Raw genomic sequence first — 55,913 nt, forward strand, 5'->3', positions numbered from 1 at the left:
GGCCCGAAGGGGTAGGGGCGAACCGCCCGCGTCGCAACATTCGCATCACCTGGATTGGAGAATGGTATTTTGCATATAGCCGTATGTCTATTTATAGTAGCAGTCTTTTGAGCATCTTAATTTTTTTGATATTCGTATATTTGAAAAATAGGATGTTTTTAGGACTCTTATCTCGTGCTCATTTGGCCCTAAAGATGATTTAGGCAAAAATAGGAGTCTCAAAAGGCTGCTATCCCCAAGAAATCTCACAAAAAACCTGATATAAGGCGCTCCAAAGACTCTAATCGATTAGCGCAATAGAAAAAGGGGTGCTGTGAGCACCCCGGCGTGTATGACGTAATCCAGATTAGCCGCCTTAACAAACGGCAAGGGGCTTGCCTGGTTCATCTTACCATAGCGCCTGCAAACGGCGCAACTGCATGTGCCTTGCGGTTGTCCGCCTCTATAGCTTCAAGCTGACGACGAGCACAAGCGATACGATCAGCACGATAAAGCCGGCATTCGTCGCAATATACCCCGAGAGGCGAACAGTTCCGGCGGATGCTGCGTTTAACCGCGTTCGCGCTTTTTTGCCGAGTATGCCGGTCAGCACGAGAGCGAGCAGGATGATCATGCCGCCGCCTTTCTCCATCAAACTAAGCCACAGAGGCTTGTCGCTCCCGAGGCCCATCTGGATGATCATCAGTACGCCGCTGACGAGAACGACAACCGCTCCGGGATGCGCGAACAGGCCGAACGTGCGAATGATCCGATTAGCGAGCAACCGGGACGCGCCCTCGCCTAGCTGCTTTTTCATCATCACCAGCATGACGACGACGGCAAGCAGCGCTCCCAACCATATCATGAGACCGGTAAGATGCAGAAACAAGTACACTCCGAACATAGGAATACCTCCTGATTGCTATTCGTATTTAAGTTCACTTCCGAAAGCCCGCTGTCCTCACATCATCAAGCATTTGGTTTGGAGCTTCCTGCAGACAGGGTTTCATTCCCCGCTACACCGGAGAACGGACCGACGCTTCGGTCGCTGCCGCGTCTGCCAATCCAGATAAGCAGCGCAGGCAGCAGCATGCCTCTGACGAGAAACGTATCCATCAAAATGCCGATCGCCATAATCGCTCCGAACAAGTACAGCTCCTGCAGCGGCTGCGTAATAAGGACGCAGAACGTAGCAGCGAGGATAATGCCTGCGGAAGAGATGACACCTCCGGTCATGGCCACTCCCCGGCTAACCGCTTCTTTCCATTCCCGCTTCCGCGCTTCCTCGCGAATCCGCGACACTAGCATAATGTTGTAGTCGACCCCGAGCGCGATGAGGAAGACGAACGAATAGACGGGCATCCGGTAACTGATCGATTCGAAGCCGAGCACGTAATGGAATAGCAGCCAGCCGATACCGAGCGTGGCTGTATACGAGAGCAGCATCGTGGTGAGCATCGTAAAGGCAATCACGACGGAACGCGCCTGAAACGCAAGCATAACGCCGATGAACAGGGAGATTAGCGTAAAGCTGACGATCGTATCCCGCTGATTCATCGCTCTCACATCGACCTGGTCGGCCGTTTGACCGGCATAATGGAGCGTGATGGCCCCCGGGTCGAAGCCGGCTTCACGAAGCAGCTTCTCGCTGTTTTCGCGCCACTGGCTAACGGCATCCAGCGAGGACGCATCGTAAGGATTGTTTTGCAGCGTGATTTGCAGCTTGATCGCCCGTTTCGACTCCGCCAGGAAGTTTCGCGGTACAACCGCGTTTGACCCCGTCAACTGGCTCGTTACGGCCGGAGATACCGACTGCACGCCTTCTTCCTGCTTCAGCAAATCGGTCAGCCGAACCAGCTTTTCCGTAAAGGCGGCATCCAGATTAATGTCTTTATTCGATTGAAGAATAACAGATACGGGAGCGAGCTGGCCTGGCGGAAAGCTTTGCTCGAGCAGCTCGAAGCCGCGTCGGGACGAAATATCCTCCGGGAACGACTTCATCAGATTATACGAGTAGTTCATCGAAAATACGTTTAGCGAGCCGAGCACGAGCAGCAGCAGCAAGGCGGTTGCCGGAACGCCAGGCTTCCTCGAAACGAACGAACCGATGCGGGTCCACATTCCGGTAGGTTTCACGGCTTCGTCGAGTAGTTTCGGTACAAACGGCCAAAACACATTCCGGCCGAGTAAAGCGAACAGCGCGGGAATCAAAGTCAAGCCGCCGAGAAGAATGACAACCATCGCCACGGAAAATACCGGGGCAAAATGGTGATAAGGCTTGAAGACGGTAGCGAACAGCGTCAGCATCGCCACAAGCACGGTCCCGCCGCTGAACAGAATCGGCTCGGCCACTTGGGATAAGGCTGCGCGCATGGCGTCGTACTTGGAGCCGTTCTTCTTGAGCTCTTCGCGGAAACGGGCCAACACGAACAGACAGTAGTCGGTCAGTACGGCGAAAAGCAGAATCATCATGATCGAGAGCGCCTGTTTGTCGACGACAAACCAGCCGTTCTTGGCCGCAAGTCCGAGAAAGCGATCGGTCGCCTGATAGACGATTCCCGAGATGAGCAGCGGGATAACGGCCAGCAGCGGGGAACGGTAGATGACGATCAGAATGACGAGGATCAGGCCGATCGTGGCGAACATCAGCACGAAGTCGGCGTTTTTGAACAGCGTAATCGTATCCGCAGCGATACCGGCCGGACCGGTAATTTCGAGCTGCACGCGGCCGCCGCTATGCTCATCCGCATAGTCCCGTATTTGCTTCAGCGTGTCGTACACTTGATCGGACGGCAAATTTTTGTCCAATGCGGCGTTTATAATTAGCGTAGTACCATCACTGGATATCATCTGGTCCTGCACCTGCTTTGGAAGCTGATGGAAGGGAAGGACGCTTGCGACGTGCTCCGGCTTCCGGTCCGACGCCAGCCACTGGCTAATGTCCGAGACGACGGTCCGGTTTTGCGCCGTGAACGAGTCCGTAGTGTGAAAGACGAGCAGCGCCGTCAAGCCGTCCTTGGACGGAAACTGCTCGTTCATGATCTGCTGAGCGATGGCGGAAGGCGTGTCCTCGTGTATGCTGCCTTCTCCGCTGCTTGTCGCGTATGGTTTCGAGCCCGGTGCGATGCCGCTCAGCAGAACGATGGCGAGCAGCCACACGACGATGACCGTGATGGCGCCCTTTCGGCTGCTGACCGCGCGGGCCAGTTTTTGCAGAGGATGTTTCGACATCTTCATAACCTCCTGTCCTGATTCTGCTATGATTGTAGGACAGGAATATGAATGGACGATGAACGGAGTATTACAGTTGGGGGAGTTTTACGGTAAAAATCGTGTCCTTGCCGGGCGCGCTGCTCGCCTCGATCGTGCCGCCATGCAGCTCGACGATTTTGCGGACAATGGCGAGACCTAACCCGCTGCCTGCTTTTGTGCGGCTCCTGGACTTGTCCGCCTTGTAGAACCGATCGAAAATATGGGGCAGCTCCTCGGCCGAAATTCCCGGTCCCGTATCGCGGACGGTGACGACGATACCGTCGTCCGAGGTGATCGATACGGCAATGCAATCGCCGGGCTTGCAAAATTTGATGCTGTTCGTGATCAGGTTGAACCAGACCTGATACAGCAGATCCGCATCCCCGGAAATGACGATTTCCGGAAGCTCCGGCTCGATAAACAGCTGCTTCTCCGACCATTCCCATTCAGTCACGATCAGAACTTGCCGGATCTGCTCGTCCAGCCGGTATGATGCGCGTTTGACCTCTCCCGTTTCTTTGTCGAGCGCGGCCAGGGTGAGCAGCTGTTTGCTTAGCGAAGACAATCGCGTGCTTTCGTCCGCGATGATGCGAAGATACCGTTCTTGCTCCTCCGGGCTCGCCTGTCGGTCAAGTATCGACTGCGCAAAGCCCCGGATCGATGTCAAGGGAGATTGGATTTCATGCGACACATTGGCGACGAATTCCTGCCGCATCGCGTCAAGCCGCTTTAACGCTTGGGCCATATGGGTAAAGTGCCGGGCCAGATTGCCGATCTCGTCCTTTCTCGTTACGTCCAGTTCGATGTCGTATTGCCCGCCGACGATCCGGTTTGTAGCCTCCGTCAGCTGCTTGACCGGCCTTACGATATACCGGGATAATATGACGATGAAGACGAGACTGAAAAGGAAAGTAGCAGAAAGCAAGACCGCGACTAAAACGCGTACTTCTCCAATTTGCTGTTCGAGATTCGGCCGAATAAACCACGCCTGCGTTTCACCTTGAACGCGTACGGGCAAACCGACGCTGTTACGGATGCTGTTCTCGAAAAATCCGGTTACTGTGAGCAGATGCCGTTCCTGCATCATTCCGTTATAAATGCCGCCGTTTAAAACCGCACGAATCGAAGCGTCATCGATTTTCCGATGTTTGAAAGGAGCGCCGTACGATACGCCGTTCTCCGACCCGTTTACAACATAAATCTGAAATCCCATTTCCGCGACTCCGCTTAAATACGCGTTCGCATCCGCCCCCGGCGTCTGCTCGTACAGCCGCTTGAATTCCGTTGCAATATGGATCATTTTTTGGTCGTTAAAGTCACGCAGCTTCGTCAAGTAATAAACGTTTGTGACGAGCAGGCCGAGAATAGCGCTCGCAACGGCGATCCCGATAAAGGTGAGGACGATTCGAAAATATAACGTTCTCATGAGCCGCGCACCTCGAGTTTGTAGCCGAGACCTCTGACCGTTGTCAGAACGAAGTCGCCGGTCCGGTCCTGAAATCGCTCGCGCAGCCGTTTGATATGGACGTCGATCGTTCTGCTGTCGCCTTCGAAGTCAGCGCCCCAGATGAGCCGAAGCAGCTGCTCTCTTGTAAAAATGCGGCCCGGATGGCCGGCCAGCTGCGCCAGCAGCTCGAATTCCTTGAGCGGAATGACGAGCGGTTCGCCGCCGATCCGCACCTCATAGCTTTTCCGGTCAATAACCGTATCGTTTAGGCGGATTTCCTCGGCCGATACGATCTGGTAGCGCCGCAGCAGCGCCCGGATGCGGAACAGCAGCTCCTTCGGCTCGAACGGCTTGACCAGATAGTCGTCCGTCCCCGACGAATAGCCATTTTCCTTATCGATTAACTCGCCCTTAGCCGTCAGCAGGATGACGGGGATATCGTAATGGCGCCGAATATCGCGGCACAGCTCCAGCCCGTCCATACCGGGCATCATGATATCGACCACGGCGAGATGAATCTGTTCCTTCTCCATCAGCCGTGTTGCTGCAATTCCGTCCTCCGCTTCGAAGACAGCATAACCTTCCTGATGGAATAAAAACCGAAGCAATTCCCGGATATGGGGATCATCGTCCGCTACAAGCAGTTGAATTTTCACGATTGAGCACATCCTCGATTTAAGGTTGATCGGCACTATCATAACAAATATGGATGCCGTTTGCCGAAAAAAGCAGGAAATGTCCGTCAATCTGCGAATACATGTATCCAGACTAATCGAGTATCCAGGCGGGAGGATGAAGATGACTGCTTTCAAAATCATGAGCTACAACATTCATTCCGGAATCGGTATGGACGGTGTATTCGATATGGATCGGATCGCCGGCGTGATCCGGCAAGCGGGGGCGGATATGATTGGGCTTCAGGAGGCGGATGTGCACTGGGGGCCGCGAAGCCGATTCGGACATACGGTGGAGGAGCTTGCGCAAGCGCTCGGGATGTTTTATTATACTGCTCCTGTTTACGATCTTCCGCCGCAGCGGGAGGGGGAGCCAAACCGTCAATTTGGCGTTGCCGTCTTGAGCCGCTTTCCGATCGTTCGTGCCGCGAACCATCGCTTGACCCGGCTTTCGACTCAGGATCGTGAAGCGCCCCCGACCCCGATGCCGGGTTTTGCCGAAACGGTGCTGGATGTGGACGGTACGGCTGTGACGGTGTATGTGACCCATCTCGATTATCGCCCCAATCCGGCTCTGCGGCAGCTTCAAGTGACGGAGATGCTGGATATCGTGGGCGAAAGCTCGGGTAAGCTGCTGCTTGGCGACTTCAATGCCGGGCCGGAAGCGCCGGAGCTAGAGCGGCTGTTCGAACGGTTCGGCGACACGTGGTCCATAAGGGGGAGCGACCCGGGGCTTTCGTTTCCAGCAGATGAGCCGCGCAGCAAAATTGACTACATACTGGCCGGGGACGGGCTGCGAGTGAAGGAAACAAGCGTCATCGAGTCGCTGGCATCCGATCACAGACCGATCGTAGCCTCAATCAGGCTTGAGTTATGACTTGACTTGTATGAGCGGCAAAAAAAAGAAGCCGGTTTCGAGAGAACCAGCTTTTTTTTCGTACCTACATTACACTTGCTGAACTGCGGGATTCCAATCGATGACGCCGTTATCCTCAATGATGCCGAGCGTTACGTCGGCGATATCCGGATCAGCGAGCAGCTTGTCCCGAACGCGGAACTTGATGTCGTCCGCGACAGCGAGCGTAAGGCCCTTGCGCAGCTCGATGTACCCTTCCACGTGATAAAACCGGCCTTCCTGAATGATCCTCATTTTGTTAATATCCGTTACGTCCGGATCGGACAAAATAATATCGGCGATTTTGCGCTCGACATCAAGCGGTGCAGCGACACCGATCAAACCGACCATATTGTCGTAGCCGACCCGGAACGCGACGCCGATCATAAGCAAACCGATCAGAATCGTCGTGACGCCGTCCAGTATCGCGAAGTTGCTGAAGGACGTTACGACAACGGCGATCATGGCAAGCAGAGCGCCGGTCGTTGCGACCAAATCTTCGTAAAAAACGAGTCTTGTCGGCGGAGCGGCCCGTTTGACGTTTTGAAAAGCGGCTCTCACGAGGCCCGCGCCTTTCGTTGTTGCGCGAGTTTCGCGGACGATTTCCTTCATTGCCTTTATGAGAACGTACCCATCGATCGCAAGCGAGATGAGGAGCACGACGAAGTTCAGCCAAAAACCGTGGGAGACGGTAGGGTGCTGAATCAGATGCACGCCTTCTTTGATTGTTTCATAGGCCATGATCGATACGACGATAACGGCGACCATACAAAAGATGTTGATGAGACGTCCGAAGCCGGTCGGAAACCGTTTTGTCGGCTCCCGCTCGGACAGGATGCTGCCTACATACACGAAGCCTTGATTGACGGCGTCGGCGATGGAGTGCATGGTCGAGGCGAACATAGTGCCGCTGCCTGTTACGAATGCGGCAATTCCTTTGATGATGGCGATGCCGATATTGCCGATCGCGGCCGCGCCGGATGAGGCGTTTCCTTTCTTGAGCAAGCTGGATAAGGATGATGAATGACCGTCGGTTTCCATTAGTAAACCAATTCCTCCTAATAGGATCGAATAATTTCAGTCCAACTTGGCAGGTTGACGATAGAAGCCGGCTTCTGCTTATAAGTTTTTCTGATACTGTTATATACGTGCGGAAGCGAACGTAGTTTCGATTTTTGCCTAAAAATTGCCGGTTTGAAGAGCTTCCTTTCTGTCTATACCATTATGGCAACAATCGCATCATCTTATTTACAAAAAAAAGAACCCGGATTTCTCCAGGTTCCTCAAGGCTTACTGCTTGATGACGCGGCGTGCTGTCGTGTAATGCTCGTCCCACCAGCCGGAGTTCAGATCGTTGATCGTAACGCCTGGCTCGCCGTACGTGTGCAAAATCTTACCGTTGCCGATATAAAGCGCTACGTGATGAACCGGGGAGTAGAAGAACACAAGATCGCCCGGCTTCAGCTCGCTGCGCGGCACATACGTCCCGAACGTAGATTGCTCCTTCGACGATCGCGGAATCGAGATTCCCGCCTGTTCGAACAAATATTGCGTGAAAGAAGAGCAGTCAAACGACTTGGTATTGCCGGATTTGGAGCCGAATTTGTACGGGGTGCCCATAAACGTTTTGCCCTTCGCAATAATGTCGCTGGCTGCCGATGAGCCTGCCGAAGGCTTCGAATCGCCTCCGGTGTTCGATCCCGAACCGGTATCCGAATCCGATCCGGAATTCGAGCCGCCCGCATTGCCGGAGCCGTTATTCCCGCCATGATTACCATTGTTATCGTTGCCGCCTTGATTCCAATCTTGGTTCCAGTCCGGATTCCAGTTCTGGTTCCAATCCTGATTCAAGAAATTGTTCAAATCGGTCCAGTTTGCCGCTGTGTCGTAACGGGATGCCGTTTCCGCGTGAGCCGAAGTTGTCCCCAGTGCAAGACTGCCTGAAAACAGCATCGCGAAGCTTAATCCGAATGTTATATATGCTCGTCCAAAACGTTTGTTGTTAGTTGTCATGATAAGTTGTCCTCCTCGAATGTAATATTCTCGGTGTCGCTTGATACAAGCGTAACACAAAAAAAATTAACATGATTTGGCGCTGGCCCGGCGAATGCTTGTGCTCCGCTGCGTTCGGTGCTATTATGAGAATTTCATTAGAAATGGGCGGCATACTGATCTTGACACCTTGAGCATCGCGCCCATACTGCGATTGCTGAATGAAGGAGCCATTACCGACTATGTTCATCAAACGCTGGATCACAAGGTTCACGCTCGCCCTGGCGGCCAGTTTTTTGTGCGCTGCGGGCTTCGGCGTCATCGCCATGCTGATCGGCAGCGGAGTGATCAACGGATGGGATCGCGCCGTCATTGCAGCCGTACAAGGGACGGAGTCGCCCGGTTTGACGGCGGTTATGAAGCTGCTTAGCCTGATCGGCGAAAAAGTGCCGGTCGCCTTGATTACAGCCGCTGCGGGCCTGTTCCTGTTTACCGTTCTTGGACACCGCAAGGAGCTGCTGCTGCTCGCCATATCGGTCGGCGGGGCGGGTGCGCTGAATGTTTTGCTAAAACTGCTCTTTCAGCGGGCTCGTCCGACGATATACCGGCTTGCCGACGCACCGGGTTATAGCTTTCCGAGCGGCCATTCGATGGCGGCGTTTTGCTTGTATGCGACAATCGCCTATTTGCTGTGGCGGCATATTCCCCATAAAGCCGGCCGTGCCCTGCTCATCGCCGTCAGCACGTTGTTTATAGCGGCAATCGGATACAGCCGGATTTATTTGGGGGTGCATTATCCGAGCGATGTCGTCGGCGGCTATTTGGCCAGTGGCTGCTGGCTGTTCGGTTTGATATGGGCGTACTCCGGCTTCGGTAAAAATCTCCGAAGTGACCCATAGAGCGAATCGGTACTTCTAATTGCACACTGGCTTGAAAAAACAAAAAAAAGCTTGATTGCTCAAGCTTTTTTTTGTTTTTTTTATTTTATAGTAGTTAAGTCAGCCGCGCCTCGCCAGGGCGGTGAACGAGCTGCCGGATATGTTTGAGCCGGTTAACGCAGCGAATACGCTCATTGCTGCCGACCTGCATAATGGCCGAGGAGGAGAAGGCGAGTATATCCACTTCGTCAACGGCGATGTACGGATTGCGATTCATAACCTGCATATGGACCTCATTCGTACAGGACGGAACGGGAATAGGTCTTCGGAAAATAGGGAAGGCCGACAGGGCGCCTTCGTTTCCGTTATAAATGCTGTATTGCCGCTGTACGGCGAGAGCTTGTGCGGTCGGTACAATTTCCACGCAATCGCCGAGCAGACAGATCGAAGCGAGACCGATATCGTTTATGTCGATTCGCCGGACGGCCGATATTCGTACCAATCCCGTCACCTCATCTCTCTGCGGTCAGCGGAACGAGCGGGCCGATAATAAGCGACTCCGGAGGCGTATCGAATATCGAGGAGAGTGAAATTTCGTTCGTATCTCCGACTAGCAGTACCGAAGAGCTGGCTACTCCCGTAACGCGGATTACGCCTACGCACAATTGTTTGTTTTCTACGTAAAAGTTCATGTATCGACCTCCGATTGTTGTCTTTTTTGTTCCAAATGCCTCTCGATGGCGACCGTAATATCCGATTTGATTTTGTTTATGATGAGGGGTGATTTGTCTCCGCCTGAGGAAGCATCGTCCGATATCGTTTGTGTGTAGTAAGAGATGCGGCCGTCAACCTGATTTTTCATATCTTGTATCATCACATCCGCATATGTATCGCCAAGTGTAAGACGCTTGCTGGCTTGCAGTTCCCTGATGAGCCGCGGACATTCATCGTCCAGAAACGAATCGATCGCAATACGTACAGGGGATCGCATATCCGTCTTGGCATCCGTCATCTGCAGAGACTGGCCGCCTACCGATAAATCTTCGATCGATTTACTGAGATCCGGGGAAATGCCGATATGAAGCGTTCCGTCCAGCTTTTCGATTTTGAGCTGATCGAATTTGTACTCGATTTTTTCCACTGTCACTCCACGCTGTTTTTTTAGCGCTTCGAGCTCCTGCTGCAGCTGGCCGACCCGCCTCTCTAACTCCTGGACTTTCTGCGCTTGTGCGTTCAAATAGGCGTTCAACTGCTGGAAATAGGACGGAGGCGGCAGCGGAATCATGTGGGAACTCCCCTTTCTATCGGGATCGGTCTGCATGTAAGTGTTTAGGTACTTTATGTAGGGGAGGGCAGCGGAACGAGCGACTCGGCGCCTACCTCTCCAGTACTGGCTGTAACAGCCGGGGCGGGACCGGAGAAGCCGCCGGTATTGTACAGATTGGATAGTCCCTTGATCATTCCGGCGCTGCCGATTTGAAGCACCGAGGAATTGGAAACCGCCTCGACTCGCAACTGATGAATCACGATGCTCTGATGCACGATCAGATTCATAGCTACAGAACACCCGCCCCGTTCGCTGAGATCGCATTCGTATCGGCGACATCCGCGTCAAACGTATTGGTGCTGTTTATGGCGTTATACGTATGAACCGCATCTCCCGTATTAAATGAGCCCGCGCCCGCGAACGTTTTCGATGTGCTTTGGGGCGCCAATTGAATCGAATCGCCAATATGGAAAATCGAACTGGGGCCTACGTTGAGCACTTTGACGATCCCGACGATGGCAGGCATTATGCACACATCCTTGCTCTAAATGTCGTTATTCCCATTGTATGTGTGCAGCCAGGCGGGTATGATACCGAATCACCGGCGCCTTATCATGCCGCGCGCTTCCTGGGCATATACTGGTGCGTAGAAGGAGTGGGGTGCATGGACGATATTCGCAAAGATTTTATGTCCAATTTCGATTGGAAAAGCTTCGAGCAGTTTTTTGGAGGCAAATTCCCGCTGGCGCAAAGCGAGTTGAACAAAAATACGGCCTGGGTGGATCAGGTCGTCAAGGACGTCATGACGAAAGCGTTTCCTCAGGTCGACGCCTCGAAGCTAGGTGCATTATATCAAACGGAAGTGTTCGAAACTCATAACAATGTGATCGTCAAAATCCATATCCCGGACCAGGAGCAGGCACGCAGCATCAGCGTGTTCACGGCAATGAATCACGTCAAGCTGGACGGAGGGGACAGCGGCAAAAAACAGACGATCCGGCTGTCTTCGCCGGTTGTTCCGGAAAGCTGCAAAGCGGTGTACAAAGGCGGAGTGATGCAGCTGCATATGAAAAAGTGGAAAAGGAAAAAACCGCCGCATGAAGTGTACGTCCGTTTTCTCGATTAACGGCAAGAAACCCTGATGCCGGCGCATCAGGGTTTCTTGTCTCAGTCGAGCGCACACGGCGGATCGCGTCAGGGCGGGTTATCCCCGCAGCACTGAGATGGAGTCGACCAGATCGGGATCGGAAGTGATCGTAAAGCTCAGCAGCGAGATCGCCGTCGAAAAATCGCCGACATTGCCTCCCCCTGAGCCGGAATAGGTTTTGCTGGAGCTGTTCGGCGATATTTGCAGCACATCGCCAAATGTGACTGCTCCATCGGCGCCTGTAATTTTGATCGGGGCGAATATAATCGCTGGCATCCGGTATACCTCCTCGAAGAAAAATGGAGTCTGAGTTACAATCCTATGCGGCTTCAGGCTCCGACATGCCCCAGTTCGGGAAAAATACGCAAAATTTAACGCCGCCGGAAATGAAATGGGTACAAAGACCGCTGTCCAAACAGGCAGCAGAATTTATATATTTATAATACATAATACGATCAAGCGCCGAAGGAATTGATGAGGGCACTGATTTATTGAATACGGAGCTGAGGCAAGCTTCAAGGGGGACGGGGCGCAATGAGAAAATCGATACAAGAGATCATAGATAAACTGCGGGAAGAGCTTCCCGAGTTGGCCGAATCGCTTAACCCGCCTGTGACGGAAGCCGAGCTTCGCCTGGCGGAGGAAGAACTGGGTTTTGCTCTGCCTGCGGAGCTGAGGGAGCTGTATCAGATCCATAATGGAGAAAAAGAAGAGGGGACAGGCTTCTTTTTTGGGATGCCGTTTCTCTCGCTGAGCGAAATGTTGTCCGAGTGGAACGTATGGGCCGAGCTGGAGGAAGGCTACGCGGTGGAAAGCGGTCATCATTCCGTACCGGCCGGGTGGATCAAAGAAAGGTACATCAACCGGTATTGGCTGCCGATCAGCAAAGATTGGGGCGGTAATAACATCGGCGTCGACCTGGACCCGGACGCAAACGGTGTAAAGGGACAGGTGATCAATTTCGGCCGAGATGAAGAGATTAAGTATGTGATCGCCCGTAACCTCACTTGTTTTCTGCAATTTATCCGGGATACCGCGAAAGCCGGCAGTTACAACATCGTGCAAGAGGAAGAATACCGTACATGGAGCTTAGGCCGCGACGGGGCCGTTCACTTCCTGGATGCCATCCGTAATCTGGAGCTTCCCGTGCTTGAGGCGAGACAGGCACAGCCAGGTGCTGCAGACGTGCAGATATGGTATGAAGGATTGGATGACGAATGGCGGCAGCGGATCGAATCGGCTTTTGGTTCGCCGGAACGATTTGTACGGGCGAAGCAGCTTCGTTTTATACGCGAGGGGCTGACGCATATAACTCCGCTCGAACGATGCGAAGACGTTCGCGAGTTGGTTCTGAGCGCGAATGAGATTCGTTCCATCGAAGCTTTGAGCGGCTGCAAGCAGCTGAAGCAGCTGTATCTCGGGAAAAATCCGGTGACGGACCTTAGTCCGCTGCAGCATCTCGAGCATTTGCAGGAGCTGATTATTACCGGGACGACCGTTACCGACCTGTCGCCTCTTAGCGCACTTCCCAAATTAAAGGAACTGGACGCTCAGCAAACGCCGGTCCGCGATCTTTCACCGTTAAAACCGATCAAAAGCCTGCGCACTCTGAAAATTTCGAAGCCGGATGCCAAGCAGCTTCGCAGCTTAGCGGAGCTGAATCAGCTTCGGGAGCTGACGATTTCCGGTCTGGACAGCGTGACCGAAGCGGAATTGGCCGCGATCGGGAAGCTTGTCCATTTGCGCAAGGTGGAGCTGGAGGGCGTCTCGCTTTCCAATCTGGAGTTTTTGAAGGGCTGCGTCAAGCTTGAGGAATTGGAGATGAACGACACTGCGGTCCGGGATATGTCGGCCGTGGCTGGGCTGGAGCACCTACACACCCTTAAGATGAGCGGTTGTCCCGATGTCGGCAACTTGGAACAAGTAGCCCGCTCGGCGTCGCTGAACAAAATGATGGTATCGTTCCAGCAGTTTATGCTGCTGAAGGACCGTTTTGACCGAATGATCGATTTCTCCACGATGAGCGGAACCATGACGGACGAGGAGAGCGACATCTGGCATGAGTATGTGGATCGCGCCAGAAGGTAGAAGACAATTGAAGCTGCAAGAAAGACCTCTGCCGGGCTGCTTTGTAACAGCACCGGCAGAGGTCTTGGATGTTTATTTGGTCACCTGCATAAAAAAAGCTCCCTGCGAATGAGGGGAAGCAGCTATATTTGTATTGAAATTTGTAAATAATCATGATATAATGCCGGATAGAATTTATGTAAACATTTCCTTCATCAAAATTACATTACCATAATCTTGTCGATTTGTCAATCGGGATGCGGATAAACGACTTGACACAACTGCACGGATAACTTTGTTTTCTTTACCAGGGAGGATGAAGCCGATTTATGGCGAATGACGGGCGTTCGGGATCTGATAAGAAGCTATCGCTTGATGCAAACAATAGAGATTCCATGATACACGATGATCAGGACCGGAACGAATTTACCGATAATAACGATCTATCCTTGCCGCCAGGTATAGGGATTAACGATCCGGTTCGTATGTATTTGAAAGAAATCGGACGCGTCCAATTGTTGTCGGGCGAAGCCGAGGTCGAGCTGGCCAAACGCATCGAGCAGGGCGACGAAGAGGCGAAGCGGCAGCTCGCCGAGGCGAACCTGCGTCTCGTCGTCAGCATCGCGAGACGGTATGTCGGGAGAGGGATGCTGTTCCTCGACCTGATTCAGGAAGGCAATATGGGACTGATTAAAGCTGTCGAGAAGTTCGATTACTCGAAAGGTTACAAGTTCAGCACGTACGCGACGTGGTGGATTCGCCAAGCCATTACGCGGGCGATCGCCGACCAGGCCAGAACGATCCGTGTTCCGGTACATATGGTCGAGACGATCAACAAGCTTATCCGCATATCGAGACAGCTGCTGCAAGAGCTCGGCCGCGAGCCGACGCCAGAAGAGATCGCCAAGGAGATGGACATCTCCGACGAGAAAGTGCGTGAGATCATGAAGGTCGCGCAAGATCCGATATCGCTTGAGACGCCGATCGGCGAAGAGAACGATTCGAATCTTGGCGATTTTATCGAGGATCAGGATGCGCTCGCTCCGGCCGACGCCGCCGCTTTCGAGCTGCTCAAGGAACAGCTCGAGGATGTGCTCGATACGCTGACGGAGCGCGAGGAGAATGTGCTGCGCCTGCGATTCGGTCTGGATGACGGACGCACCCGCACGCTGGAGGAAGTCGGACAAGTGTTCGGCGTCACGCGCGAACGCATCCGTCAGATCGAGGCAAAGGCTCTGCGCAAGCTGAGACACCCTAGCCGCAGCAAACGTCTGAAAGATTTTTTGGAGTAAGACAAGCTGCCGGATAAAGCTCGAAGGGCTAAAACGATTCCCTTCCAAAAAATCTCTGTAAAAGCATAGGAATATAGTGAATTAAACGATATAATAAAAACGGATTGGCTATTTCCAAAACAGAGGAGCTATATTAGGATGGGAAAAACACTGATTTTCGGACACAAAAACCCGGATACCGATTCGATCGGCTCTGCCATCGCGTATGCCGATTTGAAGAGCAAATTGGGCAAGGACGTGGAAGCCGTTCGTCTCGGAGCGGTTAACGGAGAAACCGGGTACGCGCTAGACTACTTCGGAGTTCAGGCTCCGCGCCTTGTGGAAACCGTTGCCGGCGAGGCGAGCGACGTGATTCTTGTCGACCATAACGAGCGCCAGCAAAGCGCGTCGGATATCGATCAAGTCCGCGTAATCGAAGTCATCGATCATCATCGGATCGCCAACTTTGAGACAAGCCATCCGCTTTACTATCGCGCCGAGCCGGTAGGCTGTACGGCTACGATTTTGAACAAGCTGTACAAGGAAAACGGTGTCGCCATCTCGAAGCCGATCGCGGGACTGATGCTTTCCGCCATTATTTCCGATTCTCTTTTATTCAAATCGCCTACTTGCACGGAAGAAGACGTTGCTGCCGCTCAGGAGCTTGCTGCAATTGCAGGCGTCGACAGCGCAAGCTACGGCCTCAATATGCTCAAAGCCGGAGCTGACTTAAGCGACAAAACGATCGCCCAGCTGATCTCGCTCGATTCCAAAGAGTTTTCGATGGGCGGCAAAAAAGTCGAGATCGCTCAAGTCAACGCCGTTGATACAAACGACGTGTTGTCTCGCCAAACTGAGCTGGAAGCAGCGCTGTCGGCGATTATCGCGGAAAAAGGCCTGGACTTGTTCGTATTCGTCGTTACCGATATTTTGAACAACGATTCCGTTGCCCTTGCGCTCGGCCAGTCGGCTGCTGTCGTGGAGAAAGCGTACAACGTATCGCTTGTCGACAACAAAACCGTTCTGAAGGGCGTTGTATCGCGCAAATCGCAAATCGTGCCGGTTCTGACCGATACGTTCAACAATCTGTAAGCCGTATTTCCGCACAGCCTGTGACCATACGTGTCACGGGCTTGTTTGCGTTGCTGACTTTGACAATTATTTTGGAGTTCTTCGCCAAACGGTAAAAATTTTACGAAAATGATCTCCATTCTGTTATAATGGTGAACGGGATTAGGTTGAACCGTTACGATTTCGGATGAGAAGGGGATTAGGATGAAAAAAATCGGATTTATCGATTACTTTTTGGATGAATGGCATGCGGAGAAGTATCCAGCTATGATCGAGGCGGCCACAAACGGCCAGATGCAGGTTACATACGCTTACGGTAAAATCGACAAGCCGGGCGGCCTCAGCAATAACGAGTGGTGTGCGAAAAAGGGCATCGAGCTGCTGTCGTCGATCGAAGAAGTCGTGGAAAAAAGCGACTACTTGATCGTGCTATCGCCCGATCATCCGGAGTTCCACGAGGAGCTGTCCGAGCTTCCGCTTCGTTCAGGCAAACCGACGTACATTGACAAAACGTTCGCTCCCGACCGCAAAACCGCCCAGCTGCTGTTCGGGTGGGCGAGCGAGCACGGAACGCCGATGTATTCTTCGTCCGCCCTCCGTTTTGCGGCGGAATACGAAGCGGTGTCCCGCGAAGGGATCGACACGATATTCAGCTTCGGTCCGGGCAAATTCGAGAATTATTCGATTCATCAGATCGAGCCGATCGTCGCCTTAATGGGCAGTGACGTCACGCGTATCATGTATACCGGAACCGCTCGTTTTCCTTCGCTGCTGATCGGGTTTGCGGACGGCAGACAGGCGACCGTCAATCATTTCGGCAATCCGACCTCGTTCGGGACGACGATTAATTACGCCTCGGGCGAAGCGAAATCGCTCAAGATCGAATCGGACTTTTTCGGCTCGTTCATACGTAATCTCGTCCGTTTCTTCGAGACGGGCGAAGGCGGAGTCGATCCGGCCCAGACGGTGGCGATCATCACGATTATTGAATACGGCCTCAAGGCTGCTTTATCTCCGCATCAATGGATCGAGATGCCGCGTTCCTGATTATCAGAAAGCGTTAACCGCCCGGCGCCATGCCGAGGCGGTTTTTTTTAACGAATATGAAGCTCGGGCTCCACTTTGCGGCGGAATTTCGAATAAGTCAGCTGTGAGGGAAGCGTCACCGATTCATAATTTTATATGTCGGCGGTTTGAGGTATGATAGTAGATAGGCGTAAACCAATGTCGGAGGGAATGCAACTGGATACGTTCGCTTGTTTATACATTGTCAGGGGGGAGCCGTTTCGGCCCGGCACCTGCCTGAATATTTCGATGCCGGAAACGGTATTCGGCCGAACATCGGCAGGCTTTTCGCCCGATTTCTCGTTCTCGAACGCCTTTATATCGCGCAACCATTTCGTCATCCGCCGGGAAAACGATGCCGCGGTATTATACGATTCGGGAAGCCCCAACGGCACCGAGATCAACGGTCAAAAAGTAGTTCCGCATACGCCGTACCGGCTGCAGACGGGCGATATCATAAAGCTTGCGAAAGGCCTTACGGTCATTCATTTCTCTTATTTGTTCGGAGAGCAGACGCTGGAGCTCGAACCGCTTAGCAGTGCGATGTGGGAGGAGCCGAGCGGCGCGACTACGATTCATTGGGAAAAGCGCGAATGCGTCGTCGGCGGCAAGCCAATCGCCATGTCCGAAAAAGAGTATTTGTTTCTCGATCTGATGTACAAGCATGCGAATCAGCTTGTGACGTATCACGATATTAAACAAACGGTCTGGCCGGATCGGCCGCTTGGACCGGGAGGGGCGCCCGACGTCCATACGGACGAGCTGAACGCGCTCATTTACCGGATTCGCAAAAAGTACAAAAATACGTTTCTGATCAGCGCCGTGCGCGGTAACGGCTACATACTAGAGACCGATGCGAAGGAAAGTGCGAAGTAAACGACAACGGAGGCTTGCACTATGCGATACATTCGAGTACAACCCGCGGGACCGCTTCAGGGCTCGGTTCGTATTCCTGGCGCGAAGAACAGCGCGCTAGCCCTGCTGGCCGCTTCTTGTCTGGCCGACGATATCGTCAGGCTCGAAGGCATTCCCGAACTGGACGATATGCGGCAAATCGCCGGCATCGCCCAGGGAATCGGCCTGCGTATGACGAGATGCGATAATGGCGACATCGAGCTTGATCCGAGGTATATATACAGCGCGACGATCGATCCGGGCAAGGCTTCCGCCTACCGGGCGTCCTATTATTTTGCCGGCGCGCTACTGGCAAAGTTCGGCCGGGTGACGATCGGATTCCCGGGCGGGGACGATTTCAAGTCGAGGCCGATCGATCAGCATATGAAAGCGTTCGAGGCGCTTGGCGCCAAAGTGACGCTGCATGACGATCATTACGTCGTAGAAGCGGCCGAGCTGAAGGGCGCGGACATCTACTTCGATATGATTACGTGCGGCGCCACGATCAACAGTATGCTCGCCGCCGTGCGGGCGCGGGGCAGAACGGTGCTGTACAATGCGGCTGTGGACCCGGAGGTCGTCGATACGGCAACGCTGCTGTGCCAATTCGGAGCGCGCATCTACGGCGCCGGAACGCGCTGTATTCGCATCGAAGGCGTTCCTTACTTGAACGGCGGCATTCACACGGTCATTCCCGATCGTCTTGTGGCCGGTACGTTTCTCATCGCGGCCGGCGTTACGGGCGGACAAGTGACGGTGCAGGACGTCATACCGGAGCATCTTAGCTCCTGCCTGTCCAAGCTGAAGGAGGTCGGGGTCGAGATCGAGACCGGCGAGAGCTCCATAACGGCCTACGGATCAGGCCAGGTTAAAGCGACGCGTATCCGCACCGCGATGTATCCGGGCTTCGCCACCGATCTGCAGCAGCCGATGACGGCGCTCCTGCTGCTCGCGAGAGGCAAAAGCATCGTAACGGATAAAGTGTTTCCGCACCGGTTCAATCACGTGCCCCAGCTTCGCCGGCTGGGAGCGGAGATCGAGCAGCGCAAGGAGAGCGCCTTTATCCGGGGCGGCAGGCCGCTTATTGGCGACTGGGTTCACGCCACCGACGTGCGCGCCGGCATGGCTCTCGTACTGGCCGGGCTCGTGGCCGAAGGCAGCACCCGGATTACGGGCGTGGAGCATGTCGAGCGGGGATACTCCGACATCATCGGCAGCCTGCGCTCGCTTGGCGCGAGCCTGTCGCTTCACGAGCAGGACGCGGAAGCGGGACAATTCGGCTACGGCTGCGTGTAGCTGCGGGTATAGTTCGGACGATAAAAAAGTCGCGGGTGCTGCGGAGAGCAGGCTTCGCGGCTTTTTGCCGTTGCTATGCAAGCCCGTCGGCTGCCAATCTTTACACAGGCTTTTTCAAATGCTACAGTAAAGGTTATGTGTGAACTAATATCTGTTACTGTAACACGCACGACAATAAGAGGATGAAGGCGGCACAAGCATGGAAAAAGTGATCGTGATCGGGGGAGGCCCTTGCGGATTATCAGCCGCGGCGGCATTGCAGGAGAGAGGGATCGATTGTCTCGTTCTGGAGAAGGGAGGCATCGTCCAGTCGATTACGGCGTTTCCCGCGAATATGAGATTATATAGCACGAGCGACCGGCTGGAAATCGGGGGAATCCCGTTTTTGTCGGAGGAGGAGCGCCCGACGCGCAATGAAGTGATGCGGTATTACCGGACCGTTGTCGGGAGACTGGGGCTTCGGGTCAAAACGTTCCATCGGGTTACGGCCGTGAAACGGAACGGCTCGTCGTTTCAAGTAACCGCCGTTAACCACATCGGCCGGGAACTGCATTACGAGACGGAAGCGGTTGTCATCGCGATGGGCACATACGATCAGCCAAGATGGATAAACGTGCCGGGAGAGCAGCTTTCCAAAGTTCGCCACTACTACACCGAGGGCCATTCGTACGCGGGGATGAAGGTGCTCGTCGTCGGGGGCAAAAACTCCGCCGTCGAAGCGGCGATCGATCTGTACCGCAATGGCGCGGAGGTGACGCTCGTTCATCGCGGAGAAACGGTGCTGAAAGGGATCAAGCCTACGCTTATGCTGGATATCCGCAACATGATCGAGAAGGAGCGAATCCGGTTTTATGCACAGTCGAGCGTGCTGTCGATCGGGGAGGAGCAGGTGCGGCTGCTTACGGACGAAGGCGAAGTCGAGATCGAGAACGATTTTGTGTTCTCGCTTATCGGCTACCAGCCGGATATCGAGTTTTTGCAAAGTCTGGACATTCGGATCGATGAGGAAACGAAAATGCCGGAGTTCGATCCGCACACGTATGAAACGAACGTGCCGAACGTATTTGTCGCCGGGGTCGTAACCGGAGGTATTACGAACAAGGTGTTCATCGACGACGGAAGGCTGCACGGGCCTCTCATTGCGGCGGCTATCGGGTCCAGGACGTGACTGCCCGTCGCGCGGACGTTTTATACGGCGGGCCGATTGTGCTACAATAGGAAAAACAGCTTACGGAGTGATACATTGAAGTGAATTATCGGCATGCAGTCGAGCGGCACAGCTTCGAGGATTTGGCGAGCGGCCGCGTGCTCTATAACGGCCGTGGGACTACCGCTTTCCCGGTACGTCTCGCCAGCGAGCTTTTTAGCCGGGCCGCAGCGTATTTGACCGGCCGGGGCAACGCGGGCCCGTACCGCCTGTACGATCCTTGCGCGGGCGGGGCCTATATGCTGACGGCGATCGGATTTTTACACGGGGATTTAATTGCGGACATCGCCGCATCGGATATAGACCCGCAGGCCGTTGAGCTTGCCGCCCGCAACTTGTCGCTGCTGACCGCGGAAGGCTTGAACGAACGGGTTCGCCAGCTGCGGGAACTGTACGACAGCTATGGGAAAACGTCGCACAGCGAAGCTCTGGACAGCGCGGAGCGTTTGGGTGCGATCATCGCCAGTCACCCGGAACGACCGGCAACTGCTTGTCTGGCAGCGGATGCAACGGAGCCTATCGGAGCGCTTCAGGGCAGGCAGTTCGACATGATTGTATCCGATCTTCCGTATGGACATTTGGTGGACTGGACGACGGAGGCCGAGCATCCCGCGAGGCAGATGCTGGACCGGCTCGCTCCGCTGCTTACGCCCGTATCGGTCGTTGTTCTGGTAGCGCCGAAAGAGCAGAAAATAACGAACGACCGCTACGAGCAGGTCGGACAATTCAAAGTCGGGAAACGACGGGCGATTTTGCTAAAGCTGAAATGACCGGCCTTACTGAGAATGCATTCGGAGCCGCAAGCGGCCTGCTATCGGGCAAGGCCTCATCATCAGGGCGGATTCGCACCCGGAAAGGACACCTCTATCCATGACAGAACCGGATAAAGTGAAACAGATCATCGACATCATGTCGAAGAACGGCTGGAGAATTACCGAGCAGCGCCGGACGCTCGCCGAAATATTCGTCAAAAACGACGGCTACTTATCGCCGAAAGACGTATACGATCAAATGTCGGTCGATTATCCGAGCGTAAGCTTCGACACCGTATATCGCAACCTGCGGCTTCTTAGCGAGATGGGAGCGCTCGAGCAGTTTTATTTTATGGACGGGGGACTCAAATTCCGCGGCAGCTGCACGAATCACCACCATCATCATCTCATCTGCATCAATTGTGAGAAGACGCTTTCGTTCGAGTATTGCCCGATGGAGCAGACACTGAACCTGCCCGGCAAGTTCAAAATCGTCAATCACCGGTTCGAGGTGTACGGCATCTGCGAGGAGTGCCAGTCGGAGCAGGCCTTGCAAACGACAGTGTAAGGAATAACAATATATGCAAAAAAAAACTGCACCCGAATGGCTATGTAGCTGCCAATTTGGAGGTGCAGTTTTCTTTTTTGCAGCATCGTACTGGCTGCCCTGTTTTAGCGAACCAGCAGCAATATCGATAAAAAGGCGGTGACGGCGAAGCCGATCCCGAAGGCGGCAGCTAGACGCGGCGTATTACGGCGCCACGACCGGAGCAGAAGCAGCAGAAGCGCTACTGCTGCCAAGGCCAGCAGCATACCGGCCGGCTGAAGGCCGAACGTTAGACGCATATCGGTCGTTACATCGCTGCCGTGAAACAAGCGGAATAGCGCGGACGGGACGAGCGGCTCCGGATTTTCCGGGTCGTCGTGCGGCGGCCGCTGCTGGCCCATAAAGGCTGTGGCCGCAAACAGCAGCAGGATGATGACGCTTTCCACTCGGAACCATGGGCGCGGATCGAACTGCGGATGGATCTTTAGCCGCGATTGAAGCGCAAAGCCGTTGAAAAAGCCGAATACGACGACCGGAATGAGCAGCAGATGTTTAACGAGCAGCGCCTGTCCGTACGAGATGATCCAGCTTTGCGGATAGCTCGGAACAATGTAAGCCATCATGATAAGTCCGGCGGCGACAATGACGATCACGCACAGCACGGAGAGCGGGTGGAACCAGCGCAGAAAGCGCAGCCAGCCGTCGGAAGGGTTGGCGAACCACCCGGCGATCAGCAGCAGGCCGATCCAGACGCTGGCCGCCGCCAGATGGAACGACTGTGCCAAAAATCCCCACGACTCCGATTGACCGGCGGCGTGACTGGCCCATCCGTACGAAAACAGCAGTCCCAGCGCAAGCAGACCGGCAAATCCGTTGGCCCAGCGGTTCCGGCTTGGGTCGCGCAACGCCAGCAGAGCGAGAAATAAGGTGCACATCCCGAACATCCAGAGCCAGGCTTTGCCGAATTCCAGCTCGAGCAGCACGTCGTCGATAATGTCCCAGAACGGGCCGGCGAACTGGGTCAGGAAAAGCGTGTTTTTGATGACCGGCACGAGTGATAATAGCGCTATGCCGACGACTGCATTAAACAGCAGGGAGCCGGGAAGGCGGGCTTCCGGTCTGGCGTCGACCGGCAAACCGTTCCAGATGACCGCTCCGCATACGAAGGCGAAGCATACGTACAGCAGCGTTTCCGATAAATAGGCGTACATCGGTCGATTCACTCCAAAAAGAAGCCCCTTGCCATCAAGCAAAGAGGCTTTCGTGTTTTAGCCGGCTCTATCAGCTCGGCATCGGTGTCGGCGTTGGCTTGGCATAGCCCGACTTGTATGTAGCGTCGATGATCTGCCGAATTTCTTTGGCCGATTTACCCTGCTCCTTGAGCTGGTACGACGTAACGGCGATTTGCATGCAGACGCCGCAGCGGGTGCCGTGATCGTCCCAAACGACGGAGCCGTCGCTTTTGATTTCTTGAATGAAGCAGTTTTCGTTGCTCTTGTGTCCCGCACTTTCGCCGCAGCCGCAGTAACAAGGAATCGAACGCAGCAGCTCGGCCGATTGGGCGGCAAGCCGGTAAGCGGTTCGTATTTCCTCGCGCTGTTTATCGAGAAACGACGGCAGCGTCTGGATCGACGCGGTCTTCTCCTGGATGTCTCCCGTGGCCGTACGATGCGCGCCGTGCTCGTCCTGCGCAGCGGATTTGCCGCAGGCGCTGACGGCGAACATGGCAAGCGCGAGCGCCACGGAGCCGAACATACGAAGCTTGTTCATGAATACACCTCAATTTGAATAGCGACTATATAAGTTGAACGAATCCTCTTGCGGAATAAGCAGAGTGTAATGGAGAAATGGAATGGAACGGGCATCCAAAACATTCGTTCAACTTACGTTTCACCACCATCATAGCATATTGTTGCCGGAAGAAAGCAGCGATGCGCGATTGTTCGCAAAATTGTCTTTTTCCGCAAGCTGGGTGCGCGGAAGCGTTTGATATACTTGGGGAAGGCAGTAAGGATAAGAAAAGAGAGGTTGCGCTCAAATGAGGAAAAGATGGCTCTCCGCTATTGTATTAGGTTTGCTGATGCTGCTCGCTCCGGCTGTCGTATCGGCCCACACCGGGCTGAAGTCCTCTTCTCCGGCAGGAGGAGCTACGGTCGACAAGTCGCCTGGAGAGGTAACGATGGAGTTTAATACGGACATCGAACCGCTCAGTACATTCGAAGTGCGCGGGGAAACTAACGAGCTGTGGAAAGTATCCGGCATCCGGATCGAGAAAGACAAAATGTCCGGGAAGCTCGAATCGGGCTTGCCGAACGGGACATACACGGTCAAGTGGAGCATTATCGGCAGAGACGGCCATCCGGTCGAAAACAAGTTTTCGTTTACCGTTAAGCTGTCGGAGCAAGCTCAGGCGTCGCAGCCGGCTAGCGGCGGTTCCGAAACGAAAACGGCCCAGCCGGAAGCTTCCACCGCTCCAGCTGCGGAAACGGGCGGAGGCGGAAAGACGATGACGATCGCGGCAATGGTGCTGATCGCGATTATCGCTGCCTTCGCCATTGTCCGTATGCGCAAAAAGGGAGCGGGAACGAAGTAGGAGCAGGTTGCGCGAATAAGCAAAAGAGATGCCTCGACGTTGATGGGTCAAGGCATCTTTTTTGTATGGCGGCGATTACCTGCGGATCGGGATATACCACTCGATCAGCCCGGCGGTCTCCAGCTCGGGGGTGCCGATTTCGAAACGAGGCTTTGCCAAATCGATGTTATATTTCTTCTGGTTGTCTTCCGTGCAGATCGAGCTCCAAAACAGACCGACGTGGGCTTTCTCGAACCCGAATACAACATAGTCGTCCGCCGGAATCGTATAGGCGGTCATGCCATTCGGAATCGGGCCGCTGTCCGGAGCTTCGACGGCCGCAAAGGGACGAAAGCCCGGCATCAAAATGACGAGGTACATAGGAGGACGCTTTCCCCCGGCAATGAGTTCAAACGTTTCGTTTAACCGCTTGAACAGTCTCTTTTCGTCGTCTAGTCCAGCCCCTTCGAAGCCGATAAGCGGCGTGACATCGCGCTTGACGGTACGGACCTGTATCACATTTTCCAAAAGCGCCTTGTCCGGCATGGCAGTACCTCCGTAATAAGGAATATCGTACGCAGGCTCCATTCGCCGTTTCCCTAGCGCTATCCTGCCGAATCGCCGCTATATTTGCAAATAGCTGGATGATTTACGGAATCAACCGCAATTCAGCCGACCTCGTGATGCTTCGAACGAAACGTCATGGCCGACATGCCGGCAAACTTCTTAAACAGCCGGGCGAAGTAGGTAATATCTTCGAAGCCGAGCATTTGCGCGATTTGCTTGATTTGCAAATTTGTCAATCGCAGCAGCTTTTTCGCTTCCGCTATTTTCAGCCGGTTTACATATTCGTTAAGCGCATAACCCGTATGCTGCTGCACGATCCGCCGCAGCGTGGAGCGCGAAATATGGTTGCGTTCCCAAATGTCTTGCTCATTCCACGGCTTGTAGAGGCTTTCGCCGATGTCCTCCAAGATGGACAGCACGATCTCCGGCTTGCGTTCCGGGTGAATGCTCGACTTGCGGCTGTCGTTAGCGCTGCAAAACTCGAATACGAGCGATTCGAGCAGCAGGGCGGCCCGGTCCACGTTATCGGCAATGCCGCTGTCCATGTAATCCCCGATCGTCTCCAGCTTATGAATCCACTTGTTATCCATACCGACGCGAAACACTTTGTTCGGCTCTTGGATAAGCCCGTCCAGCCATTCCGTTACGCGGGGGCCTTCGAAGTTGACGTAATATTCGTCCCAATCCTTGCCCGGGTCCGGGCCGAAGTGAAACAGCTCCCCCGGATATTCCCAGAATAAACTTCCGGCTTCCAGCCGCTGAATCGGACCGTCCCCTACCTGATACGTACCGCTCCCCCGCACGATGTAGGTAAACGCCCAGGTTGAGGACGCCGAATTGCGGCGCATCGGCGTTCGGCCGGGCAGATGCCCGTACTGCTGCAGCGTCAGCCCTTTGATCTTCAGCTTCGCCTTGTCGACCTTCAGCTCGATGATGCGAATCGGCAAAGGACTGATCATATAGTCCAACAACTTGGTCATGTTTCGCCTACCCTTCGATTCGGTTCATTGGTATTGTATAAGGGAATGATCGTTAATTATATCAAAGTTCGTTTATGCTGTCGAAGACCTCGAAGCGAGAATGGAGGACTACAGGTGCAACTACATTTCAACGGTGACCTAACGGAATTGCAGGATGGGATAGCGGTGCTGGCCGCCGAGCTCGGGGTAAAATGCGGCGCCGAAGGAATGCGGGTAGATGTCGTCAAGTACGAAGGGCCGGAGCTGCGCGTAGAGCGCAGTGAGCATGGCATTACGCTGCACTACGCACGCAACATTCATTTTTTCCGCGGCTTGGGGCTTCTTGTGGAAGCGCTTCGCGACGGTCTGGGGGCGTTCTCCATCAGCGAAACGCCACAATTTCGGATGAACGGTCCGATGTTCGACGTATCTCAAGGCAACTCCGTCTTGAAGCCGGACACGGTGAAGAAGTTTATTCGATTGATGGCGGTTATGGGGCTCGACATGTTCATGCTGTATACCGAGGACAGCTATGACGTCAAGGAACAGCCGTTCTTCGGCTATATGCGCGGCCGCTATACGCAGGAGGAGCTTCGCGATCTCGACGATTACGCCTTTATGTTCGGCATCGAGATGATTCCGTGCATCCAGACGCTCAGCCATTTGAAAGATGTGTTGAAATGGGAGGCGTTCGCGGACATCCGCGACGACGAAGAAACGATGCTGGTCGGGGAAGAGAAGACGTACGCGTTCATCGAGCAGATGATCGTGGCCGCAGCCGCTCCCGTACGCACGAAACGATTCCATATCGGAATGGATGAGGCGTGGAAGCTCGGACAAGGCCATTATTTGGCCCGCAACGGCTACCGCTCCAAGTTCGACATTATGAACGAGCATCTGCACCGCGTGTTGGAAATTACCCGCAAGCACGGGCTGGAGCCGATGATGTGGAGCGATATGTACTTCCGGGCAGGCTCCAAAACCGGAGCTTACTACGACAAAGAGTGCGTCATTCCGGATCGAGTCATCGAAGAAATGCCGAAAGACGTACAGCTCGTCTATTGGGATTACTATCACGCCGATGAAGAGTTTTACGAGGACTGGATTCGCAGGCATAAAGCGTTCGGCTCTACGCCGGTGTTCGCGGGGGGCATCTGGAACTGGAAAGGTTTCGTGCTTAATTACGGGCTGACGATGCGGTCTACAAACTCGGCGCTGAACGTATGCAAGAGAGAGGGCGTCAGTGAAATTATCGCCACGCTATGGGGGGACGATGGCACGGAATGCGACTGGTTCTCCGCCATTCTCGGACTGCAGCTGTTCGCCGAGCATGGTTATGCGGCCGAACTGTCCGAGGAGAAGCTGCGCAAACGGTTCGCCTTCTGCACCGGCGGCAGCTACGATGATTTTATGGACATCCGCTGGATGGATGAAATCGACGGAATCGGCGAGGACAATCTGGGAGGCTCGAACCCGTCGCGGCTCGCGCTCTGGCAGCATCCGATGATGGGGCTGCTCGACTCCAACTTGTCCGGCAAAGGGCTTGCGGCCCATTATGCGAAGCTCGAGAAGCAATTCGAGGTGTACGCCGGCCGCAACGGCGAGTACGGCTTCGTCTTTGAGGTGCTTCGCCGGTTGTGCTCCGTGCTTACCGTAAAAGCGGAGCTGGGCATAAACCTCGTAAGCGCCTACGGCAGCGGGGATAAGGCTAGGCTGCAAGAGTACGCCGAATCGCTCCTTCCCGATCTGATCGTTCGCGTCCGGGAGCTGCAAACGGCGCAGCGGGATCGTTGGTTCGAGATAAACAAGCCGTTCGGCTGGGAAGTGATCGACTACCGGTACGGCTCACTGATCATCAGCCTGGAAACGACGATCAAACGGCTCTCCGATTACGTATCCTGCGCTGTCGCCGGTCTCGAAGAGCTGGAGGAAAGCCGTATGCCTTACTACGGCGACCCTAACAATCTGCACTGCCAGTGGTACCAGTTCATTCCGACCGCCAGTCGGATCGCGCAACCTTAATCGAGAGGGGAGTTTCACTTGATTCATAACCAGCCGGATAAATTGATTAAAGGCATCGCCTATCACGGTAACCGGATGCTGCGCCATATGGAGACCGACCTGCGAGATATCGTGAACAATCATTTCAACCTTGTCGTGCATATGTTCTCGCATACGGATTGGGACCGCCACCGCAGCATTATGAAGGAAATCATTCAGATGACGGAAGGCCACGGGTTGGACGTGTGGGTCGATAACTGGGGGCTTGGCGGGCCTCCGGGAGACAAATCGCATTTTCTCGCCTATTACCCGGACAGCCACCAAGTGTATTCGGACGGCTCGGTTGACCCGGTCCGGGCGTGCCTGAACAGCCCGAACTTCCGCAAATTTACGAAGGAATGGATCGATGTCGTCTACGACATCGGCGGAAGAAGCATTTTCTGGGATGAGCCGCATCTGGCCGCCAAAGCGATCGACGGAGGCAAGAAGGCATATACGTGCGCGTGCGAGAGGTGTCAAAACGCGTTCCGCGAGCAGTACGGCTACGACATGCCTCCGGAGCTGGACGAAAATGTGGAAAAGTTCCGCATCGCTTCGGTTGTCGACTATTTCCGCGAAGTAACCGCATACAGCCAGCAAAAGCAAATGGAAAACATCGTATGCGTCATGCTCGGAAGCTCGTACGGCATCAATCTCGACTCGATCGAAGCGATCTGCAGCCTCGACACGCTGCAAAATATCGGCTCCGATCCGTACTGGCTTGGACAAAAAAACGTGCATCCGTACGACTTCGTCTACGAAAGCACAAAGCGGAATCTGGACGTCTGCAAAAAATTCGGCAAGCAGCACAACATCTGGATTCAAGGTTATGCCACCCCGGCGGGGCGCGAGGAAGAGATCATCTGGGCGACGGACGCAGCCTACGACGCCGGAGCGCGGCAAATTCTCGTATGGGGATTCCGCGGCTCGGAATCGAACGACTATCGCGCGAAGTCGCCGGATATGGCATGGAAGGCGATCGGCGAAGGCATGCGCAGAATTACGGACCGTCATCACGACGAGATCCGTAGAAGCCGCCTGGAGAAACTGAACCCTGGAAAGTGAAACTAAACTGCGCTGAAGCGGCGGTAGCAGTCGTCCGGCCTGCGGATCGAGAGCGGGCCGGGAAAGGAGAAGGCGGTACGTGAACGAAACGCTGAGCAAGAACATTTCCCGCTGGATCGCCAAACATCGGGACGATATCGTCGGGCTAACGGCCGATCTGATCCGGCACGATACGGTTAATCTGGTGACGGACGGCAGGGAGCGGGAGTGTCAGGAGCAAATTGCGGCCGTGCTGGGCGGGCTCGGCCTCGAGACGGCGCTTTATTCGCCGGAGGAAGCCCCCGGCTTCCGTGAGCATCCCGCCTATTTTCCCGGCAAGGACTATGCGCAGCGCCCCAACGTGGCAGGACGCTGGAAGGGCGGCGGAGGCGGCAAGTCGCTGCTGTTTTCGTCTCATGCGGATACGGCTGTCGTTGCGCCGGGCTGGTCCGGTTCCCCGTGGGAGCCCCGTGAGCAAAACGGCAAGCTGTACGGGCTCGGGTCGTTCGACATGAAGGGCGGTCTCGCGGCGTCGATCATGGCGATCCGCTGCCTGAAGGAGCTGGGCATTCAACCGGCCGGCGACGTCACGGTCGAATCGGTCGTCGACGAGGAGTTCGGGGGAGCGAACGGGACGCTGGCGGGACGGCTGATGGGTTATAACGCCGACGCCGCGATCATCCCGGAACCTACCAATATGGCGATCTGTCCGGCGACCCGGGGAGGGGCGCTGTGGCGGCTGACGTTCCGCGGCAAGACGGGGTTGTCGTTCAGCGGCGAAACGCTGGTCAATCCGCTTTACGACACGGGCAAGTTTCTCGTGTTTCTGGAGAAGTTCGAGAAGATGCGGTCCGGGGCATCCGGCCCGGCGCCGTGGTATGCGGACGATGCTTCGGGCTTGCCCGTCATCGTCACACGCGCGGAAGCGGGGGATATGACCGCCGCCTTGTGCGATGTAGGTCCGGAGCAAAGCGACATCGACATCTGGGTGGAATGTTACCCGGGCGTGTCCGAGGAGCAGTTGAAACGCGAGCTGACGGACGGGTATGCGGCGATGTTCCCGGAAGGGCAAATGCCGGAGTTTCGCAAAATGATCCGGTTTTTGCCCGGCTCGGAGTTGATGCCCGATTTCCCGTTGATCGGCCTGCTCGGGCGGGAAGTGGCGGACGTTTGCGGCCACGAGCCGCAGGTGCGGGGCGCGCCGTTCGCCTGCGACGCCTTCATGTTTAATCTTCACAGCCCCACGCCGGCGATCGTGCTCGGGCCGTCAGGAGCTAAGGCACACGCCGCGGACGAGTATGTGGACATCGAGTCACTGCTCCGGCTGACGGAGGTATACGCCCGGACAATTGTCCGATGGTGCGGGGTTTCCAGCTTACACGAAGGAGAATGAGGAAGATGAGACAAGTGATTCGCACACAGGACGCTTCTGCCGGGGACGGGCCTTATTCGCAAGGTGTGTTGTCCGGCGGCTTCGTGTTCGTTTCCGGTCAAGGGCCGCTTGATGTGCAAGGAAACGTTGTCGGCGAAACGATCGAAGAGCAAACCGAGCAAACGCTGCAAAACATCGAGCGCATACTCGCGGCCGCCGGCTGCTCGTCGGATGATGTGGTCAAGGTTAACGTCATCCTTCAGGATATCGGTCACTTTTCGAGATTTAACGAAGTGTACCGTACTCATTTCAAGGAGCCTATGCCGGCCCGTACCTGCTTCCAGGGCGGTCTGGACGGCATCTTGGTCGAAATCGACGTGATCGCCAAGGCGCCGGGAGAGAAGGAGTGAGCCGAACATGAGCAGGTTTGACGGTAAAGTGGTGCTGATTACGGGGGCCGGACGCGGAATCGGCAAGGCGGTTGCGCAGCGGTTCGCCGCGGAAGGCGCGTTGCTCGCCTTGCTGTCCAACGTCGAGGCTGATTTGACGGAGACGGCCGATGAGCTTGTCTCGGGCGGATCTGTCGTACGAAACTATGTCGTCGACGTTGCCGACGAGCGGCAGGTGGAAGCCGCAATCGCCGCTGCCGAGAGCGACTTCGGCCGGATCGATGTGCTCGTCAACAATGCAGGAATCGCCTGGGAAGAGCCGCTGCTCGATATTAAGCCGGACAACTGGAAAAAAATTATCGACGTCAACTTAAACGGCATGTTCTGGGTCGCTCAATCGGTTGCGCGCCGAATGGCGTCGCAGGGCGGCGGGGTCATCGTCAACATGGCGTCGACGAACGGGCTCGTAGGCGAGGCGAATTATGCCCACTATAACGCCTCGAAGGGCGGCGTCGTGCTGCTGACGAAAACGATGGCGATCGAGCTTGGGGCGAAGGGGATTCGCGTCAACGCCGTATGCCCAGGCTACATTCAAACGCCGATGTCCGAAGCGATCGACAGTCCCGAATTTATCGAACAATACATCCGCGCGAAAATACCGCTCGGACGTGTCGGCAAGCCCGAAGACGTCGCCGGGGTATTCGCTTTTCTCGCGTCAGACGATGCCGCGTTCATTACCGGCGAGACGATCGTCGTCGACGGCGGACAGCTTGCTTTTTAGACGGACGTAGGCAGAGTCACGATTGATTGATCCCGTTCCCCGGAACGGGATTATTTCTTTTTGAACGCAAGCTTCCGGGAAATATCGTTACAGCCGATTTTTATCGGCATCCGTGAGACTGATATAGTACACTTGATCTACATGCCTGAGAGAGCGAGGATCGGAATGCCGGAAAATTTGGAACGTCGACTGAAGCAATATGTATATGAACACGACCGACTTATGAACGACCTGCGTCAGGTGCGGGAGCTTGCGCTGCCGGACTGCTACATCGCCGCCGGTTATATCCGAAGTTATGTATGGGACCGGCTTCACGGCTATGAGGACCGGGCCAAACACGACGATATCGATGTCGTTTATTATGATGCGGACGAGCAGTCCGAGGAACGGGACATCGGTCTGGAGCGGGAGCTGATCCGGCGGACCGGAAACGAAAAGTGGTCGGTGAAAAATCAGGCGAGAATGCATATCCGCAATCGCGAGTCGCCGTATCGCTCTGTCGAAGATGCGCTCAGCCGGTGGCCCGAAACCGTGACGGCCGTAGGCGTCAGACTGAACGAGAATGACGAGCTGGTCATCTGCTCGCCGTACGGCTTGGACGATTTATTCGGCATGATGGTCAGGCGAAGCCCGCTCTTTGCCGATCAGTCTTATTTCGAGGAAAGGGTCCGCCGAAAAGCGTGGCTGACGTCGTGGCCGCTGCTGACTTATAAGGGAGATTAAGACGTCGAGAGACGTCTTTTGCATTTCTTTGGCTGTGCCGCGGCATGAACGGAAGTGAAAGTTCCGCTAACGCTCGCGGTGGACCGCAGTTTAGGGTGTTAGAGGAAGTGAAACTTCCGTTATGGCCGCAGCCCGTCCGAATAGAAGCGGACATTTGGGGCATTACGGAAGAAACGGTTCCTCTAAACAGGTATAGACGGCCCTCATAGCAGAAATAGAGGAACTCTCGGTTCCGCTGAAACAACGATTGCGGAAGTGGCAGTTCCGCTAAAGTCGCGAAGGGCTCTGCGGAAGTACTCCTTCCCCTTCCAAGCGCTAACGGTGGCGTCTGCACCTACCGTTTCCATGTCGCAGGCGAGTTGGGCGATGCTGCAGAAGGCCCATTTGGGGGCGCGGCTCCTGGTTGTACAACGCCGCAATTTTGGCGTATAGTAAACCTATACCTGTATGGGATAAGGAAAGGAGATCGAGTTATGGCTTACCAATATACGGATGAGATGAAAACCCGGCTGAGAAGAATCGAGGGCCAAGTCCGCGGCGTGCTGCGGTTAATGGATGAGGAGAAATCGTGCAAGGACGTCGTAAGCCAGTTATCTGCCGTACGCAATGCGGCGGATAAAGCGATCGCGCAAATCGTCGCGGAAAATTTGGAACAATGCATTATCGAAGAACAAACGGCAGGCCGAGATTCGAGCAAGGTCGTGAAGGAAGCGATCGAGCTGCTTGTCAAAAGCCGATAATACTACAACAGCCGAATGAGCGCCCTTTCCCCACGGAAGGCGCTTTTTTCGTGCGAGACATTTTTTGTTGCAAGGTACCTTGTGTAGCACAGTATTATGTGTTAACCTAGTAGTGAAAGGGGAGGCAGCATGGACCTATCGGAATGGACTTCTCAAGTGCGAAGAGGAATTTTGGAATATTGCATCTTGCTGCTTATCAGTCAGAAGCCGCGCTACGGCTATGAGCTCGTGACGAAGCTGGAAAAGTCGGAATCGCTTGCCGTCACGGAGGGAACGCTGTACCCGCTGCTGCGCCGGCTGCTGAAGGACCAATATATCGAATCGTTCTGGCAAGAGTCGGACTCGGGTCCGCCGCGCAAATATTATTCGTTGTCGGACGCGGGGCGCGAGCTGCTCGACACGATGTCGCTGGAGTGGAACAAGCTGGCCGAATCGGTCAATCTTATTCAATTGTACAGAGGAGAGGAACCATCATGAGCCCGCTGGGAAAAGCATATCTGGAGAAACTATATCATGAGTTGAGGAAAATGCCGGAGGAAGAACGAATCGACGCCGTCAAGGAGATCGAAAGCCATATTGAGGAAGGCTTGCTCAGCGGACAGCCGGAAGGGGTCATCTTGAAGAAGCTTGGGGAGCCGCGGCAGCTGGCCAAAGCATTCCGCAGCGAATATTACAAGCAAGGGATGAAGGGCGGGGATTGGCGGGACATGCTCAGAATGATCGGCTTTTATTGTACGACGGGGCTGCTCAGCGTCATGGTCGTGCCTGTGCTGGCGACAATCGCTTATGGTTTCGGCTTTTGCGCCGTGCTTATCCTGATCGCCGGCGCCGTCCGGTCGTTCGGGGTATCGTGGATCAATATGGATTTCGGTCCTTATTACACCGTTCCCTATGAGTGGAGCATGGCGTACGCACTCGTCATCGGCGGGATCGTCGGCGGCATTGCCTGGATCAGCCGGACGTACTTGCGTCGTTATTTGCAGTTCGTCTCGGAACGGTACAGTCATATTTTGCCGAGCGGCCGCGGATAAGTTAAGGCTTCGTTGGCTTCTCTTCAAATTGGTAACAGGGCTTTCCCGACGAGGCGAGCACGGTTTGGCTCGGGAGCCCTTGCGTTTTAAAGCCGTAAGCTTTGCAGCCTTTCGGGAATTTGGGGTCCCATGTTACATAAAAATGGCGGCATTTCATACAATTGATTCGTACCGTTTGTGTCATGATCTGCTCCCGGGTAATCGAATAGAATGTATCCATTATACCCCATCGGTACCGGATCGGGGTATTCGTTTTCTAGTACTGATCCGACCGGCTGGCGAAAAGGGAGGCGTCGCTTCAGATGACAAAAGCGCAAAGAGGCGTATCCGGCCCGAGCATTCAGGTCGATCCGCTGTTTCCGTATTACGAGAACCGTACTCCGGATAGCATTGCGGAGGAGATTGAAGCTGCCGGTTATGCGATCGTTCATTATTTTGTCGTAAGCGAGAGCCGGGTGAACGGCGAGTTGATCCGTGCTTTTCAGCGAAGAGGGATGTTCGTATGGGCGCTGGTGCTTGGAAACGGCACCTTTTCCACCGCAGGTTATCCGGACGATTGGCCGAGGTGGCAAATGGAGCTGCTCAAGCCTTGCGATGACGGCTACACGCGGTTTTCCTACTTCAGCGAAGCGTACGTGTCCTGGAAGCAGTCGGCCATATCGGAGATGCTTGTCCGTTATCCGTTCGACGGCATCGAGATCGCCGAGCCGTATTTCCCGGAATGGGATGGCATTCGCAGGGGCGTTTACGGGGACGTAGGGCCGCTGGCGCGAGCAGCGTTTCGCAAACAGTACGGCCATGAGATACCGGATTTCGTCAACCGCCGCTCGCCGAACTATTACAAGACGAACCAAGCGGCGTATAAAGCTTGGATTCATTTTCGAGTGGAAGCTGTAAACGGCTTCTTGGACCAGATCGTCAACGGAGCCGGAGGCGCGCGTACGGTCAGGCCGGATATCGCCGTGGCTACTTGGTCGCTCGCCGTGGATGCGGGCAGTGATTCGGTCGAGCGTTTGAAGGAAATGCAGGGGCTTGACGCCCCTTCGATGATTAAGGCCGTCAAACCGGATATGCATATGCTGCAAACGCACTGGCCGGATTGGACGAAGGCGGGGTTGTCTTCGGACTATGTCAGGAGCTATGAGCCATTTGCCCGCCCAATCCGGCTGGAGCATCCCGGGCTGCCGCTGGCGGTGCAGGCGGACATCGGCTCGGCGCGGCATATGATCAAGGGACGGGAATGGCTAAGCGGCTTTCACCAAACCGCGTTCCGGCTCGGCTACTCGTCCTGGACCGCCTATGAGTATCATATTTGCGGAGCGATGTACGACACGCCGCCCATTCCGTTTTCGGGCATACGGTTGTCCGATACGCTGATTCGGCTGTCGTTTAATAAGCGGATCGATGCGGAAAGCTGCTTAAGTCTGCAGCAGCGGTTCGGGTTGTACGCGGGCGGCATGTACGAAAAGTTGCATGTAGACCGCGTACAGGTGGACGGAAACCGTCTTTATTTGCATTGCAGCCGTCTGCCGTCCGGGCCTCTTGAGGTCGCCATTCCCGGAATATTGGATACACCTGCGCTTTGGCTATACAGGGATTTCAAGCCGAATGCAGTTGCACCCGGCACAAGAATCGCCGTTGCGGATTGGGGCAAGTAATGCCTACAGGGACAAGAGCGCCCCGCAGGCAGCACCCGCAAGTACGACAAGCCACGGAGGCAGCTTCCAGAAGACGAGTCCCGCATACAGCAGCGCAGCGAGCGCGAAATCGGGCGGCTTGACGATTGCCGTCGTCCATAGCGGATTGTACAGCGCGGCAAGCAGCATACCGACAACGGCGGCATTAACTCCGGCTATGGCACCTTGCATGGCGGAAAAACGGCGAAGCGAACTCCAGAACGGAAGACACCCGGCCACAAGCAGAAACGCCGGTAAAAAAATCGCCACGATGGCGACGATCGCACCTGCCGTTCCATGCATGACCGCACCCAAATAAGCCGCGAACGTAAATAACGGACCGGGGACGGCTTGCGCCGCTCCATATCCGGCCAGGAACGGACCGGCTCCGATCCAGCCCGTTGGAACGAACTCTTTCTCGAGTAGCGGCAGCACGACGTGGCCGCCTCCGAAGACGAGGGAACCCGACCGGTAAAAGCTGTCGAACATGGAGATCCATAAGCCAGGAGCAGCTTGCCTTACAAGCGGCAGAGCTACCAGCAGCGCAAAGAACGCAGCGAGGCAAATAAAGCCGAGCGTTCGACTCACAGAAATATGCAGCTGAGGACCGGGCTGTTCCGCTAGTTTCGAGAGCAGCATAACGCCGAGCAGCGCGGCGGCCGCAATCAGCAACACTTGACTGAAAGCCGTTTGCCACAGGACGGATACAATGGCTGCGCCGACCGCTATTGTGGCGCGGGTACGGCCGGCTGCCAGCTTCTGCCCCATACCGAGCAACGCTTGAGCTACGATCGCTACGGCGACCACTTTCAGTCCGTGTATCGCTCCGCTTTGACTTAAGTCGAACTGCTGCATGAGTAGGGCAAACAAGACGAGGGCCACGACCGAAGGAAGCGTAAAGCCGAGCCATGCCATCAAGCCGCCCCCGATTCCAGCCCTGATGATTCCGATGCCGATACCGACCTGACTGCTGGCCGGCCCAGGAAGAAACTGGCACAAGGCGACCAGTTCGGCATAGCTGCGGTCATCCAGCCATTTGCGCCTGGTGACGTACTCGTCACGGAAGTAGCCGATATGGGCGATCGGGCCGCCGAATGAAGTAAGACCGAGCTTGGCGGAAGCCAGCCCGATTTGCACGAGCCGTCGCAAATAGCTGCCGTCCCTGCTTACGCGACTATTGTGCTCTGATTGAATGTTCATGGATGAACGCAATTCCTTTTGCTATAATTTCTATAACTATATCATAGTTGTGCTCCTCGAGGGAGCGTGCAGCAGGAGCGACTAGCAGAGGAGCTGACCATTTTGACACGAAAGATCATATACAATGTCCGGGCTGTTTGCGAGGACGAGATTGTAGAAGGAGCCGCGGTCCGAATCGGTGGCGATACGATCGAGGAAATTACTCGGGACGGTCCGGCCGCAGCAAAGACCGGCGACTGCGATCTGATCGACGGGCAGGGAAATCTGCTCATCCCGGGCATGATCGATGTACATATTCACGGAGCCTGCGGCTACGATATGATGGACGGCACGGAAGAAAGCGTGCAGCAAGTATCTGTTGCGTGCGCAGCCAGCGGCTGCACATCGTTTCTCGCCACCTCGGTCAGCTCGACGATCGAGGATTTGCTGGCCATGATCGCGAGCGTCAAGCGGGTGGCCGGGAATGAACGGGGAGCTGCGATAGCGGGCATTCATCTCGAAGGCCCTTACTTGAACGTGAAGCGCAAAGGCATGCAGAACGAGAACTATTTGCGTCATCCGAGCATTCCGGAAATGAAGCGTATCTTCGACGAAGCGGGAGACTGGATCAAGATGGTTACGATCGCTCCCGAGCTGCCGGGCGGCACGGAAATGATCGGCTGGCTGCGCGAACGCGGAACGATTGTGGCGCTCGCGCATTCGGACGCCACATACGAGGAGGCCAAGCTCGCCTTCGCGCGAGGAGCCAGCCATGTGACGCATTGCTTTAACGGCATGCGCCCGATCCATCATCGCGATCCCGGGCTTGTTGTGGCGGCGTTCGAGGAGGAGCATGTGAGCGTACAGGCCATCGTGGATCATGTGCATCTGCACCCCGCGATTGTTCGTTTGATGCACCGGCTGAAGGGCGCGGACAAGATGGTGCTCATCACGGACGCCCTGCAAGCGATGGGGCTCGGCGACGGGGTGTACACGTTCGGAGGCCATCAAGTGCAAGTGTCGGAAGGCGTCGCCCGGCTGAAGGACGGGACGTTGGCATCGAGCACGGTCACGATGAACAAGGCGCTCCGCTTCACGACCGAGCTCGGCATCCCGCTCCAGGATGCGCTGCGTATGGCCGCCACGACTCCCGCTGACATACTCGGCCTGCAGGACAGAGGACGGATCGCTCCGGGGTGCCGCGCCGATCTGGTGCTCCTGGACGAGCAGTTCAACGTCCGGTTGACGATGCTCGGAGGAAGGCAGTTGGAGCTTTCTCCGATCGGATAAGGAAAGGAAAACGCTGCGATCCGCTATCGTGCCTGCAAAGCAAACAATCCTATTTAGGATACAGAGGAGAACAAGACGTCATGATCGATCATATCGTATTGATTAAATTCGGAGAGTCGACGACTCATGAACAGCTTACCGAGGTGGTTACCCGGTTCAAGGCACTTAGAAGCCAATTGACGGGCATCGTAGACTTGCAAGCAGGCATCAATTTTTCGGACAAAAGTCAGGGTCATCAAGTCGTGTTGTCAGTCCGGTTCGAAAATAAGGCGGCGCTGGAGGCTTACGGGCCGAATCCGCATCATCAGGCCGTCGCTGCCTTCATCCGGGAAGTAGGCAGAGTCGACAGCATCATAGTAGACTTTGAGATCGATAATACGTAACTAACCAGGGAACGGCCTGCGGTATCACGCAAGCCGTTTTAAAATTGGAGCGGGGGAAACTGTGTTTACACATCGCTGGAATATCAAGGATAATGGATAGGAACGAAATGTTAACGGACCGATCAAATCGAAAAGGAAAGGTGAATGATGAAACGAAATCGCCTGTTGCTTGCGCTTGTAACCGCCGTTCTGGCGCTCGTCCTGGTGCTGCCCGCCACGAGCGCGTATGCGGAAGTCAGCATCACCAGCTTCTCGGTGTACGGGGAGGGCAAGTCGTACTTGATCGGCGGAACGAAAATCAGTTACTCGTACATGGACGACCGCGCGATATCGACAGAGATTGAAAATGTGCGAATGGATTATTCCACCGACAACGGACTCAATTGGCTTCCGGTTCTGGACTTGCAAGATAAGCGAAACTACGGAACGTTTCGGCTTCCCGTCGATCCGCAAATTACTAACGTTTCCTTTCGGCTAAGCGCCAAATATTCGCCGCTCATCGGCAGCAACAGTTATCCGCAAAAAACGGCGGGGCCGTATCCGGTCAAACAGCCGGGCGAACCGAGCAATTTGACGGCGGTTGCGAACAGCGACGGTTCGGTAACGGTTTCCTGGACCGATAATTCGAATATGGAGTCGTATTATTTGCTTACCAGGGTCGGACCCGAGGGCACCAAATATTTTAATGTGACAAACGGCGGAGGCGAGTTCGGTCCGATGTCGACTGTCGATAAAACGACGAGTAAAACGAAAAATACGTTTTACGCCTACTCGGTAACGCCGGTCATCGATTTGTACACGCTGCCGGAAGAAGTCGTTCCGGGTATGGAGACGGCTTTCGTCGTTAATAAGGCGCCGTTTGCCGGAGCAGTTGTAGACAATATCCAGGATGCAGGTCTGCGTGCCTCTCTCGGTGAACTTTTGTCGAAGCAAAAGCCTGCTGGCAGCTCGCCAATCTACGATTTGAAGCCGATCGATGGTGCAAAGCTGCCCGAATTGAAGCTTCCGGGCGGCATCATCGGCGTACAGCCGGGGAAGGGCGGGAGCGGCTCGGCTTCGGGCGGGGCGACAGGGACCGGCAGCGAAACCGGGGGCGGTCAGCCGGGCGGCGCGGCCCAAAGCGCGGAAACGCTGCTGAACGAAGCGGTATACGGCGCAAGCGACTGGGCGAAAACGGATATCAAACTGGCTATCGTGCAGTCGCTGACGACAAGCGCTGTACTCGGGCGATATCAGGAGCCGATTACGAGAGAGCATTTTGCCGGAATTGCCGTCAAGCTGTATGAAGCGCTGAGCGGGAAAAAGGCGGAGCCGATATCGCCCAATCCGTTCAAGGATACGTCCGTCGCCGACGTGCTGAAGGCGAATAAGCTCGGTATCGTCAGCGGCATATCGGACGATACGTTCGCACCCGGCGCGAACATTACCCGACAGGAGCTCACCGTCATGCTGATGCGCGCGGTCAAGGCGGCGAAGCCGTCACAGGCGCTGAAAACGAGTGGAATGCCAGAGTTCGAGGATGCGGGCTTGATCGCTCCGTGGGCGTTGGAAGGGATTCATTTCGCTGTGGGCTACGGCCTGATGAACGGAGTCGGCGAAGGGAAGATCGATCCACTGGGCAAAACGACGAGGGAACAGGCGATCGTTCTTGTGAAACGATCGTACGACGTTTTCAAATAACCAAGCGACTGCGATTAACGCGCCGTTATGTACGGCGCGTTTTTATCGATAGTAATCTCGCCGGCGGTATGGTACGATTCAATCATCTGTTTTTAAGGAATAAGGAGGCAAGCAAGCAGGCATGCTCAGTTTTGAACAAAAATTAACGATATTAGACTCCTTCCCCGAACTGGTACGCAAGTCCGTATCGCTGGGGCGGGTCAACTACCATTACGAACAAAGCGTCCACGAAAAAAAGACGGTTGCGTATCATCTGCATCCGAACGGCAGCGGTTATGTGTACGGGGCGATACTGAGCGGATATGCGGCGGACGATAAAGGCTACGTTCAAATCCGCGATTTCTCCGAGGCCGAGCTTCGCGAAATCGTCGCGAAATCGATCCAATCCTTGTCTGTACCTGCAGCCGCATCGCCGAAGGCGGGGGAGCGTCGCAAGCGGGAGCGCTGGGTTGGCGCGAACCAGCACGTTTTGACGGTGACGTACGAAGACGAGCTGTGGTATGTGCACTCGGGCCTGAACTTGGATGCGGCTTTCGAGACGTATGACGAGCTGGAGGAGTATATGCAGGAAGAAGGCTACACTCGGGCGTAACCGCCTGATAGCGAATAAAGGGAGCAGTGGATACGATGTACGAGCATTTGGTTTCCTTTAAGTTCAACGACAAGTTCGACCCAGCGATGGAGCGCGAGCTGCTGGACGTTTTACATGCTTTTAAAGGCAAGATTCCGGGAATTGTAGAGCTTACAGCCGGCGTTAATGTGACGGAAGAGCTGCACAATATGCACGGCTATACGCTCGGTCTGCGCGTTACGTTCCAGGACCGGGAAGCACTTCGCGACTATGGGCCGCACCCGGTTCACCAGCACTTCGTCAAGCTGCTGGACGGATTACTCGATAATGTCGTCGTTGTTGACTACCCAATCTGAACAGCCGTTCACCCGCTGCATACGTTTAGGCACATTCATCGTCCGTCCGGGTGATGTTTGTGTCTTTTTGCATTTTTTCGAAATTTATTTGTAAGCGACCGCAAAAAGCTCAGAAAAAATCCCGATGATGCATCTATTAGGAGGAAAGGAGGTTATTCATGGAGCATGAGGCAACCGACGGCGACTTGATCGAACGGGCGCGCGGCGGCGACGGGGAAGCGTTCGGCGAGCTGGTGCGCAGACATCGTTCGAAGGCGTACGATTGGGCGCGCAGCGTGGCGCGCGATCCGTTTTTGGCGGAAGATATCGTGCAGGAGGCGCTGCTGCGGGCTTTCCTGCATCTCGGAACGCTGGCGGACATGAACCGGTTTCTGCCGTGGCTTCACCGGATCGTTCGCAATGAGGCGCTCATGAAGCTGCGAAAAGGGGAGTTTTCCGGAAAGGAACGAACGTTCACCGCGTTGATCGGCTCCGCCACAGTGTCGTCGGAAGTCGATTGGGCGGACTTGGACAGTATTTTGTACTATATGTGCGGCTCCCGGGAACGGGACGGCGGGCGCGGGGGCGATCCGTCCGCACTGCTGGCCCAGAAGGAATTTTTGGAGACGATCCGGCAGCTGCTGCGCTGCTTGACCGGGAAGGAGCGGGCTGTATTCGAAGCTTACTTTTTCCGTCAGCTGTCGCCGTCCGAGATCGCGTTATTGTTCGGCACGTCGGCGGATAATGTGTATCAGTCGTTAAGCCGGGTTCGCAGCAAGGTGAAGATCGAGCGCAGCCGCGAGCGGTATCGGGACTATTTGCGGGAAACGCTGGAGCCGGGGCTGCCGGAGCGCGCGTCCGTATCGACTGTTTTGAGGCGAAAGTCACAAGAGTGGAAACGGTGCGGAACGTCGTTCGCGGGAGCCGTTTATGCACTGCTGCCGTACACGCAAGCGAAGCCGTACAGCTTAACCGAGGTTATGGGTCTCACGAGTCAAGCGTTTCGTTTAACCGTCGAGGCGGAGTGCATCGATGTGTCCGGGCCGTCGATGTATTTCTGGGAGCCGGTTTTTCACGACGGACTGCTGAATCTTGGTCTGGAAAGCGAGCATGCCGGCGACGGCGGGGTTCCTCCAAGCCCGTTTATGCTGCATAAAGGAATCTCGCTAATAAGAAAATCCGTCGTGGCGGGCATCCCGGTTGCCGCATGGGATCTGTTCTCCCCGGAATTCGGCATCATTAGCGGTTATGATGACCGCGAACAACTGCTTCATGCCGAGGATGCCAAAGCGCGCAAGTCGATCCCGTACGATCAGCTTGGCAAAGGAATATCCGGGGGACTGTTCGTTCTCGCCGTCACTGGGAGCTGTGAACTCTTGCCGTGGGAAGCGGTGTTAAACGCACTTCGCATGGCGGTCCGGCACGCTTATGGAGAACGGACCTTCGTCGGATACGTGTGCGGGCTGACCGCTTACGATTGCTGGATAGAGGCGTTCCGGAACCGAACCGTTCAACCTCTGGGCAATGCCTATACGATCCGGGTTTTGAGAGATGCAAGAACGCACGCGGCAGCGTTTCTCGAAGGGCTGGCGGGTCAATGGGCAAAAGCGGGATACGATACGTCGGTCTCGATGGCGGCAGAGGCTGCGGAGAAGTATAGCGCTGTTGCCGCAGTTTTGATGGAGCTGGAGCGGTTATTCCCTTTTCCGCAAAGCGGAGCCCCGAACGATCCGTCCGTCTCCCAAACCGCCATACGGCTGCTCTTACAGGCCAAAAACGAGGAAGAAGCGGGAGTATTGGAGCTCAAACGCCTGCTCCGCTGCCTCGAATTAATCGCTGCAACATCAGAAGTGGAGGGAACCCTATGATTATGCCAACCGATAAAGTGCTCGAAGGATATGTGTATAACGGCGCTCGCAGCAACTTGTCCAATGTGAACGCTTATAGCGCCTGTTTGAAATATTGGGGCAAAGAGTACCCGCACACGCCCTGGCTGTACGGTGCCATAGCCATCCCGTTCCTGTTCCGGGTAGGCGAGCGGGTGAATGAAGCGCCGATACTGGACGAGCTGCCGCACGAGCGAATCGTAGCGCTCCTGAACAATCTGGGTGTCCGGGTGGAAGGATTCAGTGTTACGGCGGCAGGCGAGGAACTGGAACGTTTGCGAGAAGAAACGTGGCAAGCGGTACGCGAAGCAGTTGACGCGGGGGTGCCGGTCTTCGGCCGCGGTTTCTATTTCGACTACGGCGAAACAAGCGTCGTACAAGGCTATGCGGAAGCGGACGATGCCTATATCGTCAGCTGCTGGCATGGCACGAAACAGATTCAGAAGCAAACACTCGGCGAGCGGGACGGGCTTATCGACGTGTATTGGATGAAGCCGGACGGAAGAGAAGAGGATGACAGGCGGACGGTGATGGAAGCTTTGCAGCTTACGGTCGAATTTGCGGAGGGGAAACGGACCGGCCCGCAAACCCGCGTCGCGTCAAGCGCCTACGATCTGTGGGTGAGCGAGCTGCGCAAGGGAACCGTGGACGGATGGTATTTTGCGTATCATACGCATGAATGGGATACGTGCCGGTCGAACGGCTACAAGTTTTTGCTCGAAGCGAAGCAGCGGCTTGCGGGCGACGCTCCGCCTTCTCTGGACCGTGCAATCGGGCATTTCGGCGCGGTGCGGGATCAATTCCATCACGTTTATCGCCTGTTCCCGTGGGAGCAGCCGAGAGGGCTGATTGAGGATACCGAACGCCGTAGCGAGGCCGCCAGGCTGCTGGAGGAAGCAAAAGCGTACGACGAAGCCGCGATAGCAGCTTTTCGCGACGTTGTCCGGGAATTGAATGCATGCAGCGGGGCGTGAGGGGGTTGGTGTCCGATGACAAAAGTAAGTCTGGAACGTCTTCGCTTCACGGGGTTTCATAAATCCCATGTCGGCGCTATTCGCTCGTGTCTCGAATACTGGGATATACCCGTTTCGGCGGCATGGACGTACGGCATCACCGGAAATGCTTTCCTATCTGTCGTTGATGAGGGAATGCGCGCGCCAAATACAGGAGAGCCGGAGGCGGAGTCGTACGAGGCGGCGCGTCTGCTCGGACTGAAGATAAACGGCTTGCATACGTTTGCGGACCAAGAATCGTTTCCGCGTCTTCAAGCGGATGCATGGCAAGCGGCGAGAGCTGCGCTCGATCGGGGGTTGCCGGTATTCGCCAAAGATCTGGATATCGGGAACGAAACCTCGGTCGTGTACGGTTACGATGAAACGGGCTACTACACGCATTCGTGGCATAGCGGCAGCGGACACGAGGGGGCGGAGCAGGCAATTCCGTGGAACATGCTCGGGAAAAGCTTTTGCCCATGTTTCTCCTGCGCGCGGCAGCGATCAGGCAGTCCGGCTATAGGCAGTCCTTCGCAGGCTGAGGAGCGGGATGACGGGCTGCTCGTCTCGCTGCACTGGGCGGAGAAGACCGAGCCCGCCGACGACAAAACTGCGATACGGACGGCGCTCGACTTCGCGCTGCGCCACTCCGCCCGCGCTTCGTACGAATGGGGAGGACGACGCTTTTACAGCGGAACAGCGGCGATACGCAAGTGGAAAGAACATGTGCAGAGCGAAACGATCGAATGCTTCTACATGGGCTATTACCTTGATCTGTTCCATGAAAGCAGGCATTACGCGTTTCTGTTCTGGAAGGAAGCGGGCGAGCGGATCGGCGGAGCGCTGACGGAATTGTTTCGAGAAGCGGCAGACCAATACGGTCGTATCAAGGACGAATACCGCGCACTCAGCGGCATGTTTCCGTGGATGCAGCCACGCGAGCTGTTAACGGACCCCGATCGCCGCAGGGAGGCGCTGGAGCGGCTAAATCGGCTTGAATCGCTGGAGGCGGGCGGGTATGACATGCTCGAGCAGATTCGCGACAAGCTTTGAACCGGTTTTGTACATATAACCTGAAGAAGTAGGTGAACGGATATGTCCAGCCAGCTTATCCAAAAATCATTCGGAATCGTCGGACTTCGCAGAAGCTGCACGTTCAAGGAATATCCGGTTGCGGTTCCCGCTGCCCGAGCCGCATTCGAGGCGTATAAAAACGAGTTGTCTGGCGAATGCAATACCGAGCTGATCGTGTATGCCATGTCGGAGGAAGCCGTCCATCCCGATCGACAAGAGCGTTTTGCGGTTGGCGTTATGATGATGAAGCCCGATCGTTTGCCAAACGGACTCGAGTATATAGAGATTCGCGATCAGTGGTTTGCGGCGGTCGTGTACCGTGGCCCGATTGCCGGTATCGGCAAAGGGTATAGCAACATTCATGAATACATACGGGCTCGCAAAGGGAGAGAAGATAAAACCTCTTTCGTAGTCGAGCTGTACGATCGGCGTTTCCATCCCGATGCGGAGGAAAGCGAAATGGAAATATATGTGCCGGTTGTAATGGAACTATAAATTCGCTTGATAATTCCAAAATCTCCCTACATAATAGAAGCAAGTAACAAGGTGTTCTGGGGGAGGGGCGGACGGATGCAGCAGTCTAAGATGGACGGGATAACGGTTTTGAAATGGGTGATGGTTATACCCATGTTCGTGCTTAGTTATATTGTGGCTCGGGTGTTTTTTCGGTTATTCGTATTTCGGATGATCTTTGAACCTATATCGTACAATAATCTGCAATTGGAGTTTATTTTGCGGCATTTGTACGATCAATCGTTCTGTTACATCTTTTCGATCTATGTCGCTTGTGTGACTGCGCCGAAATACAGGGTAACGATATCGGTTATTTTGATGGTGCTCGTTCTGATCACGATGCCGAGACAGGTGGAGATTGCACGAGAAATGCGATATTACGGCGATCTGCCCTGGAAGATGCCGTTTCTGTATGCCACTTTTATCGCAGGCGGCGTTTTTCCCGTCCTGATCATGCTTGCAAAACGCTATTTGGAGAAGAAAAGGAGCCCCGGCTCCCATATTCAGGTTTGACGAAGAGCCGGCAGCGGAATTGCTGCCGGTTTTCGTTAACGGCGCTAAAGCTCCTCAATCGAGGCGATGATGGCGTTGTTGAACAGATTCATCGAGGGGAACCAGATCCCGTACCCGTCATTTTGTTTGCTGTCGATTGAGAAGATGACTTGTACCGTTTCGTAGTACGGATCGACCGTAATGTTCACGCCGCCCGCCCCGCCGCAAACGATCGCCTGCGGGGAGAACAAGTCGCCGCTGTCCCGTTTCGTATTGTTGACCGGCCAGCAGTAGCCGTAGGAGGCATCTATAAAAAACTGCGAGCCGTAGGTGGAAGATACATGCGGCGCTTGATCGCGAATCATCTCCGTTACCGATGCCAGGCTCAGTATACGTTTATCCCCGTATTTGCCTTTGTTCAGGAACATCTGGCCGAACTTCGCAATATCCTTCGCCGTGGAATAAGCGCCGCCGGCGGCCGACGGATTCGACATCGCTTCCGGCGTATGATACCATTTACCGCCTGGCAAGTGCTCCTCCCGGCGTATAACCGTATGCTGAAGCGATTCCGGTACGACGAAGTAGGTATGATTCATGCCGATAGGTTCGAATATATGCTCTTTGCAAAACGACTCCAGCGTCTGCCCGCTGACCCTGCGAATGATTTCGCCAAGCAGCTCGACGCCGTAGCCGCAATAAGACATCTCGGTTCCCGGCGGCTTCCACAGCGGCGTGTCATAGCCGAGATATAATCTTCGGTGGAGGCCGGGATGCTGGTTCGGCTCCGCAGGCGGAATTTCCACCGTACCTTCCTTAAGCTTCGAATGCTCATATACATCCGCATTGCGCAGTCCGGACGTATGCGTCATTAGGTGATGAACTTTTACGTTTTGCTTGCCTTCGCCGACAAATTCGGGAATATAGTAGGAAACCGGGAATGTTAAACAGAGCAGCCCCATCTCGACGAGGATCATGGCTGCGGTTGCCGTAATCGGTTTCGTTATCGAGGCCAGCGGAAATAAAGTTTCGGCGGTGAGTGGCGGCGCGTCGGGCTCGAAAGATGCGCTTCCGTATGTTTGCTCGCTGACCACGATTCCTTTCCTTGCTACAACGATTGAGAAGGCTTGCGATACCCCGCTAGCTGCCCAGCCCTGCACAAGATTTTCCATTCGCTTGATGCGCTGCGGGCACATCCCGGCTTCCTCCGGCCTGCCTGTAACAAGCTCCATTCGTTCAACTCCTCCAATAAATGTAAATCGATGGTAGCATACTTTCGATGCATTCGGAAAGGGAAATGTTTGTTCAAAACAAACGGGAAGTAAAATCAAAAAAAACAGTTTACAAAAACATGCATCGATAGTATACTACTATTTAAACCTAATACTTGTTGTTGTCGCTGAATTTTCTTTTTGAAGAGAAGCGGGGGAACCAAGTTTTTATGGGGTGAATCGAAACGCATGCAAGTGCGCTTCGTAGGGCGATTTCTCACCGCCCGAATCCGTCAGCTAACCTCGTAAGCGAATGTGGGGAGGATAGATTCGTTGTAAACGCAAGGTCTAGCCTTGTGTTTTTTGTGATTTCTTATCCCCCGCCTCCGCAATGTTTTGTCAATTTCGAGAGGAGGAGATCCAAATGGTTCAAAAGGAAAAAATGGTTACGTTGTTCGACAAGTTGAATGCAAGCGATCAGAAAAAGGCTTACGAGTACATCCAAACCTTGGCGCACCGGAACAGGGATCGAATAAACGACGAAGGCGTGTCGAAGCTTTACGGTAAAAAATATTATGTCGTTTCCGATTAACCGGAAACGGAAAAATCCGCTCGACGAGCGGATTTTTCTTTTGCCTGCGATTGTGCTCGATTGGTCGAATCCGCTATAGTTGTAGCTAGGACGAGACGCAGCAGAAGAAAGGGTTTATCCATGAAAACGATATTGGTCACCGGTTACCGGGCCCACGAGCTGCAAATTTTTGACGAGAAACATAAAGGAATCGGGTATATTAAGAAGGCGATCTCGGCGAAGCTCATTCCGCTCCTCGAAGAAGGCTTGGAGTGGGTCATTACGCCCGGGCAGTACGGAGTCGATTTGTGGGCTTGCGAAGTGGCGTTTGAGCTTCAAAATGAATACCCGCAGCTCAAATGCTCGATTATAACCGCATACCAAAACCCCGAGGAAAAGTGGAAGGAAGAGAAGCAGCAAAAATTCCGCGATATCGTTAGCCGGCTGGACTACTACGGGACAGTTAGCCAGCAGCCCTATGAAGGCGTATGGCAGCTGAAGGCGAGGGACGAGCTGCTGCTTCGCAAATCGGACGGCATTTTGCTGTTTTACGATGAGGACCGCGGCGAAGCCAGCCCCCGATTTTACAAGATGAAGGCGCTGGACAAACAGCTTCGCGACGGCTACCGTTATATCGGCATCGGAGCTGACGAAGTGCAGGCCATAGCGGACGATGAAGCTTACTCGGGTTTAGAATCTTGACACGCACCGCAAACGGGAGAGCGTACTTGAAGGAAGGGGTCATACCCCCCGGCGTATTGCTTGAACAGCCGCTAGCGTATACTATAAGTAGTAATGATAACAGAATAGGTGAATGGTATGGGGATCGCAGATTTTCTCTCGACGTTAACCGAGGACCAATTGAAACTATGGCTGGAGCAGTTTCGGTCATACGGCCCGCTGCCGGGCATGCTGCTGACGTTTCTGAAATCGTTCGTTCCGCCTTTGCCGACCTTGCTCATCGTCGGCGTTAACGCCGCTGTATACGGGCTATGGCTCGGGTTTTTGTATTCATGGATCGGCATGGTGTGCGGGTGCTTGCTTACGTTCGCGATCGTCAGGAAAATTGCTGGACATCCGTATTTGCAGCGCATGGCCCGCAAGCCGAAGGTGCAGAGAGGAATGCTCTGGGTTCGGCGCAATGCGTTTAGTTACGTGTTCGTACTCAGTCTGTTTCCGGTCGGCCCCTTTGTGGCGGTTAATATGGCCGCAGGACTCGCCGGCATGTCGTTTCGTTCGTTTGCGCTGGCCGTATCGCTTGGCAAAGCCATTATGATTTTTATCGTTTCCTATATCGGCTACGATCTTTCGCGGTATATCGAAAATCCGCTGCAGCTGCTTTATATTGTGGCCTTTATTGTAATTTCCTTGCTGATTAGCCGAAAGATCGAAGCCAAATTTGTCAAACACGACGTGCCGGACGAGACGAACGAGCACCAAATTCAAGGCTAAAGCATGGGGCATGACGGAAGAAGCCGGCAGCTTGTAACGAGCGGCCGGCTTTTTGCTGCAATATTTACCATGTAGACGGAAACACTTTGATTTCACGGTCAACACGGGTAAGAAACGAGTAGTTCGGGTTAAACGTAAAGAGGCGCTTCAACCGGTAATGCAGCAGGACGACGGCGTTTAGCGCTTCGTTCAAGGAAAACCGGCAATCCGGGTATTCGAGCAGCAGCCGCTTGGCCTCGGTTTCCAACTCGGGTCCGCTCGGAATGATCGTCAGCACGTTTTGCTGGACCGCCTTCTCGACCGTGTTCAGAAATAGCTGTGCGTCGGCGTAATCGAACTCGTCACGAAGCCAACGGTGCGTCTCGAAAATGACGGAGTTGGTCGTCGACAGATGGCGCTCCAAATCGTGCATTTCGTAAAATGCGGTGCGCGCCTGCAAGTAGTAGGGGTCATCGGGATTCATAAACGCCATCCAGGCCGATTGCTCTACGAACACCGAACCAGCGGCAAAAGCGGTGTCATGCGAATTCATGGCCGATCGCCTCCTGTTCCCGGCTGTCCCGGCTCGTCTTGCGGCCAGTCAATCCGTCCAGCGCAAGCAGAGGGTTGCTCTCGATCTGACCGATGTTCGACTTGAGCTTCCGTTCCTTGCTCTGTAAGGCAAACTGCTGTCCCAGCATGTAATGAACGACGGCGTTGACGCTTGTGCCGCGAATTTCGGCCAGCTGCCGGCAGCGCTCGTAATATTCAGGTTCCAGCTCGATGACCGAAGCGTATTCGTTCGGCTCGGCATCGTTGTCGCGCTCCTCGTTCGAGATGAACTGCGACGCCGCATCTTTCCACTTTTTAATTTGATCTTGCCAACCCTGCTTAGGTCCATTTCTATTCATAGGTCTCACCTTCCACTGCGCGCTCATTTACAAATTTCTATCTTTTTCCCCATAGCTTTCGGTCCGGCTGCCCATTTTCAGGGTGCTGACGCGACTTTTGTCATCTTTTAACGCAAGCGGCCGGTGTTGTGAAGCGCATCGTTCCTCCTATATAATGAAAGGATCAATTCGCAAAGGATGATTTGTCTCATGCTGGACATTACGTCTTACACCGTGGAACGCATTCGCGACCATTTCGGCATTTTGACCGGAAACCGCTACGAATTCAGAATCGATGTCGAAGTAGACGAGGAAGACGAGCTTTATACCGAGAACGGGCTGTGCGTGCGCGTTGTTTTTAAAGATGAAGAGGGCACTAGCGGCATCGTGAAATACGAGCTTTTGGAACGGATTACGAACAAATATTGGGATTATGACCTGGAAGAAGAGGAGCTTCAGTTCGTGGAGGCGTTCTGCCGGGAGCACTATAAGGAAGCGGACGAAGACGAATAAGAAAGCGACATGGAGAAAGCCTTGCCCTGATGAAGTTCGGGACAAGGCTTTTTTATTAAATCGACAGCAGCTCCCGGATATCCTGCTCCGTCAGCGACGACAGCGCTTCGTGACCCGGCTCGATCATTTCGTCGATCAAGTTTTGTTTCTTCTGCTGAAGCTCGAACATTTTCTCCTCGACGGTCCCTTGCGATAACAGACGAATGAGGTGCACGACCTTCTTCTGCCCGATCCGGTGCGCTCGGTCCGCCGCTTGCTGCTCGACAGCCGGATTCCACCACAGATCGTACAGGATGACCGTATCGGCGCCGGTCAAGTTCAGCCCGGTACCGCCGGCCTTTAGCGAGATGAGAAACATTTCTTTCTCGCCTTCATTAAACCGGCTGCACAGCTGCACGCGTTCGGCGGCCGGAGTTTGACCGTCCAGGTAGAAGAACGGGATGCCGGCGGCGCCGAATTCCCGCGCGATCAGCGACAGCATCTCGGTAAATTGGGAGAAGATCAAGGCCCGCCTGCCCGAACTCCGGCATTCTTCCACGATGTCCAAAAGCTGCTCGAATTTGCCTGAGCTTCCCGTGTACCCTTCGACGAACAGGGCTGGATGGCAGCAAAGCTGGCGCAGGCGGGTGAGGCCGGCCAATATTTGGATCCGGTTGCGGTAAAAGCTTTCCTCGTTCAGATGTTTGACCGTCTCGTGACGCAGCTTGGCCAAATAGGCGAGGTACAGCTTTTTCTGCTCCGTCAGCAGCTCCGACGTTTGCAGCGTCTCGATCTTGTCCGGCAGTTCCTTCAGCACATCGCCCTTGACCCGGCGCAGCATAAACGGGCGTATCCGCTTCGCGATCGTTTCCCGCGGCATTTCGCCGAACGCCTTCCGTGCGGGAAATAATCCCGGGAAGACGGCCTCGAAGATCGACCATAACTCTTCCAGCGAGTTTTCGATAGGCGTTCCAGTGAGAGCGAAGCGATAGTCGGCGCGAAGCCGCTTGACTGCCTGAGCCGTCTGTGTCGTATAGTTTTTGAACGCCTGGGCCTCATCAAGAAGCAGTGTGTGGTACTCCTGACCGGCATAGGAAGCAATATCCTTGCGCAGCAGCGGATAAGAAGTAATGATAACGTCCGCCTGGCCCGCATCGCGGATCAATTTTTCCCGTTCCGGCTTGGTGCCGTCCGCGATGACGGCGCGAACACCTGGCGCGAATTTGTGCAATTCGTTTTGCCAGTTGTACACAAGGGAAGCGGGAGCGACGATCAGCGCGGGTTGTCTACGGCTTCGAATGTCCGGCAGCATGGAGACGAGAAAGGCGATGCTCTGCACCGTTTTGCCAAGCCCCATGTCGTCGGCCAAGATGCCGCCGAACCGGTAATGGGCGACCGTTCTCATCCACCCGTATCCATACTTCTGGTAGTCGCGAAGAATACCAGACAAATGGTCCGGCAGCTCATACTCGAGAGGGTCGGGATTGCGCAGACTGTCGAGAAGCTGGCGAAGCGGTTTGCCCAGCTTGACGACGCTGCCCGGCTGCCCGGCATCGATCAGGCGCAAACCGCGAACGGCCGGCAAACGAACGGACGCTCCCGCGACATCCGCCGAACGGACGCCGACTTCGTTCATAAAACGGACCAGCTCCTGGAACGACTCGCCTTCCATCGGGAGCAGAGCGCCGCTTGGCATCCGGTAATACCTTCGTCTCTCCTCCAGCGCTTTCAGCACGCCGCGAATATCCGCCTCGCGTATGCCGTCGATTGCAAATCCGATATGCAGCCATTCCGTCCGCTCGTCTACGTTCACCGTTATTTTCGGTTCGGGGTTTACCGGAATGATTCTTTCCTTTACGGCGGATGTGGCGTATACGTTCAGCAGCTTCTCCAGCTCGGGAACCGCGTGGTACAAAAAATCGTATTCGGCTTCTTCGCCGCTGTATATATAGCCGCCCTCCGTCTTCGCATTATCGGGCTGCTCCATCAGCTCCAGGATGCGGCTCTCCCGCTCTCTGTCGCGCATCAGAATGCGCTCCTCGCCTCGCGAGTGGACGTTTTCCGCAAGCGGATCAAAGACGATATCGCCATATTGAAATTCGAGCCCGGCCAGCAGCTTGTCTCTGACGCGGTCCAAATACAGCTTGGCGCGCAGCGGCGCTTGCATGATCCGGTCGGCAACGGCCGGAGCGATCGCGACATGGCCCAGCTTCAGGAGACCCGGAATAACGGTTTCCATAAACGGCTCCATTTGCTCGCGGGCGATGCGGATGGAGCTCTGGCCCGACGATTCGACCATATGCAGCAGATGGACCAGACGGCCGCAATGCTCGTCAGGCAGCATGTACAGTTTTCCTTCGGCAGCTACAAGCCCGTATGGCTCCATAATCTCAAGCTGGTCGTAGCCTGCCAGTTCCAGCCGGTATCCGTCCGAATCGTCGCGGTTGAACTCGAAGCGGAGCGGTAGGGGTTCTGCGGAGTAGCTGATGCCGCTGTAAGTTCCACTTTGCAGCTCGATCGTCACTTGGGCGGCGGCTGAGGCAAGCCGGGAGAACGACTCCCAGTGTACCGGCGGAATCGGCAGCATTCGCTCGTAGTGCCGGCTGCGCGAATGGCCCTGGAGCGTATAAGGGCTGGATGCTTCGGCGTACAGGCTCTCGTCGCGAACCATTCGGGCGAGCAGACGCAGCAAGGCGTCATCCTCCGGCCGAAACGTATGTTCAGCCGGGTCGTATGCGAAATGTCTGGTGAGCGGGTAAGGCTTGCCGCGCTCGATGCTGTCCAGCAGTTCCCGCAGCTTCGGTACGCCGTACAGCCGTTTCGGGCCTAGCTTCAGCTCCGCCGCGAACATTGTTTTGCGAAATCCGTATGGATAAGGGGTTATTGTAAATTCGACATCAAGCAATTTGCGATGCTCGAACAGCGGTCGAGTGCCGCTGGGCAGACTCGGCTTGCCTTCGAACAGCTTCAGCACGCTTTCGGTCAGTCTCAGTTCGCCGCCGGACCTGGCGGCAGGAGGGTAGCTCATAAACAGATCCTTTCTGGTACGGCCTAAGAAGCGACATACCCCTATGATAACAAACATTGGCGGTTCCGTGGAAGTGGAGAAACGAAAGTATGTTCGTGTTCCAGCTCGCAAACGAATATAGTTGTAGACAGCCTGTCAATCTGCTAAGTTAAAGGTAATATATGGAACAGGGGTGGATAGAATGAAACGCGTCGCATCTGTAAGCGTGTTGCTGGCAGCGGCCATATCGCTGGCAGGCTGTTCGTGGCCGGCCGGCAAGGAAACCGGCGGCAAGCCTGCGGCTACGGAGCAGAAGGAGCTTACGATTCTTATGCAGGACGGGACTTCCGCAACTGTCAAAAACCGGATCGCGGAGCTCGAGAAACAGGCGAAGCTGTACGAGCAAGCGGTTCCCGGGGTGAAGGTCACGATCGAGAAGCTGGCGGCCCCCAAAGGGTTCGCACCGGCGGTCCAGGAGCGGCTGAAAAGCGACAAGTCCGCCGATCTCCTGTTTGGAGGCTTCGATCCGCTGTTGATCGAGCAGGGGGCGCTGGCCGACCTGCTGCCGATGTTCAAGGCCGATAAGTTAACAACCGACGATCTGTACGAGTCGCTCACCGCCATGGCTACCGTCAAAGGAAAGCTGATCGGCATCCCGATGGCGCCGGAGCCTTTGGCCGTTTATTTCAACAAAGATTGGTTCGATAAAGCCGGCGTTCCGCAGCCGAAGGGCGACTGGACGTGGGAGCAGTTTTTCAACGCGGCGATCAAGCTTAAGGCCGGCAATACGGTAACCGGAAAAGAGACGTACGGCAGCGCCATCCCGTTCGACCTGCAATTGTTCGAATCGCTCGCGCAGAGCAGCGGACAAAGCATCGTCTCCCCGGAGGGGAACCGGTTGAGCGGTTATCTGAACAGCAAGCCGGTAACCGATGCGGTGGGGCTGCTGCTCTATCATATGAATTCGAGCAAAGCGAGCAAGGTCGTTTCCTCCGGCGGCGCCCAGATCTACAACGAGCTTAGCAATCAAAATGTCGGCATGGCGATCGGCCAGCCGGTCAACTATTCATTGCTCGGCGCGAACCCGGGCCTGATGAGCAAGATCGGAGTCGCTCCTTTGCCGCATATGGAGAAAGGAACGCGCGCCAACGCCCTGTATTTCAGCACGATGTCCATCTTGTCCGGCTCGAAGCAAAAGGAGGCGGCATGGAAGTTTGTGAAGGACGTTATATTGAATAGTGACAGCGCTTTCCAAAAAGACTGGGGCCAGCAGGAACTGCTGACGTCGAAAGCCGCCGCCCAAAAAACGGGGCAGCAGCGCGATCCGGCTTTAAGCGTATTCATCGGCGAATTAAGCGCGGGAATCAAGCCGGCTGTCTACAAAAATGCGGCGCTTGCTTCCGTCTCCATCTCGGAGAAACGGCTCGTAGCCTCGCAATCGGTTGCCGAGGCGCTGGCGGCGCTGACGGAAATGGCCGATCAAATCGATCAGCAGCTGATGGACAAAAAATAAATACCCATTCGACCCAATATTATGTATTATATAGAATGTAGGAAGGCGATGATAAAGAGTCCTATAAAAGGCTCGGAAACGGGAGGACCAACGATGCTGGAATTGTATCAGGATCATAAAGGGAAAACGGCGCTTGCTTTTCCGCATTTCCCGACGCGTTTGCAGGCAGTAGTAGGGCGGAATTGGGGGCTTGTTCCGGCGGAGCGTATCGCAGCCGTGCTGCAAACTTCGGCGGCGACCGTAAGGGAGCTTGCGCAGGAGATGGGCTTCCCCACAGAAACGGACGCAGATCCGCTCTGGATGACGAGAGGCTATATTACGATCATCCGCGCCAACTGGCATCTGCTCCCGTACGGGCAGCTGCTTGAGCTGCTGGGTTGGACCGAGGAGCAGCTCGCCTTTGCGCTGAAGGAGGACGATTTTCTATGGATCAAGCTCGGCGCGCTCAAACCGCAAACCGAAGAAGTACACTATCGTCCGCTTACCGCTTCGGAGAAAGAATTGACGCGCCGGCTCCGGGAGCAGCTGAACGCTCATTTTCCGGAGGGTGATCAAACCGGCGGGCCATACGAGGAGCCGTTTGCTTTTCTCGGCAAGTTCGGGCAAGGCGAGAGCGGCTCCCTTCCGCAAGCAGCTAATGTTCGGCAAGCGCAAACGGACGAGGTGACGCTAGGTCCGCGATATCGCGTGGCCCGCCCGGAGGAGTATCGGCATGCCAAGTCGTTTGTCGAACGATTTGCGAAACGTTTGGAGCGTAAGTGGGGCATTTCGCCTGCGACGCAGGAGGATGCGGCGGCAAGCGGCGATGACA

Annotated in this window: 61 protein-coding genes, 1 pseudogene and 1 riboswitch (2 of these 63 only partly in view); of the genes and pseudogenes, 39 read left to right on the top strand and 23 right to left on the bottom strand. The window is 55.0% G+C overall.

Annotated features, from left to right (window positions below; genetic code table 11):
- The 5 genes from gluQRS to D7M11_RS14620 form a co-directional block, all read right to left on the bottom strand.
- On the bottom strand, positions 1-40 hold the start of the coding sequence (gene gluQRS, locus D7M11_RS14600) for a tRNA glutamyl-Q(34) synthetase GluQRS (RefSeq protein WP_193556200.1). It extends 926 nt beyond the left edge of the window; only the first 40 of its 966 coding nucleotides appear in the window; it begins with the start codon at positions 38-40; its stop codon lies beyond the left edge, outside the window.
- A 402-nt stretch (positions 41-442) separates the two neighbouring features.
- A complete protein-coding gene (locus D7M11_RS14605) occupies positions 443-883 on the bottom strand; it encodes a hypothetical protein (protein ID WP_120747969.1) in 441 nt (146 codons plus the stop codon).
- Between the two features lie 65 nt (positions 884-948).
- Entirely contained in the window at positions 949-3,210 is a 2,262-nt protein-coding gene (locus D7M11_RS14610) for an MMPL family transporter (protein WP_240041113.1), read from the bottom strand.
- 70 nt (positions 3,211-3,280) lie between these two features.
- A complete protein-coding gene (locus D7M11_RS14615) occupies positions 3,281-4,657 on the bottom strand; it encodes a sensor histidine kinase (RefSeq protein WP_120747971.1) in 1,377 nt (458 codons plus the stop codon).
- On the bottom strand, positions 4,654-5,334 hold the full coding sequence (locus D7M11_RS14620; protein ID WP_120747972.1) for a response regulator transcription factor: 681 nt from the start codon (positions 5,332-5,334) through the stop codon (positions 4,654-4,656). Before D7M11_RS14620 ends, D7M11_RS14615 begins: the two co-directional genes overlap by 4 nt.
- Before the next feature lie 142 nt (positions 5,335-5,476).
- On the opposite strand from D7M11_RS14620, the gene D7M11_RS14625 reads away from it, so the two are divergent.
- Complete coding sequence (locus D7M11_RS14625; protein WP_120747973.1) at positions 5,477-6,229, top strand: endonuclease/exonuclease/phosphatase family protein; 753 nt, start codon at positions 5,477-5,479, stop codon at positions 6,227-6,229.
- A gap of 69 nt (positions 6,230-6,298) precedes the next feature.
- Here D7M11_RS14625 and D7M11_RS14630 read toward each other — a convergent pair whose 3' ends face one another.
- Together D7M11_RS14630 and D7M11_RS14635 are read right to left on the bottom strand one after the other, a co-directional pair.
- Positions 6,299-7,288 (bottom strand): cation diffusion facilitator family transporter, encoded by a 990-nt coding sequence (locus D7M11_RS14630; RefSeq protein WP_120747974.1) that lies wholly within the window; start codon positions 7,286-7,288, stop codon positions 6,299-6,301.
- A 249-nt stretch (positions 7,289-7,537) separates the two neighbouring features.
- Positions 7,538-7,936 (bottom strand): annotated as a pseudogene (locus tag D7M11_RS14635) (C40 family peptidase); the annotation flags it as partial.
- A 545-nt stretch (positions 7,937-8,481) separates the two neighbouring features.
- Here D7M11_RS14635 and D7M11_RS14640 point away from each other — a divergent pair.
- Entirely contained in the window at positions 8,482-9,138 is a 657-nt protein-coding gene (locus D7M11_RS14640; RefSeq protein WP_158606605.1) for a phosphatase PAP2 family protein, read from the top strand.
- A 94-nt stretch (positions 9,139-9,232) separates the two neighbouring features.
- Here the strand turns inward: D7M11_RS14640 and D7M11_RS14645 are convergent, their stop codons facing one another.
- From D7M11_RS14645 to D7M11_RS14665, 5 genes are read right to left on the bottom strand one after another with little or no spacing between them, the layout of a single operon-like run.
- A complete protein-coding gene (locus D7M11_RS14645) occupies positions 9,233-9,619 on the bottom strand; it encodes a spore germination protein GerPE (protein ID WP_158606606.1) in 387 nt (128 codons plus the stop codon).
- A 10-nt stretch (positions 9,620-9,629) separates the two neighbouring features.
- Positions 9,630-9,809, bottom strand: coding sequence for a spore gernimation protein GerPD (locus D7M11_RS14650; RefSeq protein ID WP_120747977.1), 180 nt, complete (start codon positions 9,807-9,809; stop codon positions 9,630-9,632).
- Entirely contained in the window at positions 9,806-10,402 is a 597-nt protein-coding gene (gene gerPC, locus D7M11_RS14655; RefSeq protein WP_158606607.1) for a spore germination protein GerPC, read from the bottom strand. The genes D7M11_RS14650 and gerPC overlap by 4 nt, the downstream gene beginning before the upstream one ends.
- Positions 10,403-10,455: 53 nt before the next feature.
- On the bottom strand, positions 10,456-10,671 hold the full coding sequence (locus tag D7M11_RS14660; RefSeq protein ID WP_120747979.1) for a spore germination protein GerPB: 216 nt from the start codon (positions 10,669-10,671) through the stop codon (positions 10,456-10,458).
- A gap of 2 nt (positions 10,672-10,673) precedes the next feature.
- Positions 10,674-10,910 carry a spore germination protein gene (locus tag D7M11_RS14665; RefSeq protein ID WP_120747980.1) on the bottom strand — a complete coding sequence of 79 codons (237 nt, stop codon included), beginning with the start codon at positions 10,908-10,910 and terminating at the stop codon, positions 10,674-10,676.
- Between the two features lie 138 nt (positions 10,911-11,048).
- Between D7M11_RS14665 and D7M11_RS14670 the strand changes: the two genes are divergently transcribed.
- Complete coding sequence (locus tag D7M11_RS14670; RefSeq protein ID WP_120747981.1) at positions 11,049-11,510, top strand: CS domain-containing protein; 462 nt, start codon at positions 11,049-11,051, stop codon at positions 11,508-11,510.
- A gap of 78 nt (positions 11,511-11,588) precedes the next feature.
- Here D7M11_RS14670 and D7M11_RS14675 read toward each other — a convergent pair whose 3' ends face one another.
- Positions 11,589-11,807: a spore germination protein gene (locus D7M11_RS14675; protein ID WP_120747982.1), complete on the bottom strand. Its 219-nt coding sequence runs from the start codon at positions 11,805-11,807 to the stop codon at positions 11,589-11,591.
- Positions 11,808-12,065: 258 nt separating this feature from the next.
- Here D7M11_RS14675 and D7M11_RS14680 point away from each other — a divergent pair, with 258 nt between their 5' ends.
- The 9 genes from D7M11_RS14680 (at position 12,066) to D7M11_RS14720 (ending at position 21,722) form a co-directional block, all read left to right on the top strand.
- Positions 12,066-13,619, top strand: coding sequence for a leucine-rich repeat domain-containing protein (locus tag D7M11_RS14680; protein WP_120747983.1), 1,554 nt, complete (start codon positions 12,066-12,068; stop codon positions 13,617-13,619).
- Between the two features lie 374 nt (positions 13,620-13,993).
- Complete coding sequence (gene rpoD, locus D7M11_RS14685) at positions 13,994-14,890, top strand: RNA polymerase sigma factor RpoD (protein WP_240041114.1); 897 nt, start codon at positions 13,994-13,996, stop codon at positions 14,888-14,890.
- Positions 14,891-15,028: 138 nt separating this feature from the next.
- A complete protein-coding gene (locus tag D7M11_RS14690) occupies positions 15,029-15,961 on the top strand; it encodes a manganese-dependent inorganic pyrophosphatase (protein ID WP_120747984.1) in 933 nt (310 codons plus the stop codon).
- 183 nt (positions 15,962-16,144) lie between these two features.
- Positions 16,145-16,987, top strand: a complete 843-nt coding sequence (locus D7M11_RS14695) for a Gfo/Idh/MocA family oxidoreductase (RefSeq protein WP_120747985.1) — start codon at positions 16,145-16,147, stop codon at positions 16,985-16,987.
- A gap of 267 nt (positions 16,988-17,254) precedes the next feature.
- Entirely contained in the window at positions 17,255-17,881 is a 627-nt protein-coding gene (locus tag D7M11_RS14700; protein WP_240041115.1) for an FHA domain-containing protein, read from the top strand.
- A 21-nt stretch (positions 17,882-17,902) separates the two neighbouring features.
- Positions 17,903-19,195: a UDP-N-acetylglucosamine 1-carboxyvinyltransferase gene (gene murA / locus D7M11_RS14705; protein ID WP_120747986.1), complete on the top strand. Its 1,293-nt coding sequence runs from the start codon at positions 17,903-17,905 to the stop codon at positions 19,193-19,195.
- A gap of 199 nt (positions 19,196-19,394) precedes the next feature.
- Positions 19,395-20,363 carry a YpdA family putative bacillithiol disulfide reductase gene (locus tag D7M11_RS14710; RefSeq protein WP_120747987.1) on the top strand — a complete coding sequence of 323 codons (969 nt, stop codon included), beginning with the start codon at positions 19,395-19,397 and terminating at the stop codon, positions 20,361-20,363.
- An 80-nt stretch (positions 20,364-20,443) separates the two neighbouring features.
- Entirely contained in the window at positions 20,444-21,172 is a 729-nt protein-coding gene (locus tag D7M11_RS14715; RefSeq protein ID WP_158606608.1) for a hypothetical protein, read from the top strand.
- A 100-nt stretch (positions 21,173-21,272) separates the two neighbouring features.
- Complete coding sequence (locus D7M11_RS14720; RefSeq protein WP_120747989.1) at positions 21,273-21,722, top strand: Fur family transcriptional regulator; 450 nt, start codon at positions 21,273-21,275, stop codon at positions 21,720-21,722.
- A gap of 104 nt (positions 21,723-21,826) precedes the next feature.
- Here D7M11_RS14720 and D7M11_RS14725 read toward each other — a convergent pair whose 3' ends face one another.
- Positions 21,827-22,924 carry a copper resistance D family protein gene (locus tag D7M11_RS14725; RefSeq protein WP_147433438.1) on the bottom strand — a complete coding sequence of 366 codons (1,098 nt, stop codon included), beginning with the start codon at positions 22,922-22,924 and terminating at the stop codon, positions 21,827-21,829.
- A gap of 58 nt (positions 22,925-22,982) precedes the next feature.
- Positions 22,983-23,471 carry a PCYCGC motif-containing (lipo)protein gene (locus D7M11_RS14730; RefSeq protein WP_168928306.1) on the bottom strand — a complete coding sequence of 163 codons (489 nt, stop codon included), beginning with the start codon at positions 23,469-23,471 and terminating at the stop codon, positions 22,983-22,985.
- Between the two features lie 268 nt (positions 23,472-23,739).
- On the opposite strand from D7M11_RS14730, the gene D7M11_RS14735 reads away from it, so the two are divergent.
- Entirely contained in the window at positions 23,740-24,294 is a 555-nt protein-coding gene (locus D7M11_RS14735; protein ID WP_120747991.1) for a copper resistance CopC family protein, read from the top strand.
- A gap of 75 nt (positions 24,295-24,369) precedes the next feature.
- On the opposite strand, the gene D7M11_RS14740 is transcribed toward D7M11_RS14735, so the two are convergent.
- Both D7M11_RS14740 and D7M11_RS36135 read right to left on the bottom strand, forming a co-directional pair.
- Positions 24,370-24,861 (bottom strand): GyrI-like domain-containing protein, encoded by a 492-nt coding sequence (locus D7M11_RS14740; protein ID WP_120747992.1) that lies wholly within the window; start codon positions 24,859-24,861, stop codon positions 24,370-24,372.
- Between the two features lie 80 nt (positions 24,862-24,941).
- Positions 24,942-25,820, bottom strand: coding sequence for an AraC family transcriptional regulator (locus tag D7M11_RS36135; RefSeq protein WP_147433439.1), 879 nt, complete (start codon positions 25,818-25,820; stop codon positions 24,942-24,944).
- A gap of 114 nt (positions 25,821-25,934) precedes the next feature.
- Between D7M11_RS36135 and D7M11_RS14755 the strand changes: the two genes are divergently transcribed.
- The 9 genes from D7M11_RS14755 to D7M11_RS14795 all read left to right on the top strand — a co-directional run bounded on the left by D7M11_RS14755 (position 25,935) and on the right by D7M11_RS14795 (position 33,919).
- Positions 25,935-27,821: a beta-N-acetylhexosaminidase gene (locus D7M11_RS14755; RefSeq protein WP_158606609.1), complete on the top strand. Its 1,887-nt coding sequence runs from the start codon at positions 25,935-25,937 to the stop codon at positions 27,819-27,821.
- An 18-nt stretch (positions 27,822-27,839) separates the two neighbouring features.
- Positions 27,840-28,904, top strand: a complete 1,065-nt coding sequence (locus D7M11_RS14760) for an alpha-amylase family protein (RefSeq protein WP_120747994.1) — start codon at positions 27,840-27,842, stop codon at positions 28,902-28,904.
- 79 nt (positions 28,905-28,983) lie between these two features.
- Positions 28,984-30,276, top strand: a complete 1,293-nt coding sequence (locus D7M11_RS14765; RefSeq protein ID WP_120747995.1) for a M20/M25/M40 family metallo-hydrolase — start codon at positions 28,984-28,986, stop codon at positions 30,274-30,276.
- A 5-nt stretch (positions 30,277-30,281) separates the two neighbouring features.
- Positions 30,282-30,665 (top strand): RidA family protein, encoded by a 384-nt coding sequence (locus tag D7M11_RS14770; protein WP_120747996.1) that lies wholly within the window; start codon positions 30,282-30,284, stop codon positions 30,663-30,665.
- A gap of 7 nt (positions 30,666-30,672) precedes the next feature.
- Positions 30,673-31,425, top strand: a complete 753-nt coding sequence (locus D7M11_RS14775; protein ID WP_120747997.1) for an SDR family NAD(P)-dependent oxidoreductase — start codon at positions 30,673-30,675, stop codon at positions 31,423-31,425.
- Positions 31,426-31,590: 165 nt separating this feature from the next.
- Positions 31,591-32,148, top strand: a complete 558-nt coding sequence (locus D7M11_RS14780; protein WP_120747998.1) for a nucleotidyltransferase family protein — start codon at positions 31,591-31,593, stop codon at positions 32,146-32,148.
- 473 nt (positions 32,149-32,621) lie between these two features.
- Positions 32,622-32,888, top strand: a complete 267-nt coding sequence (locus D7M11_RS14785) for a metal-sensitive transcriptional regulator (protein WP_120747999.1) — start codon at positions 32,622-32,624, stop codon at positions 32,886-32,888.
- A 186-nt stretch (positions 32,889-33,074) separates the two neighbouring features.
- Positions 33,075-33,365, top strand: coding sequence for a PadR family transcriptional regulator (locus D7M11_RS14790; RefSeq protein WP_240041116.1), 291 nt, complete (start codon positions 33,075-33,077; stop codon positions 33,363-33,365).
- Positions 33,362-33,919, top strand: coding sequence for a DUF1700 domain-containing protein (locus tag D7M11_RS14795; RefSeq protein ID WP_120748001.1), 558 nt, complete (start codon positions 33,362-33,364; stop codon positions 33,917-33,919). The genes D7M11_RS14790 and D7M11_RS14795 overlap by 4 nt, the downstream gene beginning before the upstream one ends.
- 1 nt (position 33,920) lies before the next feature.
- Here the strand turns inward: D7M11_RS14795 and D7M11_RS36895 are convergent, their stop codons facing one another.
- A complete protein-coding gene (locus tag D7M11_RS36895) occupies positions 33,921-34,139 on the bottom strand; it encodes a hypothetical protein (protein ID WP_338042491.1) in 219 nt (72 codons plus the stop codon).
- 82 nt (positions 34,140-34,221) lie between these two features.
- Here D7M11_RS36895 and D7M11_RS14805 point away from each other — a divergent pair, with 82 nt between their 5' ends.
- Entirely contained in the window at positions 34,222-35,577 is a 1,356-nt protein-coding gene (locus D7M11_RS14805; protein ID WP_120748002.1) for an N-acyl-D-glucosamine 2-epimerase, read from the top strand.
- Between the two features lie 3 nt (positions 35,578-35,580).
- Here the strand turns inward: D7M11_RS14805 and chrA are convergent, their stop codons facing one another.
- On the bottom strand, positions 35,581-36,795 hold the full coding sequence (chrA, locus tag D7M11_RS14810) for a chromate efflux transporter (protein ID WP_120748003.1): 1,215 nt from the start codon (positions 36,793-36,795) through the stop codon (positions 35,581-35,583).
- 102 nt (positions 36,796-36,897) lie between these two features.
- On the opposite strand from chrA, the gene nagA reads away from it, so the two are divergent.
- From nagA to D7M11_RS14860, 10 genes are all read left to right on the top strand, one after another.
- Complete coding sequence (gene nagA, locus D7M11_RS14815; RefSeq protein WP_120748004.1) at positions 36,898-38,064, top strand: N-acetylglucosamine-6-phosphate deacetylase; 1,167 nt, start codon at positions 36,898-36,900, stop codon at positions 38,062-38,064.
- A gap of 80 nt (positions 38,065-38,144) precedes the next feature.
- Positions 38,145-38,447, top strand: a complete 303-nt coding sequence (locus tag D7M11_RS14820; RefSeq protein ID WP_120748005.1) for a Dabb family protein — start codon at positions 38,145-38,147, stop codon at positions 38,445-38,447.
- A 144-nt stretch (positions 38,448-38,591) separates the two neighbouring features.
- A complete protein-coding gene (locus tag D7M11_RS14825) occupies positions 38,592-40,127 on the top strand; it encodes an S-layer homology domain-containing protein (RefSeq protein ID WP_120748006.1) in 1,536 nt (511 codons plus the stop codon).
- Between the two features lie 121 nt (positions 40,128-40,248).
- Complete coding sequence (locus tag D7M11_RS14830) at positions 40,249-40,719, top strand: hypothetical protein (protein ID WP_120748007.1); 471 nt, start codon at positions 40,249-40,251, stop codon at positions 40,717-40,719.
- Between the two features lie 35 nt (positions 40,720-40,754).
- Entirely contained in the window at positions 40,755-41,054 is a 300-nt protein-coding gene (locus D7M11_RS14835; RefSeq protein ID WP_120748008.1) for a Dabb family protein, read from the top strand.
- Positions 41,055-41,212: 158 nt separating this feature from the next.
- Positions 41,213-42,901 (top strand): RNA polymerase sigma factor, encoded by a 1,689-nt coding sequence (locus D7M11_RS14840; protein ID WP_120748009.1) that lies wholly within the window; start codon positions 41,213-41,215, stop codon positions 42,899-42,901.
- Positions 42,898-43,893, top strand: coding sequence for a hypothetical protein (locus D7M11_RS14845; protein WP_120748010.1), 996 nt, complete (start codon positions 42,898-42,900; stop codon positions 43,891-43,893). The genes D7M11_RS14840 and D7M11_RS14845 overlap by 4 nt, the downstream gene beginning before the upstream one ends.
- Positions 43,894-43,908: 15 nt before the next feature.
- Complete coding sequence (locus D7M11_RS14850) at positions 43,909-44,964, top strand: hypothetical protein (RefSeq protein WP_120748011.1); 1,056 nt, start codon at positions 43,909-43,911, stop codon at positions 44,962-44,964.
- Positions 44,965-45,006: 42 nt separating this feature from the next.
- Positions 45,007-45,480, top strand: a complete 474-nt coding sequence (locus D7M11_RS14855) for a GyrI-like domain-containing protein (RefSeq protein WP_120748012.1) — start codon at positions 45,007-45,009, stop codon at positions 45,478-45,480.
- 75 nt (positions 45,481-45,555) lie between these two features.
- Entirely contained in the window at positions 45,556-46,011 is a 456-nt protein-coding gene (locus D7M11_RS14860; protein ID WP_120748013.1) for a hypothetical protein, read from the top strand.
- 44 nt (positions 46,012-46,055) lie between these two features.
- On the opposite strand, the gene D7M11_RS14865 is transcribed toward D7M11_RS14860, so the two are convergent.
- The gene (locus D7M11_RS14865) at positions 46,056-47,219 is read right to left on the bottom strand and encodes a serine hydrolase domain-containing protein (RefSeq protein ID WP_120748014.1); all 1,164 of its coding nucleotides are present in this window, start codon (positions 47,217-47,219) and stop codon (positions 46,056-46,058) included.
- Between the two features lie 155 nt (positions 47,220-47,374).
- Positions 47,375-47,526: riboswitch (cyclic di-AMP (ydaO/yuaA leader) on the top strand.
- 96 nt (positions 47,527-47,622) lie between these two features.
- On the opposite strand from D7M11_RS14865, the gene D7M11_RS36405 reads away from it, so the two are divergent.
- The 3 genes from D7M11_RS36405 (at position 47,623) to D7M11_RS14875 (ending at position 49,221) form a co-directional block, all read left to right on the top strand.
- Positions 47,623-47,790: a hypothetical protein gene (locus tag D7M11_RS36405; RefSeq protein ID WP_158606610.1), complete on the top strand. Its 168-nt coding sequence runs from the start codon at positions 47,623-47,625 to the stop codon at positions 47,788-47,790.
- A 120-nt stretch (positions 47,791-47,910) separates the two neighbouring features.
- Complete coding sequence (locus D7M11_RS14870) at positions 47,911-48,471, top strand: SLOG family protein (protein WP_120748015.1); 561 nt, start codon at positions 47,911-47,913, stop codon at positions 48,469-48,471.
- A 117-nt stretch (positions 48,472-48,588) separates the two neighbouring features.
- The gene (locus D7M11_RS14875; RefSeq protein ID WP_120748016.1) at positions 48,589-49,221 is read left to right on the top strand and encodes a TVP38/TMEM64 family protein; all 633 of its coding nucleotides are present in this window, start codon (positions 48,589-48,591) and stop codon (positions 49,219-49,221) included.
- Positions 49,222-49,285: 64 nt separating this feature from the next.
- Here D7M11_RS14875 and D7M11_RS14880 read toward each other — a convergent pair whose 3' ends face one another.
- Complete coding sequence (locus D7M11_RS14880; protein WP_120748017.1) at positions 49,286-49,753, bottom strand: type II toxin-antitoxin system VapC family toxin; 468 nt, start codon at positions 49,751-49,753, stop codon at positions 49,286-49,288.
- Entirely contained in the window at positions 49,740-50,111 is a 372-nt protein-coding gene (locus D7M11_RS14885) for a hypothetical protein (protein WP_120748018.1), read from the bottom strand. The genes D7M11_RS14880 and D7M11_RS14885 overlap by 14 nt, the downstream gene beginning before the upstream one ends.
- A gap of 189 nt (positions 50,112-50,300) precedes the next feature.
- Between D7M11_RS14885 and D7M11_RS14890 the strand changes: the two genes are divergently transcribed.
- On the top strand, positions 50,301-50,603 hold the full coding sequence (locus D7M11_RS14890) for a DUF6509 family protein (protein WP_120748019.1): 303 nt from the start codon (positions 50,301-50,303) through the stop codon (positions 50,601-50,603).
- Between the two features lie 55 nt (positions 50,604-50,658).
- On the opposite strand, the gene D7M11_RS14895 is transcribed toward D7M11_RS14890, so the two are convergent.
- Entirely contained in the window at positions 50,659-53,610 is a 2,952-nt protein-coding gene (locus D7M11_RS14895) for a DEAD/DEAH box helicase (protein ID WP_240041117.1), read from the bottom strand.
- Between the two features lie 181 nt (positions 53,611-53,791).
- Here D7M11_RS14895 and D7M11_RS14900 point away from each other — a divergent pair, with 181 nt between their 5' ends.
- Both D7M11_RS14900 and D7M11_RS14905 read left to right on the top strand, forming a co-directional pair.
- The gene (locus tag D7M11_RS14900) at positions 53,792-55,102 is read left to right on the top strand and encodes an ABC transporter substrate-binding protein (RefSeq protein WP_120748021.1); all 1,311 of its coding nucleotides are present in this window, start codon (positions 53,792-53,794) and stop codon (positions 55,100-55,102) included.
- A 93-nt stretch (positions 55,103-55,195) separates the two neighbouring features.
- Positions 55,196-55,913: the 5' end (the start) of a glycoside hydrolase family 20 zincin-like fold domain-containing protein gene (locus tag D7M11_RS14905; RefSeq protein WP_158606611.1), read on the top strand. 1,931 nt of this gene lie beyond the right edge of the window; the window shows 718 of its 2,649 coding nt (coding positions 1-718); the start codon lies at positions 55,196-55,198; its stop codon lies off the right edge, out of view.

Origin of the sequence: Paenibacillus ginsengarvi, from assembly GCF_003626695.1 — a bacterium.
Lineage (GTDB): Bacteria > Bacillota > Bacilli > Paenibacillales > NBRC-103111 > Paenibacillus_AB > Paenibacillus_AB ginsengarvi.

Excerpts from the sequence above, each read along its gene's own strand:
- D7M11_RS14605 (WP_120747969.1), bottom strand. The coding sequence starts at position 883 with ATGTTCGGAGTGTACTTGTTTCTGCATCTTACCGGTCTCATGATATGG.
- D7M11_RS14610 (WP_240041113.1), bottom strand. The coding sequence starts at position 3,210 with ATGTCGAAACATCCTCTGCAAAAACTGGCCCGCGCGGTCAGCAGCCGA.
- D7M11_RS14615 (WP_120747971.1), bottom strand. The coding sequence starts at position 4,657 with ATGAGAACGTTATATTTTCGAATCGTCCTCACCTTTATCGGGATCGCC.
- D7M11_RS14625 (WP_120747973.1), top strand. The coding sequence starts at position 5,477 with ATGACTGCTTTCAAAATCATGAGCTACAACATTCATTCCGGAATCGGT.
- D7M11_RS14630 (WP_120747974.1), bottom strand. The coding sequence starts at position 7,288 with ATGGAAACCGACGGTCATTCATCATCCTTATCCAGCTTGCTCAAGAAA.
- D7M11_RS14640 (WP_158606605.1), top strand. The coding sequence starts at position 8,482 with ATGTTCATCAAACGCTGGATCACAAGGTTCACGCTCGCCCTGGCGGCC.
- D7M11_RS14650 (WP_120747977.1), bottom strand. The coding sequence starts at position 9,809 with ATGAACTTTTACGTAGAAAACAAACAATTGTGCGTAGGCGTAATCCGC.
- gerPC (WP_158606607.1), bottom strand. The coding sequence starts at position 10,402 with ATGATTCCGCTGCCGCCTCCGTCCTATTTCCAGCAGTTGAACGCCTAT.
- D7M11_RS14660 (WP_120747979.1), bottom strand. The coding sequence starts at position 10,671 with ATGAATCTGATCGTGCATCAGAGCATCGTGATTCATCAGTTGCGAGTC.
- D7M11_RS14665 (WP_120747980.1), bottom strand. The coding sequence starts at position 10,910 with ATGCCTGCCATCGTCGGGATCGTCAAAGTGCTCAACGTAGGCCCCAGT.
- D7M11_RS14670 (WP_120747981.1), top strand. The coding sequence starts at position 11,049 with ATGGACGATATTCGCAAAGATTTTATGTCCAATTTCGATTGGAAAAGC.
- D7M11_RS14675 (WP_120747982.1), bottom strand. The coding sequence starts at position 11,807 with ATGCCAGCGATTATATTCGCCCCGATCAAAATTACAGGCGCCGATGGA.
- D7M11_RS14680 (WP_120747983.1), top strand. The coding sequence starts at position 12,066 with ATGAGAAAATCGATACAAGAGATCATAGATAAACTGCGGGAAGAGCTT.
- rpoD (WP_240041114.1), top strand. The coding sequence starts at position 13,994 with ATGATACACGATGATCAGGACCGGAACGAATTTACCGATAATAACGAT.
- D7M11_RS14690 (WP_120747984.1), top strand. The coding sequence starts at position 15,029 with ATGGGAAAAACACTGATTTTCGGACACAAAAACCCGGATACCGATTCG.
- D7M11_RS14695 (WP_120747985.1), top strand. The coding sequence starts at position 16,145 with ATGAAAAAAATCGGATTTATCGATTACTTTTTGGATGAATGGCATGCG.
- D7M11_RS14700 (WP_240041115.1), top strand. The coding sequence starts at position 17,255 with ATGCCGGAAACGGTATTCGGCCGAACATCGGCAGGCTTTTCGCCCGAT.
- murA (WP_120747986.1), top strand. The coding sequence starts at position 17,903 with ATGCGATACATTCGAGTACAACCCGCGGGACCGCTTCAGGGCTCGGTT.
- D7M11_RS14710 (WP_120747987.1), top strand. The coding sequence starts at position 19,395 with ATGGAAAAAGTGATCGTGATCGGGGGAGGCCCTTGCGGATTATCAGCC.
- D7M11_RS14720 (WP_120747989.1), top strand. The coding sequence starts at position 21,273 with ATGACAGAACCGGATAAAGTGAAACAGATCATCGACATCATGTCGAAG.
- D7M11_RS14730 (WP_168928306.1), bottom strand. The coding sequence starts at position 23,471 with ATGAACAAGCTTCGTATGTTCGGCTCCGTGGCGCTCGCGCTTGCCATG.
- D7M11_RS14735 (WP_120747991.1), top strand. The coding sequence starts at position 23,740 with ATGAGGAAAAGATGGCTCTCCGCTATTGTATTAGGTTTGCTGATGCTG.
- D7M11_RS14740 (WP_120747992.1), bottom strand. The coding sequence starts at position 24,861 with ATGGAGCCTGCGTACGATATTCCTTATTACGGAGGTACTGCCATGCCG.
- D7M11_RS36135 (WP_147433439.1), bottom strand. The coding sequence starts at position 25,820 with ATGACCAAGTTGTTGGACTATATGATCAGTCCTTTGCCGATTCGCATC.
- D7M11_RS14770 (WP_120747996.1), top strand. The coding sequence starts at position 30,282 with ATGAGACAAGTGATTCGCACACAGGACGCTTCTGCCGGGGACGGGCCT.
- D7M11_RS14775 (WP_120747997.1), top strand. The coding sequence starts at position 30,673 with ATGAGCAGGTTTGACGGTAAAGTGGTGCTGATTACGGGGGCCGGACGC.
- D7M11_RS14780 (WP_120747998.1), top strand. The coding sequence starts at position 31,591 with ATGCCGGAAAATTTGGAACGTCGACTGAAGCAATATGTATATGAACAC.
- D7M11_RS14785 (WP_120747999.1), top strand. The coding sequence starts at position 32,622 with ATGGCTTACCAATATACGGATGAGATGAAAACCCGGCTGAGAAGAATC.
- D7M11_RS14795 (WP_120748001.1), top strand. The coding sequence starts at position 33,362 with ATGAGCCCGCTGGGAAAAGCATATCTGGAGAAACTATATCATGAGTTG.
- D7M11_RS36895 (WP_338042491.1), bottom strand. The coding sequence starts at position 34,139 with ATGGATACATTCTATTCGATTACCCGGGAGCAGATCATGACACAAACG.
- D7M11_RS14805 (WP_120748002.1), top strand. The coding sequence starts at position 34,222 with ATGACAAAAGCGCAAAGAGGCGTATCCGGCCCGAGCATTCAGGTCGAT.
- chrA (WP_120748003.1), bottom strand. The coding sequence starts at position 36,795 with ATGAACATTCAATCAGAGCACAATAGTCGCGTAAGCAGGGACGGCAGC.
- D7M11_RS14820 (WP_120748005.1), top strand. The coding sequence starts at position 38,145 with ATGATCGATCATATCGTATTGATTAAATTCGGAGAGTCGACGACTCAT.
- D7M11_RS14825 (WP_120748006.1), top strand. The coding sequence starts at position 38,592 with ATGATGAAACGAAATCGCCTGTTGCTTGCGCTTGTAACCGCCGTTCTG.
- D7M11_RS14830 (WP_120748007.1), top strand. The coding sequence starts at position 40,249 with ATGCTCAGTTTTGAACAAAAATTAACGATATTAGACTCCTTCCCCGAA.
- D7M11_RS14835 (WP_120748008.1), top strand. The coding sequence starts at position 40,755 with ATGTACGAGCATTTGGTTTCCTTTAAGTTCAACGACAAGTTCGACCCA.
- D7M11_RS14840 (WP_120748009.1), top strand. The coding sequence starts at position 41,213 with ATGGAGCATGAGGCAACCGACGGCGACTTGATCGAACGGGCGCGCGGC.
- D7M11_RS14845 (WP_120748010.1), top strand. The coding sequence starts at position 42,898 with ATGATTATGCCAACCGATAAAGTGCTCGAAGGATATGTGTATAACGGC.
- D7M11_RS14850 (WP_120748011.1), top strand. The coding sequence starts at position 43,909 with ATGACAAAAGTAAGTCTGGAACGTCTTCGCTTCACGGGGTTTCATAAA.
- D7M11_RS14855 (WP_120748012.1), top strand. The coding sequence starts at position 45,007 with ATGTCCAGCCAGCTTATCCAAAAATCATTCGGAATCGTCGGACTTCGC.
- D7M11_RS14860 (WP_120748013.1), top strand. The coding sequence starts at position 45,556 with ATGCAGCAGTCTAAGATGGACGGGATAACGGTTTTGAAATGGGTGATG.
- D7M11_RS14865 (WP_120748014.1), bottom strand. The coding sequence starts at position 47,219 with ATGGAGCTTGTTACAGGCAGGCCGGAGGAAGCCGGGATGTGCCCGCAG.
- D7M11_RS36405 (WP_158606610.1), top strand. The coding sequence starts at position 47,623 with ATGGTTCAAAAGGAAAAAATGGTTACGTTGTTCGACAAGTTGAATGCA.
- D7M11_RS14870 (WP_120748015.1), top strand. The coding sequence starts at position 47,911 with ATGAAAACGATATTGGTCACCGGTTACCGGGCCCACGAGCTGCAAATT.
- D7M11_RS14875 (WP_120748016.1), top strand. The coding sequence starts at position 48,589 with ATGGGGATCGCAGATTTTCTCTCGACGTTAACCGAGGACCAATTGAAA.
- D7M11_RS14880 (WP_120748017.1), bottom strand. The coding sequence starts at position 49,753 with ATGAATTCGCATGACACCGCTTTTGCCGCTGGTTCGGTGTTCGTAGAG.
- D7M11_RS14885 (WP_120748018.1), bottom strand. The coding sequence starts at position 50,111 with ATGAATAGAAATGGACCTAAGCAGGGTTGGCAAGATCAAATTAAAAAG.
- D7M11_RS14890 (WP_120748019.1), top strand. The coding sequence starts at position 50,301 with ATGCTGGACATTACGTCTTACACCGTGGAACGCATTCGCGACCATTTC.
- D7M11_RS14895 (WP_240041117.1), bottom strand. The coding sequence starts at position 53,610 with ATGAGCTACCCTCCTGCCGCCAGGTCCGGCGGCGAACTGAGACTGACC.
- D7M11_RS14900 (WP_120748021.1), top strand. The coding sequence starts at position 53,792 with ATGAAACGCGTCGCATCTGTAAGCGTGTTGCTGGCAGCGGCCATATCG.